We start from the raw sequence: 48,068 nt of genomic DNA on the forward strand, positions 1-48,068 counted from the left end.
CGGTTCGGTGCAGTTGCCCGACGGTCGTTTCCTGGAGCCCAACGGGAACCTGGTCGCCCCGAACGGCGTGGTCGAGACGACCCCGATCCCGCACGACACGGTCCCCGGCACCTCGGGTCTGCCGTCGTCCTGGCAGGTACAGCAGCCGGTGCCGGTGGGCGTCCACGCGGGAAGCGGCTTCCCCGACATGGCGGCGCACACTCCCGGTGGCGGCTTCGACAACGTGCCGTACGGGCCGGGCAGCCAGGTGCCGGGCGGAGTACCCAACCACGTGCCGAACGGATCGTTCGGCCCCGCCCCGGCGCACTTCGATCCGGCGAGCCACGTACCGGGCGGAGCACCCGGCCATGTCCCGGGCAATGTCGGCGCTCACGTTCCCACCGACCACTTCCCCGCGGGCGCGGGCCACGACATCCCCGGTGGCAATCCGCACACCCCGTCGACTCCTGACGCCCCGCACACGCCCCATACCCCGGACGCCCCGCACACCCCGGGCCATGACGGACCGGGCACGCACGGGCACGACGGTTCGCACGGTGGCGGCCACGACACCTCGCACGGCGGGCACGCGGACGACGCGGCGGCGCACGCCGATGACGCGGCGCACACCGGTGACCACGGCGGCCCCGGCAGCCATGTCGACCCGCACGGCACCGCCGACGACCTGGCGCACGGCGCGGACGACGCGACGGCGCCCGGCCACCACGGTGGGGACGGCCCCGGCCTGGGCCCTGCGGCGGACGACTTCAAGTACACGCCCCACGTGTCGGAAGCCGACTTCGACGCGCTGTCCACCGCCGAGAAGCACCGGGTCGCCGCCTCGGAACTCACCGACGGCACCGTGCCGTTCGCAGACGACTTCGACGCGGTCCAGTACGGCCGGGACTACTGGAACGACTACGTCGACAATCTGGACCCGTCCGCGCAGCAGGCGCTCCGGGACTACACGGGCGACTCGTTCCCCTCGTACAAGGACATGAACGGTTACCTGAGGAACGACCCCCACTACGGTCCCCGTCCCGAGGTGCTGCACGACATCAGCGAGATGGACCGGGTGATGTCGACCCGGCCGGTGCCCGAGGACGTCATGGTGGTGCGCGGCACGGGCATCGGGCACCTCGACCTCGACTCGCCCCTCGAAATGATGGGTGGCACGTTCGGCGACGAGGGCTATCTGTCCACCTCGCTCGGCAACCACCCGGTGCCCAGCTTCGCGGGGAAGGACGCCATCCTCCACTTGCGGGTCCCGAAGGGGACGCCCGCGCTGTGGCTGGAGAAGGTCAGCCATTACGGCGTGACCGAGCGTGAGATCCTTCTCGGGCGCGGCTCGGAGTACCGGGTGACCCGAGTCTTCGTGGACGAGGCCGGACAGGCCCAGGTGTACGGCGAAGTCCTGCCGAAGTGACAGAGGAAGAGTGCATGACCAGCGAGAATCGACCCAATCCGCGCTTCGAGGAAGACATGCAGCTCAAGCGGGTCGCCGGGCCGCCCCGCTACAACCGTGTCGCGCAGGGACCCGTGCGGTACGTGCGGGTCGCCGACAGCGACGGGGTGGTGATCGGCTACGTATGGGCCAATGACGAGGGCGACGCCGCGGGCTGGGTGACGCCGCAGGGGCTGGGGGCCGCCGCGATCAACGCCGGGGCCGCATGGCTCAGGAAGCTGCGGGACGCGAAGTCCCGGGGGATCGCTCCCTCCGCCCTGCTCGCCGAGCTGCTCCGGGACACGAGTGACATCAAGGGCAGCAGTGTCGTGGCCGGCTCGCTGGCCGAGGCTCCGTCGCTCGCCGAGTTCAAGGAAATGGTGAGCGGGGGCTGAGGTCCCGCGCCGACGCCGACGACAAGAGCCGACCATGACCTACGAACCCGCCCCACCGCGCTACCGCGCCGAGACCGACGGCCCGGTCCACCACCTCACCGTCGCCGATGCCCGTGGCGAGGCGATGGGCTACCTGTGGGCCAACGACGAGGACGACGCCGCCGGTTGGTGTCTGCGGCCCGCCGGGGACCGGGCCGGGATCAACGAAGGGCTTGAGTGGTCCGCAGGGCTCGCCGCCGCCAAGGCGCGCGGGCTCGTGCCCACGGCCGCGCTCGCCGAGCTGGCCCGCGGCTCGGACCCGAGGCGCGTCAGCCATGTCGTCCCGGGCTCCCTGGCCGCGGCCCCGTCCCTGGCCGCGCTCAAGGAGCTGGCCCGGGTCGTCACCGAGGCCGACGACCGCCGCCTGCTGGCCCAGCTCGACCGCGGGAACGCCGACGCGTGGCGCGAGCTGCGGGAGGCGTTCACCGCGCTCACGGACGAGGACCGCGACGTGCGGTGGTCCGAGGGCGGGCAGCGGCCCGACGGCACCCGGCAGCTGGGCTATCCGCTCCACAGCGAGCGGCTCCGGCGCCTGGTGGGCGCACTGGCCGCGGTCGGCGCGGTGACGCCCGCGTACCTGTGGCAGGACAATCCGCCGCCGGCCGTGCCCGCCGACGGGCGGCTGGGCCCGGCCGACGCGGTGCGTGCGGCCACGGCCGTGGTGCGCGGCGAGCGGTTCGGCGACGGAACGATCGCGCAGGCGGCGGGGAACGGCCTGCTCGATGCCGTGGCCGAGTCGTTGTGCGCCTGGTACGAAGCGGTGACGGGCGGCCCGGAGGCTGCTTCCTGACATGTGCGGAAAGCCGTTCGCACTGCTCGTTCGCGGCTTCGCCCCGGGCTGTACCGCCCGATCGCACATGCTCTATGTTTCAGGAGTCAATCAGGGGGATTCCCGTAGTGCACCGCCGGCCGGGCGACCGGGGCCGACGCGACGTACGACCGACGCAACGCACGACTGAGGCAATCGCACGACCGAGGCAACGGACGACGAGACGAATGGCACGGGATTACGACAGCCAGCTCCTGGAGTCGGTGGCGGTACGTCGGCGCAGAATGCGTGACGCACTGCTGTTCGGCGCGCAGCGGGCCCGGCGTACCGCCGACGAGCGGCTGGGAAAAGTGTTCGCGGGGATCGCCATCGCCGCCGTGCTGTGCGCGGGATGCGTGGGGTGGTCCTTCGTCCAGAACATGCTGGAGAAGCAGAAAGCCGAACAGCAGAAGCAGCAGCGCCAGGAACAGCAGTACCAGCAGCCGGCGAAAACGGCGCAACCGGATAAAACCGGGGAATCGACGAAGAATCCCCAATAGACCGGTAACTCCAGAGAATTCCATGAGGTTTTCCCCGTGAATGGGGATCGAGAAGGCGCCGGCGGCATCGGCTCCCGACTCCTCAAAACGTCGCGATGATAGGTTCCCGTAAAGTGGTGAGCACAGCAACGACTTCCCGAGCGCAGCTCAGCCGGGTGACTCTGGTCGGTGAGCGGCGCCGGGCCGATATCGTCCTGCCGTCCGACACGCCGATCGGTCAACTGCTGCCGGACATCCTGCAATTGCTGGACGACCGGGCGGCCGCCCGCCCGATGACCCGGCAGTTGATCACCTCGGACGGCTCCGCTCTCCCGCACGACAGCACGCTGTCCTCGGCCGGGATCGCGGACGGTGCGGTGCTCCGGCTGGTCCGGGCCCACTCCGCACCCCCTGCCCCGGTCGTGCACGACGTCACCGATCTGGTGGCCGACGATCTCGATCTGCAGGCCTGGCGCTGGCGCCCCTCCGCCCGTCGTACGAGCGCGGGTGTGGCCTCGGTGGTCTTCGCGGTGGTCTCCGCGCTGCTGGCCCGGCGTGAGTTCGCCCTGGAGGCACTGACCGTCGCCCTCGCGGCGGCCACGCTCGTCCTGCTGGCGGCCGGTGCGCTGACCGCGAAGATCGGGCAGGGAAACCGGGGTCTGGCGACCGCGCTCCTGCTCGCTTCCGGCAGCCTCGGCATCCTCACCGCTTGGACCGCCGCGGACGCGTACGACTGGTCGGGGACCGCGCGGCTCGCCGCCGTCGCCGCCGCGCTGGTCCTGACGCTGGTGCTTCTCGGCTACTTCTCGCCGCTCGGCCGCGGCGGGCTCATCGGCGCCGTCGCCACCACCGCGATCACCGTGGTGTGGGAGGCCGTCGCCGCCGTCCAGGACGACCTGGCGCGGCTCGGCGCCGTCATGGCCGTCTTCTCGGTCGTACTGCTCGGCCTGCTCCCCCGGCTGGCGCTGGCGGCCTCCGGGCTCACCGCGCTGGACGACCGCCGCTCCGGCGGCACGTCGGTCAGCCGCCACCAGGTGGGCAACGCGCTGGCGGCCACCCATCGCGGTCTCGCCCTGGCGACGGTGGTCACCGCGGTCTCCGCGGCGGCCGGCGGCTGGCTGCTCACCCTGGCCGGCAAGCCGTCCGTGTGGACCGTGGCGCTCCCCTCGCTGGTGGCGCTGGTGCTGCTCTCCCGAGCGCGGGCCTTCCCGCTGGTCGCGGAGGTGGTGGCCCTGTTCGCCGCCGCCGCGGTCCTCCTCGTGCGTCTCGTCATGCTGTGGATGGGCCACGCCGGGGGCGCCGGACCGCTCGCCCTGCTCTGCGCGGCCGCGGTGCTGCCGCTGCTCGTCCTGGCGGTGCAGCCGCCCGAGCACGTGCGGGTCCGGCTGCGGCGCATGGCCGATCTGGTCGAATCCATCGGCGTGGTGGGGCTCTTCCCGCTCGCCGTCGGTGTGTTCGGCGTGTACGGACAGCTGCTCAACAAGTTCTGAGTCGACGCGCAGGTGCTCCGGGCGGGGCAGCAGGGCGAAAAAGAAGGGCAGACATGCCGAACGAAGACAACTGGCAGGGCGATGTGCTGCGCGCCATGAGGGGCGGCGCCGCCCGGCAGAGCGCGCAGGACCCCGACGGCCGTGGCCCCGACGGCCGTGGCCACGGCGCCCCCGCGCAGGGTCAGGACGGTCAGCCGTACGGTGCCGCCGCGCCGGGGCCCGGCGTCCCCGCGCAGAACGCCCATGCCCACGGGACGCCCCAGCAGCACCCCGGCCTGCCCCAGCCGCCCCAGCAGTACGCCGGCTATCAGCAGGAGCAGCAGCAGGCCGCCCAGCAGCAGTACCCCGGCTATCAGGAACAGCAGCACCAGCAGGCTCAGCAGCCGCCGCCACAGCAGCAGCAGTACCTCGGTTATCAGGAACAGCAGCAGCTCCAACAGCCTCAGCAGACGCACGGCGGTTACCAGGACCAGCAGCAGCAACCGCCCCAGCAGCACCCCGGCCATCAGGGACACCCGGGCGTGGCCGCCCACCCCGTCGCGCAGCCGCAGCAACAGCAACAGCAACAACATCCGCAGCAGGACCGGCCCCGGGCTCAGGCCCCGTACACCCCGGGCACCCGGCCCCATCACACCCCCGACTCCCGGCCCGTGGTGGACCGGGGGCTGGCCGCCCTCGGGCGCAAGGCGCGGCGCGGTGAGCCGTTCGCCGCGCGGGCCGTGCGCGCCCTGCGGGTGAGCGTGTCCTCGTCGGCCGCGCGCGAGGTCGCCCGTACCACCGCCACCGCCGAGACGCTCCAGCAGCCGGTGACGACCGGCCGGCAGATCGCCGTCACCTCCATCCGGGGCGGCGCGGGCAAGTCGACCGTCGCGGCGCTGCTCGGCACCACGTACGCGCACTACCGCCAGGACCCGGTCCTCCTCGTCGAGGCCGACCCGTCGCTCGGCTCGCTGCCGCTGCGGCTCGGCGCCGAGTCGCTGCGGTGGACCACCGGTGACCTGGCGGGCATCATCGAGCCGCAGATGTCGCTGCTGGACATCACCGGCTATCTCGTCCAGCTCCCCGGCAACGCCTGGCTGCTGCCCGGCAGCCAGGGCCAGATCGGCGCGATGCTGGACAGCAGGGCGTACGAGCGGGTCATGGTCTCGCTGCGCCGCTACTTCGGCGTCACCGTCGTCGACTGCGAGACGCTGCCCGCCGAGGTCGCCCGGGTCGCGCTGTCCGCCGCCCAGGCCCGGGTGCTGGCCGCCCCCGCCACGCTGGAGGGCATCACCAGCACGTACGCGGTGCTCCAGTGGATGCAGTCGCTGCCCCGGCAGGTGATCGCCGGCACGGTCGTCGTGCTCAGCGAACTGGTGCCGCACCCCGGACTCGATCTCGAAGAGGCGACGAAGAAGCTCGAAGCCACCGGGGCGAGCGTCCAGGTGCTGCCGTACGACCGTCATCTGGCGGCCGGCGGCGAGATCCGTACCGAACTCCTGGCGCACGCGACCCGGGAGGCCGCCACCCGGCTCGCCGCCGATGTGTTCCGGCTCTCCCAGCAGCACCACTGATCACCGATCGGCAGCACCACCGGTCCCGGTGCCGACCTGCCCCGACCCCGAGTGACGGACGACGATGAGTACCCGACTGATCCACCGCCCGGCCAGGACCACCCGGCCGCCGGCCGCCTCCGAGGCGCGCACCATCGAGGCACCGCCGAACCTGCCCGAGGGCAAGTCCGGCAACATCGCGATGTCGCTGTTGCCCGTCGCCGGTGTGATGTCCTCCGTCGTGATGATGACGGTCGTGCGCAACAGTCAGTTCGCCGGTCTCGGCGCGATCATCCTCGTCGTCACCGTCATCGGCTCGGTGGCGCTGGTCTTCTCGCAGCGCGGCAAGGCCCAGCGCACCCGCCGTACCCAGCGCGAGGCCTATCTCGCGTATCTGGAGGACCTGCGCGAGGAGCTCTCCGTCGAGGAGCGCCGGCGGGCCGAGCGGGCCGATGTCCTCAACCCGCCGCCGCACGCCCTGTACGACATAGTGCGCGACCCGGCCCGGGTGTGGGAGCGGCGCCGTCTCGACGGCGACTTCCTGCGGGTGCGCGTCGGCACGGGTGAGATGCCGGTGCGCGATCTGACGGTCGCCCAGCAGGGCTCGTCCGTCCTGTCGCCGCCCGACACCTTCATGCTCAACGAGGCGTCGGCGCTGATGGACCGCTTCCGTACCGGCACCGAACTCCCGCTGACCGTCCCGCTCGACCGGGTCGGCAACGTCAGTGTCATCGGCCCCCGCGAGGACTGCCTGCGCATCGCGCGCGCCCTGCTCGTCCAGACCGCCGCCACGCACGCCCCCGACGACGTCGCGATGGCGCTCGCCGTGCCCGGTGAGCGGCTGGCCGACTGGGAGTGGGCCAAGTGGATGCCGCATCTGCTCGACAGCGAGCAGTTCGACGGCCCGGTCGCGGCCCGCCGGATCGCCCCGTCCGCGCCCCAGCTCTCCCGCCAGATCGGTCCGGAGCTGCGCCGCCGCGCCTCGTACGCGGCCGAGGTGCGGCGCGGTCTGTCCGGCAAGGACGCGCTGTCCATGACGTCCCGGCTGCTCGTCGTCACCGACGGGCACGGCGAGGACGCCGTCGACCTGCCGCGCCCGGACGACGCGGTCGGCCTGCGCGAGATGGGCGTCAGCGTGCTGCACCTGCTGGAGCACCGGGTCCAGGAGCCGGGACACGTCAGCGTACGGATCACCGTCGACGGCGACTCGGTGGTCATCGAGGACCTGCGCGAGCAGGAACCGATCAGCGCCCACGGCACCGTGGACGAGGTCGGCATCCCGTTCGCCGAGGGGCTGGCCCGGATGCTGGCGCCGATGCGGCTGTCCGCCGAATCGCTCGTGGACGCGCCGTTGTCGGGCCCCGTCGACTTCGCCGACCTCCTCGGCATCGACGATGTGGCGCAGCTGGACCTGTCGCGGATGTGGGCGCCGCGCGGCGAACGCGCCTTCCTGCGCGTGCCGATCGGCATCAGCGACTCCCACCAGCCGGTGCTCCTGGACCTGAAGGAGTCCTCCGAGCTGGGCATGGGCCCGCACGGGCTGTGTGTCGGGGCCACCGGTTCCGGCAAGTCGGAGCTGCTGCGCACCCTGGTCCTGGCCCTGGTGGCCACGCATCCGCCGGAGGACCTCGCGCTGGTCCTGGTCGACTACAAGGGCGGTGCGACCTTCGCCCCGTTCGCGGAGCTGCCGCACGTGGCCGGCGTCATCACCAACCTGGAGAACCAGGCGGGCCTGGTCGAGCGGGTGCACGCCTCGCTCGCCGGTGAGGTCAAGCGCCGTCAGCAGGTACTCAAGGACGCGGGCAATGTCGCCGACATCGGTGACTACGCGGCGCTGCGCGCGGACCGGCGGCCCGATCTGGACCCGCTGCCGCACCTGTTCGTGGTGATCGACGAGTTCGGTGAACTCCTCACCGCTAAGCCGGACTTCATCGACCTGTTCCTGTCCATCGGCCGGATCGGCCGCTCCATCGGTGTGCATCTGCTGCTGTCCAGCCAGCGCATCGAGGGCGGCAAGCTCAAGGGCCTGGACACCTATCTCTCGTACCGGCTCGGTCTGCGCACCTTCTCCGCCGACGAGTCGCGCACGGTCCTGGACACCACGGACGCCTTCCATCTGCCGCCGCTGCCCGGCTTCGGCTACCTGAAGGTCGACACCAGCCATTACGAGCGCTTCAAGGCGAGCTATGTCTCGGGCGCGTACCGGGGTCCGGTGCAGCGTGACGAGGAGCAGGACAGCGGCCCGCTGGCGCTGGAGTACGAGGCGTTCAACACCCTTGCCGAGCCGCAGAGTCCGGGCGAGGAGCCGAAGGTGCGGCGCCGGGAGACCGGGCCGACCGAGATGGGTGTCATCGTCGACCAGCTGCGGGAGGCGGCCGGCCCGGTGCGCCGGATCTGGCTGCCGCCGCTGCCCGGCGCGATCGCCCTGGACAAGGTCGCGGGGCCGCTGGACGTGGGCCCGCGCGGGATGCAGCTGGCCAAGCGGCGCGGTCCGCTCCAGGTGCCGCTCGGCCTGCTCGACGACCCGACCAAGCAGTGGCAGGGCCAGTGGTACCTGGACCTCACGGTGGCGGGCGGGCACGCCGCGGTCATCGGCGGTCCGCAGACCGGCAAGACGACGCTGCTGCGTACCCTCGCGCTGGCGATCTCGCTGACCCACACCCCGCAGGAGGTCGGCGTCTACGGCCTCGACCTGGTCGGCGGCGGTCTCCAGGCCGTGTCGGGGCTGCCGCACGTCGGCGGCGTCGCCGGACGGGCGGACCGGGAGCGCGCGGGGCGCACCGTCGAGGAGGTGCGGGGCATGCTCGCGGTCCGCGAGGACCTGTTCCGCGAGCACAGCATCGACTCCGTGGAACAGCTGCGTTCGCTGCACGCGGCGGGCCGGCTGCCCCGGCTGGCCTCGGCCGAGATCGTGCTGATCATCGACGGTTTCGGTGCGCTGCGCGACGACTTCGACGAGCTGGACGACGCGGTCGTGGACATCCTCAAGCGCGGTGGCGGCTACGGCATCCACGTCGTCGCGGGCATGCTCCGCTGGAACGACGTGCGCATCGCCACCCAGTCGAACTTCGGCACCCGGGTCGAGCTGCGGCTCAACGACCCCAGCGAGTCCAGCATCGACCGCAAACTCGCGCAGACCCTGTCGTCCGACGAGCCGGGGCGCATCCTGACCGACGGCAAGCTGTTCGCCCAGGTCGCGCTGCCCCGTACGGACGGTCTCGCGGACGTCTCGGACCTGGGCGCGGTCCTGGAGCACACGGCCCGTACGGTCCGCGCCACCTGGAGCGGCGAGGTCGCCCAGCCGGTCCGGATCCTGCCGCACGTCCTGGAGCCGCATCTGCTGCCGGGCCCGGTCGCCGAGCCCAAGCGGGTGCCGATCGGCCTGGACCAGACGGCGCTGGCGCCCGCCGTGCTCGACCTGTTCCACCACGACCAGCACCTGCTGATCCTGGGCGACAGCGAGTGCGGCAAGACGAACCTGCTGAAGACCGTCGCCGGCGGGCTGATCGAGCGCTACGGCGAGGACGAGCTGGTCTTCGCCGTCATGGACCCGCGGCGCGGGCTGCGCGGCGCGATCCCCGAGGAGTTCCGCGGCGGGTACGCGTACAACCCCAAGATGTGCGCGGGTCTGGCCGCCGGGATCGCCACCGAGCTGGAGAAGCGGCTGCCGGACGACCGGGCGGACACCGAGGACCTGGAGCCCGGCAGCTGGGGCAGCGGTCCGCGGATCGTGATCCTGGTCGACGACTACGACGTGCTGACCACCGCCGGTCAGTCGCCGCTCGACCCGTTCCTGCCGTACATCCCGTCCGCCGTCGACATCGGCCTGCACTTCGTGCTGACCCGCCGGGTCGCGGGCGCCTCGCGCGGCATGTACGACCCGCTGGTGCTGGGTCTGCGCGAGTCGGGGGCCTCGGCGCTCCTGATGTCGGGCGACCGCAGCGAGGGCCAGCTGTTCCCCGGTGTGTACGCCGCCCAGCAGCCGCCGGGCCGCGGGGTGTTCATCCGCAGGGGCCAGCCCAACCGTCTGATCCAGACCGTGTACACCGCGGAGTGACCCGCCGGGGCGCGGTCCCGTTTCCGCGGGCCGCGCCCCCACCGCACATCCGCATCCGGACGAAGAAGGAACGGCCGACCACATGACCAAGGACGTCATCGCCCTCACCCCGCGCATGCCCGACCCGCTGACCGTGCTCGCGGGTCTGCTCGCGGGAGGACCGGACAAGCTGGTGGGGACCACGGGCGAGGATGCCGTCGTGCAGCTCTGCGACGATCAGGGCCGGCCTCTCGTGTCCATCGAGGCGCCGCTGCTGGTGCAGGTCGCGGGCGAGGCCGAGCGGCTGCTCGGGGCCACCGCGCCGCCGGTCCCGTTCTGGTGGACGGAGGCCCGTGCCACCACCGGGGTCGAGGAGGCCGAGCTGCTCGCGGGCACCTTCGCGGCCCGGATCGCCACCCTGGCCGGGGGTTCCGCCTGGCCGCCGCAGGCGGCGCGTTCCCTCTCGGTGGTGAAGAGCGAGGGGGTGAGCGTCGCGCCGACGCCCGCCGCCGCGCAGCCCGCCGTGGACGCGCTCACCGACAAGGTGGCCGTCGTCATCCAGGACCGTCCGGTGGTCGCGATGACGGCCTGGCTCTCGGACGCGTTCCGGGCGGCGGCCGACGCCGAGCTGGGGCTCCAGATCGTCACCTCGCCGGGTGCCACCCTCTCCCCCGCGGTGCGCAACAGCCTCAGCGGCTGGCCGTCGCGCTGGGTGGTGCAGGACGAGAGGGACGGCTACTACGACGGTCTGTCGGGTGCCGTACTGCGCTGGCAGCACGGCATGTTCGCGACGGTCGAGTCGGCCGACGCCACCCCCGAGGACCCGCGCACCCCGGTGGCCGCCGCCTATCAGGAGGTCACGGACACCGGTGACCGTCAGCTGGCGATCTCGTTCCGCACGGTCCACCCGGCGGACGACCGGCTGGTGCTGGGCGGGGCCCTGGAGTCGGTGTGGCAGGAGCTGACGGGGCAGCCGCCGGCCGGGTGGGGCACCGCCGAGCCCGCCAACCTGCCGTGGTCGCTGCGCCGGCTGACGGATGTCGCCTTCGAGCGGGCGCCCGCGCCGACCTGGCTCGTGGTGGTCGGCAGCCCGGACCGGCCGGGCCTGGCCACGGTCCGCGTCAGCCGCACGAAGGCGGGGGTGGAGGAGGACGTCACCCTGGCGTTCGGCTACGGGCCCGGCGAGGAGCCCCCGCTGGACGCCCTGCCCCGGGTGGCGGAGGTGCTCGCCACCCGTCACCATCTCCAGTCGATGCTGGTCCAGCTCCGCAAGGCCCGCCGCGACCTGGCGGTGCCGCCGCGCTTCGAGGGGCCCGGCGTTCCGCTGGCGTTCGTGCTCGGCGCGGAGGAGGTGCGCGAGATGCCCGGCGACCGGGCCCGGCGCACCCCGCTGTCCGAACCGCCGGTCCAGCTCGGCCCGAGGTCCCGTCCGGCGCTGTACTACCCGCTGCCGGGCGACCCGTCGGACCTGTCCGGCTGGCAGGACTTCGAGCGGCTGATGCGGCATCTGAAGGGTGCCTGAGCGGTGCCGGACGGCGGTCGCAACAGCATGCGGGGCGGTTTGGCAAGGGGGCGGAACGAGGCGAGGCACGGCGGGGCGGCGTAAAATCGTCGTCGCGGCCGCCCTCGCCGGTGTCCGTACTGCCGACCGTCGGCAAGCACAACTGGTCACCCGTCGCTCAAAGATGTTCATTCGTTTCTGACGATCAAGCACTTTCGGTCACAAACGGCTTCCCTCATTCCCCCACAGGGGGTTGACTGGGTGTTACACATGGTGATGCCGCCGTCCTGAGCCGAGGGCGATTGCCACCGCGGGCCCACGGGCCCGGCCCCGATGCCCCCACCCCCGGCGGAGGAGAGTGAGCAGGAATGACTGCCTCGTCTCGCACGGTGAGCCTCTGGCCAGGGTCGGTGGGTGCGGGCGGCCCGTCCCCCGATGCGTACCCGGTTCCGGGACGTGAGTCCGGCCGGTCACCCGTTCGTATCGTTCATCCGAATCGTTTCGACGAGGGGCACCAATGAGCCAGATTGTGCTGCCAGCGTTTCATATGCCGTTCCAGAGCACCGGATGCAATCCCGGCATCGAGGAGACCCGGAAGGCCGCATGGGAATGGGCCGAATCCAATGGCCTGGTGCTCTCCCCCGTGGCCCGGAAGAAGATGGTCCGGACCCGGCCCGAGCTCTGGATATCCCTCATCTTCCCCACTGCTTCGCAGCAGCATCTCGATCTCTTCTGCCAGTGGCTCTTCTGGGCCTTCCTCGTCGACGACGAGTTCGACGACGGGCCCGCCGGACGCGATCCGCGCATGTGCGAGGAGGCGATCGACCGGCTGGTCGCCGTGCTCGACGGCGGCCCGCCGCGCGGAGCCATGGAACGCGCGCTGGTGGGCCTGCGCACCCGCACCTACCGCGACCGCTCGGCCCGCTGGATCCGGCAGTTCCGGCGGGACACGGTCGCCTGGCTGTGGACCTACTACGCCGAGGCCGTGGAGCGGGCCGCCGGACAGGCGCCGACCCGGAGCGAATTCGTGAAGCACCGCCGGGACTCGGTGGCCATGCAGCCCTTCCTGGATCTCCATGAGATCACCGCCGGAATCGACCTGCCGGAATCCGCCCGCAGCCTGCCCGCGTACATCGCGCTGCGCAATGCGGTGACCGATCATTCGGGGCTCTGCAACGACATCTGCTCCTTCGAGAAGGAGGCGCTGCTCGGGTACGAGCACAATGCGGTGCGCCTCATCCAGCGCGATCGCGACTGCACGCTCCAGGAGGCCGTCGACGAGGCCGGGGCACAGCTCGCACAGATCGCGCAGCGGGTGCAGCGCGCCGAGAAGGAGCTGGTCGAGGAGATCGAGGCGGCCGGCATCGAGGGCCACACCCGGGCCGCGCTGGAGCGGTGCGTACAGGACTACCGGGGGCTGGTCCGGGGCGACTTCGACTACCACGCCCGCGCGGAGCGCTACACCCGTCCCGATCTCGTCGAGGTCGACGAGCGGGACTCCATGTCGGAGCACTTCGCCGCCTGATCCGCCATCGGCACGGCGCGGGAGCCGCGACCGGAGGCCCGGCAACGGCCTCCGGTCCCGCGCGGTGGACGCGCCACGGGACGGCTCTCAGGGCCCCGCCGCCCCTTCGCCGTCACCGGCCAGCAGCGGCAGTGCCCGCAGGGCCAGCGCCCATCCCAGCCGCACCTCGCCCGACTCCGCGTTGCAGCCGGTGAGTTCGGCGATCCGGCCGATCCGGTTGAGGACCGTGTTGCGGTGGCAGTAGAGCAGTTCGGCCGCCCGCGCCGCCGAGCAGCCGTTGTCGAGCCAGGTCCGGAGCGTGCCGAGCAGCACCTCGCGTTCGGCCGCCATGTCCAGTACGCCGCCCAGCCGCGTGTCCACGATGCGCTCGGCGATCTCCGGCCGGCCGACCAGCAGCACCTCCGCGAGCCGGTCGTCGAAGGCGGCCGCCTCACCGCTCTTGGCGGGCAGCGTGCGCAGCGCCTGCTCGGCGAGCCGCAGCGCCCGGCCCGCCCGGGCCAGCCGGTCGAACTCCGGTGAGACGCCCGCGGTGGCGCCGGTGCGGTGGCGCAGCAGGTCGATCAGTACGCCGGACTCCCCCGCGGCCAGCCGCACGATGCCCGCGTACCGGCCCGACCGGGGCCGCCAGAAGGACCAGATGCCGTGCTCGTCGAGGACGGGTGCCGGGTTGGGCGGCGCGGCCGGGTCCTGGGCGGCGACGACGATGACGTACCGGTCCTGGACCGGCACGCCCAGCGCGGCGGAGGCGGCCGCCGCGACCGCCGGATCGTCGCCGCGCCCGTCGAGCAGGGCCTCGAAGAGGGCGACGCGGCGGGTTTCCTGCCTGCCCTGCATCTCCAGCTGGGTCAGCCGGTACGAATCCGCCATCACCAGTGAGTAGCGGTCGATGGTCTCCCAGACGGCGCCCGCCATGTCCAGTTCGGTGTCCCGGTCGCCCACCGCCCCATGGGCCTCCTGCGTCCCGCGTGTGGCCCGCAGATGCTCGGCCATCATCTGCCACATCACCCGGCCACCGCGCCGGTAGGCCTGGAGCACGGTGTCCAGCGGTACGTCCTGCTCCGCGCGCCGCCGCCCCGTCTCGCGCGCCGCCTGCTCGGCGTCCCCGCCGGACGGCAGCCCGCCGAAGTCCTCCAGAGCGCGCAGCAGGTTGTCGCGGCAGATCCCCCACAGGTCGTCCCGGCTGACGGGCGAACCGGAGGCGTACGTGCCGCTGTGCGCGTGGATGTCGTCGACGACCCGACGGGTCAGTTCGTCGACCGCCGGGAGCAGGGCGACGGCCAGGGCCCGCCGCAGCTCGCCGTCGTCGCCGCCTCCGGGACGGGGTCCTTCGGCGTGCGGGGTCCGGGCACCCGGGGTCTGCGCCATGGCCGAAGGTTAACGCGCGCGTTATGCGGATGCCGCGCCGCGTACCGCGACGAGTGGCCGCTGCCCAGGTGAAGCGCGCGCATGGTGGGCAACCGCACATTGTGCGAAACCGGGGACACGGCCGATTCTGAGCAGGACCAGCCGTGTGAACACCGTGTTTCCTGGAGCCCGTCATGTTTCTCAGCGTCGCGACCGTCCTGGGTGAGTCGGCCCGCAAGCACCCCGACCGGGTGGCCGTGGTCGATTCGGGCAACCGGATCAAGTACCACGAGCTGTGGGCGGGGGCGCTGCGCTGCGCGGGCGCGCTGCGGGCGTCCGGGGTCCGGCCGGGCGACCGGGTCGCGGTGCTGCTGCCCAATTCGGCGGACTTCCTGTACGCGTACTACGGCGCGCTCGCCGCCGGGGCGACGGTGGTGCCGGTGCACGGGCTGCTGGTGGCCGAGGAGGTGGCGTACGTGCTGCGGCACAGCGGATCCGTCGCCCTGATCAGCGGCGGTCCGATGTGGCCGGTCGCCGAGGAGGGGGCCCGCGCCGCGGGCGTCCGGACCGTGCACGGTCTGCCGGAGGGCGGCGAACCGCTGACCGCGCCGGAGCCCGCGGCCCCCGAGGACGTCGCGGTGATCCTGTACACCAGCGGCACGACCGGGCGGCCCAAGGGGGCGCTGCTCACCCACCTCAACATCGTGCTGAACGCCTCCGTCTGTGCCCACGACCTGCTGCGGCTGAACGGCGACGACGTGGTCCTCGGCTGTCTGCCGCTGTTCCACAGCTACGGGCAGACCTGTGCGATGAACACGACGCTGCGGGCCGGGGCGACGCTCGTCCTCATGCCGCGCTTCAGCGGCGCGGGCGCGCTGGAGCTGCTGGCCGCCGAAGGCGTGAGCGTCTTCATGGGCGTACCGACGATGTACCACGCCCTGGTCGAGGCGGCGGCGCAGGCCGGCCCGGCGGCCCGCCCCGCTCTGCGCGCGGCCGTCTCCGGCGGCGCGGCCCTCCCCGTGGCCGTGCTCGAACGCTTCGAGGCCGCCTTCACGACCCGGGTCCTGGAGGGCTACGGGCTGACCGAGACGTCCCCGGTCGCCACCTTCAACCAGCCGGAGTTCGGCCTGCGCCCCGGCACGGTCGGCCACCCGGTGTGGGGCGTGGAGATCGGGGTGGCGGACGCGGCGGTGGAGGACGCCGTGGTGCTGCTCGCGGACGGCGAGGTCGGCGAGGTGGTGGTGCGCGGCCACAACGTGTTCGCCGGGTATCTCGACGATCCGGAGGCGACGGCCGCGGCGGTGGTCGACGGCTGGTTCCGCACCGGGGATCTCGGGGTCCGGGACGAGGACGGCTTCCTGAGCATCGTCGACCGGAAGAAGGACCTGGTCATCCGGGGCGGCTTCAACATCTATCCGCGCGAGGTCGAGGAGGTGCTGGTCCGCCACCCGGCGGTCTCCGAGGTCGCGGTGATCGGGGTGCCCGACGAGGCGCGCGGCGAGGAGATCTGCGCGGTCGTCGTGCTGCGGGCCGGTACGGAGACGGTGACCGGGCAGGAGCTGATCGACTGGTCCAAGGAGCGGCTCGGGCGGCACAAGTACCCGCGGATCGTGCGGTTCACCGAGGCGCTGCCGCTGGGACCGACCGGCAAGGTCCTCAAGCGGGCCCTGACGGCGGGCTCCGCCTGACCCCACCGGCGTCCGCCGTTCACCCGACAGGGCCGGTCCGGGTCGGCGCGGCCCCGGACCGGGTACGTATCGAAGCACCGGCACCGGCACCGGTGGTCGCCGTCCGCGCCGGCGCCGTCCGCGACCGCACCGCAGAAGGGCTGGACCTCATGTCTGCCGTACCCACTCCGATACCCGGGACGTCTCCCCGGGTCAGCACGGCCCACGGGGCGGTGCGCGGCACGCTGGAGCAGGGTGTCGCCGTGTTCCGCGGCATCCCGTACGCCGCCGCCCCGGTCGGCGCCCTGCGCTTCCGGGCCCCCGAGCCTCCCGAGTCCTGGGAAGGGGTACGGGACGCGTCGGCGTTCGGGCCGACCGCGCCGAAGCGGCCGTACAGCCCGCCGCTGGACCGGCTGCTGCCCGACCCCGACGTGCCGGGTGACGACTGCCTCAACCTCAATGTGTGGACCCCGTCCCCCGACGCCACCGGGCTGCCCGTCATCGTCTGGATCCACGGCGGTTCGCTGCTGCACGGCTCGTCGGCGGTCCCGCTGTACGACGGGACCGCGTTCGCCCGGGACGGTGTGGTCCTGGTGTCGGTCAACTACCGGCTCGGCATCGAGGGGTTCGGGGTGCTCCCGGACGCGCCCGCCAACCGGGGACTGCTCGACCAGATCGCGGCCCTGACCTGGGTGCGGGACAACATCGCGGCGTTCGGCGGCGATCCGGACCTGGTCACGGTGTGCGGCGAGTCGGCGGGGGCGATCAGCATCGGCGCCCTGCTCGCCGCCCCCCGGGCCCGGGGGCTGTTCCGGCGGGCGGTGCTGCAGAGCGGTGCGCCGACCGCGCTGCCGCAGGGCGCGGGCGCCCGGCGCACCACGGAGCTGATCGCCAAGCGGCTCGGGGTCGCGGCGACGGCGGGGGCGCTGGCCGCGGTGGATCCGGCCGCGCTGCTGGCCGCGCAGACCGAGGTGACGGCCGGCGGCTCCCCGCTGACCGGCGGGAACTCCTTCCAGATCGTGGTGGACGGCGAGCTGCTGCCCCGCGATCCGCTGGAAGCGCTGCTGGACGGCGCCGCGTCCGGTGTCGATCTGCTGCTGGGCTCGAACAGCGAGGAGTACCGGCTCTGGTTCGTACCGAGCGGTCTGACGGAGCGGCTGTCCTCGTTCAAGCTCAGGCTGGCCCTGCTGAAGTTCAAGGTGCCGGGCGCCACGGCGCGTACGTACCGGGCGAACCGGCCGGGTGCCACGCCGGGTGAGCTGCTCGGCGCGCTCGCCACCGATCTGCTGCTGCGGGTTCCGCTGAACCGGCTGGCCGACGCCCACGCGGACGGCCCGGGAAGCACCCATGTCTACGAGTTCGGCTGGCCGTCCCCGGTGCTGCGGCTGGGCGCCTGTCACGCGCTGGAGATCGGCTTCGTCTTCGACACCCTGGACCGGCCCGACGCGGTGGCGCTGGCCGGTCCGGACGCCCCGCAGGAGCTGGCCGACGCGATGCACGCGGCGTGGGTGGCATTCGCGGTGTCCGGCGACCCCGGCTGGCCGGGCTGGGACCGCTCGCGCCCGGTGATGGGCTTCGGTCCCGGAAACCCGGCCGTGGTGCGGGCCCCGCGCGACGCGGAGCTGCGCGGCTGGGCGCCGTACCGCGAGAGCGCCTGAACGGCGGCCCCCCGGCCCGCGGGCCGGGGGGGGTGCGGTACTCAGTTCTGCGCCGCCCAGAACTCGTCGAACGTGAGCAGCCCGTCGCCGTTGGCGTCGTGCGAGTTGATGACGGCCTGGGCCACCGTCTCGGTGACGTAGGGGTCACCGAGCTGCGCCATCACGCTCTTGTACTCGACGGCCGAGATCAGCCCGTCGCCGTTCAGATCGAACCGCTCGAATGCCTTGCGCGCCGACTCGATGTCCGCCACGGTTCCGCCCCTTCGTCATACCTGATCAATGCCTGGCCGATGCCTGACTGCCGGTGGTCAGATTAACGGTCGCGACGGATGGCGGTCGCGGCGGCCGGTAGTCGATCATGGGCGGGGGAGTCCGCCGCCCGGCGGACCACGGCCCGGACGGGGAGGCGGAACGGTCATGGATGACGCGCTGGCACGGATTCTGGCGGCTGCGGCGGACGGCCGGTTTCCCCCGCCGGACGGGTCGACGACCGTGGTGCGGCAGCCCTCGGCCCGGGACGCGGGAGTGCTGGCGTTCACCGCGCACTCGGTGGTCTTCACCGACGAGGACCCCGACTGGGTGCGGTCCGTGCTGGCCGGCACCCCCGGCGACGCGCTCGCCGCGACGATGAATCCGTACTTCCTGGGCGCGCTCATGGCCCGCGGCGGCCGGCACATGAACACCGTCGATCTGCTGACGGTCGCCCCCGCGCTGCCCGGCGGTCCGGGGATCGCGCTGCGGGAGATCGAGGACCCGGAGCATCCGCGGGTGGCGCGGGCGATGAAGTACCGCGACGAGGTCCGGGTCTGGGCCGCCGACGGCGGTGTGGTGATCCTGGGCCGGGGCGTCGCGGGGCGCTGGGAGACCGCGATCGAGGTGGCCGAGGAGTCGCGCGGCCGGCGGCTGGGCGAACGGCTCGCGCGGGCGGCCCGGCACCTGGTGCCGGACGCGGTGGTGTGGGCCCAGCAGTCGCCGGGGAACGCCCGCAGTGTGCGGACGTTCCAGGCGGCGGGCTATCGGCCGGTGGGCTCGGAGGCCCTGTTCGTCATGGGGTGAGTGCTCGTCGGATCAGCTGCGCCACGGCTTGTAGTGCGGGTTGTCGACGCACTCGTTCATGACCTCGGTCTTGGTCGCCCGGTCGATCGGGCACGCCCCGACGATGAACTCCCGGTCGACACCGCCGGGGAAGGCGACCTCCACCTGGTCGGCGTACTTGTGGGTGTCGCCGATCGTCCTGTTCACGTCGATGCCGCCGGGGGCGTCGATGTAGTAGTTGAACTCGCTCTTCCACTTCTTGTACAGGTCGTGGTCGTACGTGGTGGAGACGAACGGCGACGGCTGGTTGACCAGGACGTACTTCTCCAGGTCGTACTGGCCGTAGTCGATGTCCCTGGCGTGGAAGCCCTCGTCGAAGATGGTCGCCGGGCCCCGGCCGTCCGCCCGGTAGAGCTGGCGGCAGTTGTCCCGGTACGAGGGCTGCGGGGTGATCCGGTCGAGGTCCACCGGGTCGGCGGCGGCGAAGAGGTGGTCGGCGACGGCCGGGCAGCCACCGGGCTTGAACGCCGCGGCGGGGGCGACCGCGGGGGCGGCCTCCGTGGCGGCGGCCGGGACGAGCACGGCGGAGAGGGAGAGAACGGCGAGTGCGGCCCGGCGCCGCAGACGAGAAGTGATCATCATGTTGATCACTGTCCCGGCGGTACGGCACCGGGCCGTGGAACGTCACCCGAAGGCGAGCGTGTCAGGCGGAACGTTGACGCCGGTCGTCAGCGGAAGACGCCGGTGTGGCCGAGCGAGTACCGGCCGGGCTGCGGGTAGACGGCGAGTCCGTGCGGGCCGCTGCCCACCGGGATGCGGGCGAGCTGCTTGCCGGTGGCGGTGTCGATCGCGTACACCTCGGCGTTGTAACGTCCGCTCAGCCAGAGGACCTTGCCGTCCGCCGAGACCCCGCCCATGTCGGGGCTGCCGCCGCCGGGCAGCCGCCATTTCTTCGCCAGCTTGCGCTGTGCGAAGTCGAAGACGGAGATGGTGCCCTCGCCGCGGTTGGAGATGTACATCTCCTTGGAGTCGCGGCTGACGTAGAGGCCGTGGGCGCCCTTGCCGGTGCGCAGCAGCTTCGGGGTGGTGAACTTCTTGCCGTCCAGTACCCAGATCCCGTCGGCGATCATGTCCGCGATGTAGAACGTCCCGCCGTCCGGCGACAGTTTGACGTCCTGCGGCATCGCGCCCTTGAGCGGCAGCTTCTGCTGGGCGACGACCTTCATCTTCGCGGTGTCGACCTTGAGGAGTTCGCCGGAGAACTCGCAGGAGACGATGAAGTACCGGCCGTCGGGGGTGAAGTCGGCGTGGTTGACGCCCGCGCAGTCGACCGGGACGGTCTTGGCCGTCTTCATGGTGTGGGCGTCGCGGAAGACCAGCTGACGGTCCATCGAGGCCATCACCACGGCGTACTTGCCGTCCGGGGTGAAGTAGAGGTTGTACGGGTCGGAGACCGGTACCGTCGGGCCGGTCTTCCCGGTGGCCGGGTCGATGGCCGTGAGGCTGTCGCCGATGTCGTTGTTGACCCAGAGGGTCTTCAGGTCCCATGACGGGACGACGTGCTGCGGCTGGCGGCCGACCTTGATGGTCTTGACGACCTTGTACGTCGCGGGGTCGATCACGGTCACGGTGTCGGAGTTGGTGTTGGGGACGTACACCCGGGACGGGAAGTCCTTGACGACCGGCGACAGCTTTCCCGGCCGGTCGGCGGAGTAGACGTCCTTGGCGTCGAGCACCGGGGGCATCCCGGGGAGCCCCGGCGGTGCGGGCGGGGTGAGGCGGTCGGGCTTGACGGGCGGCGCGGCGGCCTCGCTGCCGACGGCCTGGACGTTCGCCTTCTCGGCCGAGGTGCCGCAGCCGGTGATTACGGCCAGCAGGACGCCCCCGAGCAGGGCCGCGGTGTGCTTGGTGGAGGGAGACATCAGGTCAGCAGCTCCGTGGTCGTCACCGCGCGCAGTCGGCGGCGGTCGATTTCGGTGAGGAGGAGGGGCAGGGCGGCGACCGTGTCCGCGTAGCCGAAGTGCAGGCTCACCACCGATCCGTTGCGGATCTCCCCGGCCACCTTGCGGGTGACGGCCGCGGCGCCGGGAGAGGTGAAGTCGAGGGAGTCCACGTCGTAGGAGAGGACGTGCGGGTAGCCCGCCCGGGCGGCCAGCCGCTGGACGAGCGGGGTGGCGTACCGGGTGCGTGAGGGCCGGAACCAGGTGCCGATGGAGCCGGTGAGCCTGCGCAGCCGCTGGGCGCAGCCGTCGATCTCCGCGTACGCCCGGGCCTCGCCCATCGTGGAGATGTCCACGTGGTGCTGGGTGTGGTTGCCGAGTTCGTGGCCGCCGTCGAGGATGCGCCGGGCCATCGTGGGGTGTTCGTCGAGCCAGCTGCCGACGGCGAGGACGGTGACCCTGGCGTGGGCCCGTTCGGCCTCGGCGAGCACGGTGCGGGCGATGGCGGGGTCGCCCTGGCCGTGGAAGGTGAGGGCGACGCGGGCGCGGTCGCGGGGGCCGTGGTCGATCTGGACCGGCTGTCCGGGGAAGCGGTGCGGTCCGGGCGCGGGGGCGGGGGACGGCGGCCGGGTGGTCGCGTCGGCGGGGTGCTTCGGGCTCACCGTGTCGGTGACGGTCCCGGCCGGTGGGCCGGCGGCGTCGTGGTCCGCGCATCCGGCGGCGAGGACACCGGCGAGGGCGGCCCCTGCTCCCGCGCGCAGGGCGCTGCGGCGGTGCACCGGAGTGTCGGAGGCGTTCATGTACAGACACGGTAGGGGTGAAATGAGAAGAAAATAACAATTTAGGCATATGGGCTAAGCGAATGAATCGCTCACCGAATCCCATAAATATTCACACTTTTACAGGCAAGTGACCCATCACACCTGCGATTCACCTTGAGAATGTCCCACTATGGCCGCGAATGTGCCACTTGCGCCTTTGGAGAAGAGGTCGCCCGTCTGCCATAGTCGGTCACACGACCGCATGACCCGAGCCCGGTCGTCACAAGCGGCCGTGAACACACCCCCCATTTCACGGCCCCCACACAGCAGCCCCCGAAGCGCCTCACCACGGCGGACCGGGGGCTGCTGTGCTTCCGGGCACCGGCCGGGGTCAGCGGTCGGAGATCCGCATCTCGAACCAGGTGGTCTTGCCCCGCGGCAGCAGATCCACGCCCCAGCGGTCGGAGAGCTTGTCGACGAGGAAGAGACCCCGCCCGCTGACGTCCATCTCCTGGACCGGCATCAGACAGGGCAGCCCGCGCGAGGGGTCGCGCACCTCGATCCTGATCCAGCCCCGGCGGCGCAGCATCCGTAACCCGAAGACCCGGGCGCCGGTGTGGCGCACCGCGTTGCCGACGAGCTCCGAGACGAGCAGCACGGCGTACTCGGCGGTCTGCGGGGAGAGCGCCCACTGGTGCAGCACCACGCACGAGGTGAGCCGTCGGGCGGTGGCCGCGGACTCCGGACGGGAGGGCAGCCTGACTTCACCCTCCGTCGGATTTCCGAACAACTCCAGCGCCTTGAACGCCTGTTCGTCCTCGACGACCGGCATCCAGCGCGCCGCTGTCGCACCACTGTGCGGTCGCGGCTGTTCCACACCCTCCAGGCCCGCCATGGAGACCATCATGGCCGCAAGACGGGTGCCCCGTGGCCGTTCCGGAGGAATCCGCCCCCCGGAACACACCGTTCCGTGAGCGTCGTCAGGCATATGCCGGTGGCAGAATGCGACCCACCAAAGCCCTGCTGACCTGCATGAACACCCTCTCCGACGGCGGTCGACCGGGCCATCGGGGAGCTGGACCTCAAGGTTGCCTCAAGGTCCAGCCAATCCGCCCGCACGGATGAACGCGCGTCAACCTGTGCCCAACTGGCGTTCGGTCAGAGGAACTTGGCCTTGCCCGGACCCTCTTCGACGAAGCTGCGCATTCCGCGCTCCCGGTCCTCGGTGGCGAACAGTCCGGCGAACCAGTTCCGCTCGATCGTGAGCCCGGTGTCGATGTCCGTCTCCAGGCCGGCGTCGATGGCTTCCTTGGCGGCACGCAGCGCCAGCGCCGGTCCCTTGGCCAGCTTGGCGGCCCAGGCGTGCGCCTGCTCGTACACCTCGGCGGCGGGCACCACCCGGTCCACCAGACCGATCGCCAGGGCCTCCTCGGCCCGCACGTGGCGGCCGGTGAAGATCAGGTCCTTGGCCCGGGACGGACCGATCAGCCGGGCCAGGCGCTGGGTGCCGCCCGCGCCCGGGATCAGCCCGAGCAGGATCTCGGGCTGGCCGAGCTTGGCGTTGTCGCCGGCGATGCGGAAGTCGGCGCAGAGCGCCAGCTCGCAGCCGCCGCCCAGCGCGTAGCCGGTGACGGCGGCGACGACCGGCTTGGGGATCCTGGCCACCGCGGTGAAGGAGTCCTGCAGCGCCTTGGACCGTACGACCATCGCCGGGTGGTCCATCGCCTGCATCTCCTTGATGTCCGCGCCCGCCGCGAACACCTTCTCGCCGCCGTAGAGGACCACGGCGCGCACGTCGTCGCGCCGGGTCGCCTCCTCGGCGAGTTCACGCAGCCGGTCCTGGGTGGCGACGTCCAGGGCGTTCATGGGCGGGCGGTCCAGCAGGATCGTGCCGACACCGTCGCGTACTTCGAGGTTTGCGGTCATGAGAGGCAGGTTAACTGCCGCTAACACGGGCGGGCCCGGTGCTGTTGGTCACAGCACCGGGCCCGCTCCGTACGGCTTGCGCGGAGGACTACTTGGTCCACTCCGACCAGGACATGTTCCAGCCGTTGAGGCCGTTGTCCGGCTGGATCGTCTTGTCGTGCGAGTTCTTCACGACCACGACGTCGCCGATGAGCGAGTTGTCGAAGAGCCAGGCGGCCGGGGTCTTCTTGCTCCAGGCGCCGCGCACGTCCTGCAGACCGACACAGCCGTGGCTGGTGTTGGTCGAACCGAAGATGCCGGACGCGCCCCAGTAGTTGCCGTGGATGAAGGTGCCCGAGGTCGACAGACGCATCGCGTGCGGCACGTCCTTGATGTCGTACTCGCCGCCGAAGCCGACGGTGTCACCGTTCATCCGGGTCACCTTGAGCTTCTCGCTGATGACCATCTGACCGTTGTACGTGGTGGTCGCCGGGGCGCCCGCCGAGATCGGGATGTCCTTGATCTGCTGACCGTCGCGGACGACCTTCATCCGGTGGGTGCTCGCGTCGACCGTGCTGACCTGCTTGCGGCCGATGGTGAAGGAGATCGTCTTGGCCTGCTTGCCGTAGACACCGGGGCGTCCCTCGACACCGTCGAGGTTGAGCTTCACGGTCACCTTGGTGCCCGCGGCCCAGTAATCCTCCGGGCGGAAGTCGAGCCGGTCGTTGCCGAACCAGTGGCCCTCGACCGGGACGGACGGCTCGGCCGTCACCTTGATGGCGTTCTCGACCGCGTCCGGGTCGGTGATGCCGCGGGTGAAGTGGATCGAGACGGGCATCCCGACGCCGACCGTGGCACCGTCCTCCGGGGTGTACTGCCCGATGAAGGTGTTCTGCGGGACCAGCGTGGTGAAGCTGGTGTCCTTGGCCGACTCACGGCCCTTGGAGTCCTTGGCGATCGCGTGGACCTTGTACTTGGTCGCGGCGGCCAGGTGCTGGTCCGGTGCCCAGCTCGCGCCGTCCGCCGCGATCTTCCCCGCGACCTCGGTGCCCTTGGGGTCCGAGACCTTGACCGTGGTCAGCTTCCCCTGGTCGGCCGAGACCTTCAGCGCCCCGCTGGTGGCCACGGAGTCCGCGCCGTCCTTGGGCGCGACGGTCACCACGGCCTGCGAGGCCGAGGTGTCCTCGGCCTTCCCCGCGCCGCCCTTGCCGCCGCCCGCGTCGTCTCCCCCGCCGCACGCCGTCACCGTCAACAGCAGTGCGCCCAGTACCAGAGCCAGCAGTCCGGTGGACCCTCGCCCGCCCCGCACGCCGTTCGCCCCGGCCGATGTCCCCGATATCGGCTGCCCGTTCAATGTGGTTGTCTCCCCTCACACGGCCTGGCCCCGCCAAGGCCCCCGGGAGCCCGAAGGCTCCCTCCCCCGCGCGCTGCACATGCACGCTCAGCGAAAGATAATCACACCGGCCGTGTGGAAATGACCCCCCGGATGTCACCGTTCAGTCCCAAGTTGTCCCGGGACTTCTGCCAGGTGGCACGGGACTCCGGGGCGGGGCGGCCCGGCGGGGCCTCAGCGCAGGGCGGAGCCGGCCTTCCACCGGGTCCAGTCGAGATTCCAGCCGCCGAGCCCGTTGTCCGGCGCGACCTTCTTGTCCTCGGAGTTGACGACCTCGACCACGTCGCCGATGAGCGTCCGGTCGTAGAACCGGCCGGCCGGGGTGTCGCTGCTGCCGCCCCGCACGTCCTCCAGCCCGACACAGCCGTGGCTGACGTTCTCCGAGCCGAAGATGCCCTCGTCCGACCAGTAGTTGCCGTGCAGGAAGGTGCCGGAGTCGGTGAGCCGGATGGCGTGCGGGACGTCCTTGATGTCGTACTCGCCGCCGAAGCCGACCGTGCGGCCGTCCATCCGGGTCACTTCGTGCATCTCGCTGACCACCATCTTCCCGTTGTACGTGGTCGTCTTCCCCGCGGCGCCCGCCGTGATCGGAATGGTGGAGACGAGTTCCCCGTCGCGGCGCACCTCCATGGTGTGCGCGGCCGCGTCGACCAGGGACGACTGCGAGCGGCCGATCTGGAAGACGACCTTCTTGTCCTGGGTTCCGTACACGTGCGGCGCGCCCTCCACGTCGCGCAGCGCCATCTCGACGGTCACCTCGGTGCCCGGCTTCCAGTACTCGGCGGGGCGGAAGTCGAGCCGGTCCGCGCCGAACCAGTGCCCCACCACCTCGACCGGCGGTACGGCCGTCACCTTGATGGCCCGCTGCACGGCCGCGCGGTGGGTGACCGGCCGGCTGAAGTCGAAGGAGACGATCATGCCGGTGCCCACCGTGGACCGGTTCTCCGGTTTGAAGTAGCCGATGAAGCGGTGCTTGGGAACGAGCGTGGTGAAGGTGCTGTGGCGGGTGGTGCGGTTCCCCGAGCCGTCCACGGCCACCGCGTCCACGGTGTACTTGGCGCCGAGCCTGATCCGGCCCTCGCTCCCCCGGGGCGCCCAGGAGCGCCCGTCCCGCGCGATCTCGCCCGGCACCGCCCGGCGCCGCGCGCCCTCGGTCCGGGTCACCTCGACGCTCTCCAGCCGCCCGTCGGGGGCCTTCACCGCGAGCCGCCCGTCCGGGCCGATGTTCTTGGCCCCGTCCCGCGGGGTGACCTGGATCGCCTCCTGCGGCGGGCCCGCAGACCCGCCGAAGATCGATCCGGTGCCGGTGCAGCCGGTCAGTACGGCCAGCACGACGAACAATCCTGCCCATGTCGGCGCGGTGGCCCTGCTCGCCACCGCCCTCTTCGCTACGTGGTTCACGCCCGCCCAACGACGGGGGCCGGTCGGGGGAAACGTGAGTGCGGGCGCCCGGGTGGGCAGAAACAGGGGGAGGACCACATTCGGGGAGCCGCGGCCGGGACGCCGTGCGCTCCTTTTCGGTGCCGGTCCCCACGAGCCGCGGGAGGCGAGCAGGTGTCGAGCGCAGCCGAGCAGGAGGCAGTGCGGGAGCCGGGTACGGCCGCCGGGAGCAGGGCCGTACGGGGGCGGCCGCCCGTCGTGTGGCCCGGCGCCCCGAGCCCGCTGGGGGCCCGGTTCCGGGTCGGTCCCGACGGGGTCGCGGGCACCAACTTCGCGCTCTGGGCCGGTGGTTCGGATTCCGTCGAGCTGTGTCTCTTCGACGAGGACGGGACCGAGCGCCGGCTCGCGCTGACCGAGCTGACCCATGAGATCCGGCACGGCTTCGTACCGGGGGTGCGGCCGGGGCAGCGCTACGGCTACCGGGTGCACGGCCGCTGGGATCCCTGGACCGGGGCCCGCTGGAATCCGGCGAAGCTGCTCCTCGATCCCTACGCGCGGGCGGTCGACGGCACTTTCACTCTTCCGCCGGAGGTGTACGGCCATGTGAGGGACTGGCCGGAGCAGCATGTCGCCGACACCGTCCGCGACGAGCGGGACTCCGCTCCGTACGTTCCCAAGGGGGTCGTGGTCCATGACGACGACGACTGGGCCGAGGACCACCGGCCGAAGACCCCGTGGGCGGACTCCGTCATCTACGAGCTGCATGTGCGCGGCTTCACCGAGCGGCACCCCGGCATCCCCGAGGAGCTCCGGGGCACGTACGCCGGTCTCGCCCATCCGGCGGCCGTCGGGCATCTGCTGCGGCTCGGGGTGACGGCGGTGGAGCTGCTGCCGGTGCACCAGTTCGCCCACGAGGACCATCTGCTGAGACGCGGTCTGCGCAACTACTGGGGCTACAACTCGATCGGCTACTTCGCCCCGCACGCCGACTACTCGGCGAGCGGCACGGCGGGCGGCCAGGTCGGCGAGTTCAAGCGGATGGTCCGGGCGCTGCACGACGCGGGGATCGAGGTGATCCTCGACGTGGTCTACAACCACACGGCGGAAGCGGGCGAGCTCGGTCCGATGCTGTCGCTGCGCGGCATCGACAACCGCGGCTACTACCGCCTCCAGCCCGACGCCCGCCGCTACGCCGACTACACCGGCTGCGGCAACACCCTGCACGTGGTCCAGCCGCACGTACTGCGGCTGATCACCGACTCGCTGCGCTACTGGGTGACGGAGATGGGCGTCGACGGCTTCCGCTTCGACCTGGCGGCCGCGCTGGCCCGCTCCATGCACGACGTCGACATGCTCTCGCCGTTCCTCGCGGTGATCGCCCAGGACCCGGTGCTGCGCCGGGTGAAGCTGATCGCCGAGCCGTGGGACGTCGGCAGCGGCGGCTACCAGGTGGGCGCCTTCCCGCCGCTGTGGACCGAGTGGAACGACCGCTACCGGGACGCCGTGCGGGACTTCTGGCGCGGCGCCCTGCCCGACGTACGGGACCTCGGCTACCGGCTGACCGGGTCCAGCGATCTCTACGCCTGGGGCGGCCGGCGCCCGTACGCCTCGGTCAACTTCGTCACCGCGCACGACGGCTTCACCCTGCGCGACCTGGTGAGTTACGAGCAGAAGCACAACGAGGCCAACGGCGAGGGCAACCGGGACGGCACGAACGACAACCGGGCCTGGAACTGCGGTGCCGAGGGCGAGAGCGAGGACCCCGCCGTCAACGCGCTGCGCCGCCGCCAGCTGCGCAACCTGCTGACCACACTGCTGCTGTCGACGGGCGTGCCGATGCTGGTCGCGGGCGACGAGATGGGCCGTACGCAGGGCGGCAACAACAACGCGTACTGCCAGGACAACGAGACGGGCTGGCTGGACTGGTCGCTGCTCGAACAGCCCGGATGGCGGGAGCTGACCGAGCTGACGGCGCGGCTGCTGCGGCTGCGCCGCACCCACCCGGTGCTGCGCCGCCGGGCCTTCTTCTCCGGGCTGCCGCAGGCGGCGGACGGGCTGCGGGACCTGGCGTGGTTCACCCCGCGGGGTACGGAGATGACCGAGGGCGACTGGTACGCGCCGGCCGCCACGGTCGGCCTCTTCCTCTCCGGGCGCGACATCCCCGGCCGGGACGCACGGGGCGAGCAGATCACCGACGACAGCTTCCTGGCGATCCTGCACGCCGACCACCGCCCGGCCGGATTCCGGCTGCCCGGACCGCCGTGGGCGCAGAGCTACGAACTGGTCCTGGACACCTCGCGGGAGGACCAGACCGCGGCCCCCGGCACCGTCCACCCGGGCGACGCGACGCTGACCGTGCCGCCCAGGTCGGTGCTGCTGCTGCGCGTCGAGGAGTGAGCGGGTGCGGGCGGCCGGGTCAGCCGAGGATGCCCCGGTCGTAGCCGATCGCCACGGCGGCGGCCCGGTCCTTGGCGCCCAGCTTGGCGAAGACATGGGTGAGATGGGTCTTCACGGTCGCCTCGCTGATGAACAGTTCGGCGGCGATCTCCCGGTTCGAGGTGCCCTTCGCGACGAGCTCCAGCACCTCGCGCTCACGGCCCGACAGCGCCTCGCTGCCCGCGGCCGCCGGGGTGCGCACCCGTGAGATGAGCCGGGAGGCGACAGTGGGCGAGAGCACGGTGCGGCCGTCGGCGGCGGCACGGACGGCGGTGAACAGTTCGTCGCGGGGCGCGTCCTTGAGCAGGTAGCCGGTCGCCCCGGCCTCGATCGCGGGCAGCGTGTCGGAGTCGGTGTCGTACGTGGTGAGCACCAGCACCTTGGACCGGGCACCGCGCCCGGTCAGCTCCGCGATGGCGGCGACCCCGCCGCCGCCCGGCATCCGCAGGTCCATCAGGACGACGTCGGGGTCGAGCCGGCCCACCATCTCGACCCCTTCCAGCCCGTTCGACGCCTCCCCCAGCACCCGGAAGTCCGGGGCCGAATCGAACATGCCGCGCAGACCGTCCCGTACGACGGGATGGTCGTCGACGACGACGAGTGTGATGACGCGTGCGGGTTCCTGAGCCATGGCAGGTCAACCGTACTGGTCATCGGCCGTACCGGACCAGGGGCACCCGGACGCTGACCGCCGTGCCCCGGCCCGGTTCCGTCTCCACCTCGACCGTGCCCGCGATGCGCTCGGCGCGGGCCCGCATGCCGCCGAGCCCGAAGCCGCCCGCACCGCCGGCCGGCGGCAGGGCGGACGGGTCGAAGCCGCAGCCGTCGTCCCGTACGTCCAGGGTGAGTTCGTCGCCCATGAACGACAGCGTTACCCCGGCCCGGGAGGCCCCGGCGTGGCGGCCGACGTTGGCGAGGGCCTCCTCCGCGATCCGCAGGAGGGTGGCGGCGATCTCGTCGTGGACCGGCTCGACGGTGCCGGTGACGGTGAACTCGGCCCGGACTTCGTGACGTTCCGCCCAGTCGGTGACCGTGCGCTTCAGCGCGCCCGGCAGGTCGTCGTGTTCCAGCGCCGAGGGGACCAGGTCGTGGACCGAGCGGCGGGCCTCGCCGAGGCTGTGCCGGGCGAGCGTGGCGGCGCGGTCCAGATGTACCCGGGCCAGCGCCGGGTCGGTCTCGCCGATCGAGGTCACCACCTGGAGCTGGGCGATGATGCCGGTCAGGCCCTGGGCCAGGGTGTCGTGGATCTCGGCGGCGAGCCGGCGGCGCTCGTCGGCGACACCCGCCTCGCGGGCCTGGACAAGGAGTTGGGCGTGCAGCCCGGCGTTCTCCGCCAGGGCCTGTTCGAGGCGGGCGTTGGCCGACTCCAGTTCGGCGATGGTGTCGACCTGGGTGCGGGCGTGGTCGGCCTCGCGGTCGCCGATCCTGGCGAAGACCATGCTGAGCGTTCCGTGCAGACCCAACAGGGCGGCGAAGGCGACCCAGTTCATCGGGGAGACCGGCGGCAGGCCGCTGCCGCACTGCGCACCCGCCATGATGACGGCGGTGACCAGCAGCCCGGGGCGGACCGCCCGGGTCGGGAGCAGCCGCCCGGTGTCGAAGTACCCGAGGATCGCGTACACGGAGAAGAACGCGTTGCACCAGGTCAGTGCGAAGGCGATCAGGGTGCGGGCGACGTAGTAGCACTGCGGCGTCCGCGACCAGGGGACGACCGTCGGCCCGACCCGCCCCCACCAGAGCTGGAGGGCGAGAGCGACGGGCACCAGCACCGCGGCGGCGTACACGTCCGCGCGGTCCATGATGAACGAGGCGCTCACGGCCGAGACGCAGGTGCTCAGGCCGAGGAACCCGTAGGGCCCGTACCTGAAGAACCGTTCCCATCCGTGCTCGGCGTTCACCGTGTCGTTCCGGTGCGCCGTCGCCGTGTCCCACGCCTTCATGGGGTGCAGTCTCCCCGTCCCCGGCGTCCTGGTCACTCCCAGCGGAAGAGACGGGCCGCGAGGAAGGTCACCAGAGCCGTCCACAGCGCCATCACGCCGAGCTGGGCGAAGCCGGGCCAGCCGCCGGACGCCGCCCGGTCCAGCGCCTCGGAGGCGGCGCCGAACGGGGTGAACCGGACGATGGTGCGCAGGGTGTCGGGCATGCTCTGCACCGGGATCCAGACCCCGGCGGTGAACATCATCAGGAGGTAGACGACCGAGCTGATGGCGGCGGACGCCTTGGCCGTACGGGCGAGGGCGCAGAGCAGCGAGCCGAGCGCCAGCACGCTCGCCACGGCCAGCAGCAGCGCCAGGGCGTAGCCGAGCGGCTGCCCGGGCAGTGCGACGCCGAAGCCGATTCGGCCGACGGCCATCGCCAGTGCGGCGGAGCCCAGGGCGGCGACGCCGTGCAGCGCGATCTGCGCGGTGAGCAGCGCGGAGGGGCGTACCGGGGTGGTGGACATCCGGCGCAGGATGCCGCGTTCGCGGTAGCCGGTGAGGACCGGCGGCATGGCCTGGAGCCCGGCCATGATCATGCCGAGCAGCACCGCCACCGGTACGTAGAGGTCGATGACGCGCCGTCCCGCGAGTTCGTCGGTGTGCTCCCGGAAGGAGGGGATGAGACCGAGGATCGTCAGGAGCACGGTCGGGAAGACCATGATCCAGAACAGGCTGCCGGGTTCGCGGAGGAAGAGCCGGATCTCGGAACGGAGCACCGCACGGTGCGCGGAGGCGGCGGAGGCCGTCGCGGGGGCCGTCGCCGGGGCGGGGTTCGCCGTGGTCATCTCAGACAGCCTGTTCTGTGAGGTCGAGGAAGGCGTCGTCGAGCGTCGCCTCGGAGACGCGGAGCCGGTGTGCGGTGATGCGGTGCCGGGCCAGCAGGGAGATCACCGCGTTGACCGTCTCGTCGGTGCCGCTGATGACGATCCGGTCGCCCTCGCGCTCCAGGGAGGCCGCGCCGGGCAGCTGCCCCAGCTCGGTGTCGGTGAGCGGCCGCGAGGGGGTGAAGGAGATGACCGTGGAGCTGCCCGAGCTGCCGATCAGGCCGGACGGGGTGTCGAGGGCGACGACCTTCCCCTTGTCGATGACGGCGATCCGGTCGCAGAGCTGTCTGGCCTCCTCCATGAAGTGGGTGACCAGCAGGACGGTGACGCCGCTGTCGCGTACGTCCTCGATCAGCTTCCAGGTGTCCCGGCGGGCCCGCGGGTCCAGGCCGGTGGTCAGCTCGTCGAGCACCACCACCCGCGGTCCGCCGACCAGGGCGAGCGCGATGGACAGCCGCTGCTTCTGGCCGCCGGAGAGTTTGGCGAACCGGGTGCCGTACACGGTGTGCAGGCCGAGCCGTTCGGCGAGCTCCCGCCAGTCGGCGGGGTCCGGGTAGAAGGCGCTGTACAGTTCGAGCGCCTCGGCCACGGTGAGTTTGGGCTGGAGTTCGCTCTCCTGGAGCTGGGCGCCGAGCAGCCCGGTGACCCGGTCGTGGTCGGCGACGGGGTCGAGACCGGCGACGCGGACCCTGCCCGCGTCGGGGATCCGCAGCCCCTCGACGCACTCGACGGTGGTGGTCTTGCCCGCGCCGTTGGGGCCGAGGATCCCGAAGATCTCCCCCTCGTCGACGGCGAAGCTCACGCCGTCGACCACGGGGCGCCCGGCGTAGGACTTGCGCACCCCGTCCACTTCGATGATTGCCATGCCCACGAGCATCGGGGCGCGGCGGCCGGCGCACCATCGTCCATCGCGCTCGAAGCGGCGTCGGCCGATCGGTTGATACGGGCTACGACCTGCGGGACCGTGCCCCGGTCGGCGCCGGTCGGCCGAAAAACCACATGAGCGGTGTCAGGGGTGAACCGTAGTCTCGGCTGTGATGCCCAAAGAACATGCAGAGCCCAAGGATCGGTCCACGGTTCAGTCCCTGTTGCGGCTGTGGCCCTATGTGAAACCGGTACGGCACCGGCTGTTCGGCGCCGCGCTGGTGGCGGTCGCCGCGTCCTGTATCGCCCTGGTGATCCCCCTCGTACTGAAGTGGATGGTCGACGGCCCGGTGGCGGACCGGGACCCCGGCGGGGTCTGGCTCGGGGCGCTGTATCTGCTGTTGCTGGGCATCGGTGAGGCCGCGCTCTTCGGGGTGCGGCGGTGGATGGTGGCGCGGCCGCTGGCCGGGGTCGAGGCCGCGATGCGGGCCGATCTGTACCGGCATCTGCAACGGCTGCCGGTGGCCTTCCACGACCGCTGGGCGTCGGGGCAGCTGCTCTCTCGCGCGACCACGGACCTGATGCTGCTGCGTCAGTTCCTGGCCTTCCCGCTGACGTTCCTGGTGGTCAACGGGGTAACGATCCTGATCGGCTTTGTCATTTTGCTGATGCAGCAGTGGGCGCTGGGGCTGGTGCTGCTCATTCCGGTCGTTCCGCTGATGATCATCTGCTCGGCCTTCGAGACGAAGTTCTCGGTCGTGGCGCGCAAGGCCCAGGACCAGGTCGGCGATCTGACGACGGTCGTCGAGGAGAGTGTGCTCGGCATCCGGATCATCAAGGGCTTCGGCCGGCACCGCAGCCAGGCCCGCGCCTTCCGCACCCTCTCGCAGCGGCTGCGCACCACGGAGCTGGGCAAGGCCCGGCTCCTGGCGGCCATCTGGGGCGCGGTCACCGTGATTCCGGAGCTGGCCATCGGCGCGGCGCTGGTGCTCGGCACCGTTCAGGTCGCGGACGGCGAGCTCTCCGCGGGCACCCTGGTCGCCTTCCTCTCCACCGCGCTCGCGCTGCGGTGGCCGGTCGAGTCGATCGGCTTCCTGCTGGCGATGAGCCAGGAGTCGGCGACGGCCACCGAGCGGTACTTCGAGGTGATGGACGTGGCCGAGGAGGACGACACGTCCGGCGCGGACGGGCCCGTTGCGGGCAGCGGCCCGGCGCGGGGCGAAATGGTCTTCGAGGGCGTGGAGTTCCGCTATCCCGACGCGGAGCCCGGCTCCGTACCCGTGCTGTCCCGGATCGATCTGCGGATCCGGCCCGGCGAGACGATGGCGCTGGTCGGGGCCACGGGTTCCGGCAAGACGACGCTCACCGCCCTGGTCCCGCGGCTGCACGAAGCCACCGCGGGGCGGATCACCCTGGACGGTACGGACATCACCGCCATGTCCCGGGAGCAGCTGCGCGAGCTGGTGTCGGTGGCCTTCGAGGAGCCGACGCTCTTCTCGGCGAGCGTCGGGGAGAACGTGCTGATGGGCGACGACGGCGCCGGGGAGGAGGAGTTGCGCAGGGCGCTGGCCATCGCCCAGGCGGACTTCGCGCACCAGCTGCCCGAGGGCGTCGGCACCCAGGTCGGTGAGCAGGGGCTCAGCCTCTCCGGCGGCCAGCGGCAGCGGCTCGCGCTGGCCCGCGCGGTGGTCGGCCGGCCGCGCTTCCTGGTGCTGGACGATCCGCTCTCCGCGCTGGACGTGCACACCGAGGCACTGGTGGAGGCCGCCCTGCGGCAGGTACTGGCGGAGACCACGGCGATCGTGGTCGCGCACCGGCCGTCCACCGTGATGCTCGCGGACCGGGTGGCGCTGCTCTCGCAGGGCCGGATCGCCGCCGTCGGCACCCATCAGGAACTGCTGCGCAGCAGCCCCGAGTACGCCTGGCTGATGTCGGGCGCGGAGGGCGCGCCGGACGCCCCGGACGCGCCCGCCGAGGACGCCTTCCCCGCCGAGAAAGGCCTCACCCGATGACCAGTACGACGACCACGGACACAGTCCCCGCCGAACCCACCGGGAGCGCCGCGAACGCCGACGGCGCCGGGGACCGGTTCGACCGGGACGATCTGCCCACCCCGGCCGGTGCGACCGGGGCACTGCTGAGTTCGCTGCTGCGGCCGCACAAGGCCCGGGTGGTGGTCGCCGCGCTGATGCTGCTGGTCCAGCAGGCCGCGGTGCAGGCCGGACCGCTGCTCGTCGCGTACGCCATCGACAGCGCGGTGCCCGCGTTCCGGGACGAGCGGTACGGGCCGCTGATCGCGGTGGCGGTCGGGTACGCGTTGTGCTCGTCGGCGGCCGGGGGCATGCAGTACGCGTTCATCAGGATCTCCTACCGGCTCAACCAGGACGTGCTGCTCGATCTGCGCGGACGGATCTTCCGTCATGCGCAGGCGCTCAGCGTGGACTTCCACGAGCGCTACACCTCGGGCCGGCTGATCTCCCGTTCCACCACGGACGTGGAGTCGCTGCGGGAGCTGCTCAGCGAGGGGCTCCAGGAACTGATCGTCGTCGTCCTGTCCTTCGTCTCCATCTCGCTGATGCTGCTCTGGCTGGACTTCGGCCTGGGCGCGCTGGCCGTGCTCTCCCTCGTACCGCTGTATCTGCTGGTGCGGCGCTTCCAGCGGCGGGCCGGGGTGCTGTACTCCGGGCGGTCCACGGCGATCGCCGCGGTCATCGTGAAGTTCGCGGAGACGATGAACGGCATCCGTCCCGTCCAGGCGTTCCGCCGCGAGCCCGTGAACGACGCGCACTTCGAGGACCTCAACAACACGCACCGGTGGGCGAACGGCTCCGCGATGCTGGAGATGGGGCGCTACGTCGTCGGCTCCCGGCTGGTCGCCAACACGGCGGTCGCCGGAATGGTGCTCTGGGGCGCGTACCGGGTGGCGTCGGGCACCCTGGCGCTCGGCGTGCTGGCCGCGGCCGTGCTCTATCTGCGCCGGCTGTACGACCCGATCGACCGGCTCGGCATGTTCCTCAACTCCTACCAGTCGGCCGCGGCCTCGCTGCAGAAGATCGCGGGGCTGCTGGCCCAGACCCCGTCCGTCCCCGAGGCGTCGGACCCGCGCGAGCTGCCGCCCCTGACCGGTGAACACCCGGGCCGCGAGGTCGTGTTCGACCAGGTGCGCTTCGCCTACCGCACCGGCGGCGAGGTGCTGCCCCGCTTCGACCTGACGATCCCGGCCGGCCAGACCGTCGCCGTGGTCGGATCGACGGGCGCGGGCAAGTCGACGCTGGCCAAGCTGCTGGCCCGCTTCTACGACCCGACGGACGGACGGGTGCTGCTCGACGGCACGGACCTGCGGGACCTGGACGTGCCGGAGCTGCGGCGGGGTGTGGTGATGGTGACCCAGGAGGCGTTCCTGTTCTCCGGGACGGTCGCCGAGAACATCGCGATCGGCAGCCCGGACGCGACCCGCGCGGAGATCGAGCAGGCCGCCAAGGCGATCGGCGCGCACGACTTCATCAGCGGGCTGCCCGACGGGTACGACACGGACGTACGCAAGCGGGGCGGCCGGATCTCGGCCGGTCAGCGCCAGCTGGTCGGCTTCGCCCGCGCCCTGCTCGCCAACCCGGCGGTCCTCATCCTCGACGAGGCGACCAGCTCCCTGGACGTCCCCGGCGAACGGGCGGTGCAACGGGCCATGGACACGGTGCTGCACGGCCGCACCGCGGTGGTCATCGCCCACCGCCTGTCGACGGTGGAGATCGCGGACCGGGTCCTGGTGATGGAGCACGGCCGCATCGTGGAGGACGGCACCCCCGCCGAACTCGTCGCCGGGACCGGCCGCTTCGCCGGTCTGCACCGGGCGTGGCGGGAGAGCCTGACGTGACGTGGCGGGAATGGACGGGGCGGGGCGGGCTCCACGATCCGCGACTTCACCGGCAGCAAAGGAATGCGCCATGCCCAGTCAATTGAACGGGAATTCGCCGCGAAGTACTCGTACGGCGGGGGCGACCACCACCTCGTCCGCGGAAACAAGGGCCGCCTGACCAGCGAGGAGCACCCGAAGGGCATCAGCATCAAGTCCATCAAGTGGACGTCGAGCCGACCTGACCGCCGCGCCGGGTCACGGCCGCCGGGGCGAGTGGCGGCCGTCCAGGGGCGACCGCCTACGGAACCGGGGTACCGGGGGCCGACAGGGCGATCGCCCCGGCGGGGCACAGGTCGGCGGCCCGGCGGACCGCGTCCCGTGTCCCGGCGGGCGGCTCGGGTCGCAGCACGATCGCCCTGCCGTCGTCCTCGTCCTGGTCGAACACCTCACCGGCGGTGAACACGCACATTCCGGAGCCGACGCAGCGCCCGGCGTCCACGGTGACCCTCATGGCTCAGGCCTCCCAGGTGACCGGGAGGCTCTTCACCCCGTAGATGTCCGCGGTCTCCGGACGCAGGGCAACCTCCTCCGGCGGCACGGCCAGACGCAGCGCGGGAAAGCGGTTGAACAGCGCGGGGAAGGCGACCTTCATCTCGACGCGGGCCAGCTGCTGCCCCAGGCACTGGTGGATGCCGTGCCCGAAGGCCAGGTGCCCGCCGCCCTGCCTGTGAAGGTCGAGCGCGTGGGGATCGGTGAAGCGCTCGGGGTCGCGGTTGGCGGTGTTGTACGAGAGGATCACCCGCGATCCGGCCTCGATGGTCCTGCCACCCACCTCTACGTCCTCCAGCGCCGTCCTCATGAACGTCTTGGCGACGCTGAGGTACCGCAGCAGTTCCTCCACGGCCCGGTCGGCGAGCGCGGGATCGGCGCGCAGCGCGGCCAGTTGCTCCGGGTTGCGCAGCAGCGCGAAGGTGCCGAGGGACAGCATGTTCGCGGTGGTGTCGAGCCCGGCCGCCAGCAGGAGCAGGGCCATCCCCCTCAGTTCCTCGTCGGTCAGATCGCTGTCGACGAGGTCGCTGAGCACGTCGTCGGTGGGGTTCGCACGCTTGGCGGCCACCAGCTCCGCGAGGTAGTTCTGGGTCGCGGTATAGGCCGCGATCAGGTCCTCGTCGCTGGTCTCCCCGTTCATGAACGAGTCGACCTGCTCCTGGAAGGACTCCCGGTCCTGGTACGGCACTCCCAGCAGTTCACAGATCACGATGGCGGGGATGGGCTTGGCGAACGCGGTCACCAGGTCCGCCGAGGGCCCGGCCGCCTCCATGGCGTCCAGGTGGTCGGCGGTGATCTGCTCGATGCGCTCGGTGAGCAGCCGCATCCGCCGCACGGTGAACTTGCCCATCAGCGGCTTCCGATAGCGGCTGTGCTGGGGCTCGTCCATGAGCAGGAACTCTCCGGGCGGCGCCGGGGGTGCCTTCATGTCTCCGTAGTCGATGGTCGGATGGAGCATGAACTCCCTGCGCGAGCTGAACCGCGAGTCGGCCAGGACCGACCTGACCAGGTCGTATCCGGTGATCAGCCAGCCGGGTTCTCCGCCGGGGAAGGTGTAGTGGCTGATGGGGCCGTGCCGGTGGGCGTCGAGCAGCTCGGCCGGCGGGTCGAAGGGGCAGCCGGACCGGCGCTCCGCCGGCATCGTCGTGACGGTGTGCAGTAACTCACCCATGATCATTTCCCCGTCCATCTCGCGATAGTACGCGTTTGGCGATGCTTGAAAGCTACGTCGCATTCAGAATTCCTGTCAATCGACGGAAATGCATTCATGCAGGTCAACAGTCATAAATTGATGCAATGACGATGCGGTCGAATGCAATATCGCGTTGCAATGAATGACGGCGAAAGCAATACTGACGGCATGCCAGGAGAACGGTTGACCGAGCAGGACCGCCAGCGCATCGCGGCCGGAATCGCCGAGGGGCTCTCCTACTCCGAGATCGCGAGACGGCTCGACCGGCCGCCCTCGACGATCAGCCGGGAAATCGCCCGCAACGGCGGCTCCGGCGGCTACCGGCCCCAGCAGGCGCACCGGGCGACGGGCCTGCGGGCGCGGCGTGGCACACCGGCACCCTCGCGCGCGGCCGCGTCACCGGACGACACGGTGGGAGAGGAGATCATCGAGGCGGCGGTCCGGGCGGGGCTGCCGAGGATGATGGCGCGCGTGCACATGGACCTGCTGCTGTCCGAGGAGGGCAGGCGCACCGCGGCCGAACTGACCCGCAGGCTGAAGGTCAGCCCCGCCTCCGTCTCCCTGGCCGTGAACTACCTCGTGCAGCACGGCTACGTCCGGCGCGAACGCGATCCGCAGCGGCGGCGCGATGTCTACGTGATCGACGACGAGGCCTGGTACCAGTCCGTCGTGCTCAGCGCGCGGCAGACCCTCGAAACGGCGCGGTCCGCGATGACCATGGCGGAGGCGTCCGGGCCGGACAGCCCCGTGGGGCAGCGGATGGCCAAGGCGGGGGCATTCCTGGAGCGGGTCAGCCTGGACATGCTGGAGTCGGCCGACCGTTCGCGCGGCCTCCTGGCGTGATGCACCCCTGGTAGGGTCCGCCGGGAACTTCCACAACGCGATGGAGATGCTGCATGAGGCTGCTCCCGTTGTTCCTCCGCCGGCCGATCGAGGCGGTGTACGAGCGCCGACTGGCCGCCACGCTGGCGGGGCTGCCACGGCCCCAGCATGTCGGGATCATGCTCGACGGCAACCGGCGCTGGGCTCGGCAGGCGGGTCACACGGACGTCCGGGAGGGGTACCGGGCGGGCGGCGCCAAGACGACCGAGTTCCTGGGCTGGTGCGCTGCCGACGGAATCGAGCGCGTGACCCTCTTCATGCTCTCCGACGACAACCTCGGGCGCCCCGCCGAGCAGCTCGGCCCGCTGATCGAGATCATCGAAGAGACCGTCCGGGACATCACGGCCGCAGACCGCTCCTGGGAGGTCCAGGTGATCGGCTCGCTCGACATGCTGCCCGGCGCCAGTGCCCGAGTGCTCAAGGAGGCCGCCGCCACGACCACGGGGCGCGGCGGGCTCAAGGTGGACGTCGCGGTGGGCTACGGCGGCCGGCGGGAGATCGTCGATGCGGTGAAGAGCGCCTTCGAGGAGCACATCGCTGCCGGTGGCGACCCTGCCGAGCTGGTCGAGCGGTTCGAGATCGAGGACATCTCCCGGCATCTGTACTCGCCGACGGCCGACCACACCGACTTCATCATCCGGACCTCCGGAGAACAGCGGCTGTCCGGCTTCCTTCTCTGGCAGTCCGCGTACGCCGAGATGCACTGGGTGGACTGCTACTGGCCGGCTTTCCGTCACGTGGACTTCCTGCGCGCACTTCGCTCGTACGCGAGTCGTGAACGGCGATTCGGCAAATGACCGTCTTCGGCGCCGGGGAGACGGTCAGACGGCGCCGAACTCCCCGGCCTTGATGCCCGCCACGAACGAGGCGAACGACACGACGGAGGCATTCAACGCCGGGCCGGTCACGTTCTTCGAGTCGCGGACGGGAACCACGCCGAGCGAGCCGACGAAGTTTGCGGCGACCTCGACACAGGCGCCGCCGTTGCTGCTGTAGGAGGACTTGAACCAACGGGGGGACTCGGTCGTCACGGGATGCCCTTTCGTAGCCGCTTGAAGCCCCGTCACGCTCCCGGCGGATCGCCAGGGAGCATGACGGGGCTCACGTCGCACTCGGTATCAGTACCCGCGAAGCCGACCGGTCAGACGGCGCCGAACTCTCCGGCCTTGACGCCCGCCACGAACGAGGCGAACGACGCGGCGGAGGTGTTCAGCACCGGGCCGCCAGGATTCTTCGAGTCGCGGACGGGGACCACGCCGAGCGAGCCGACGAGGTTGGCGGCGACCTCGATGCACTGGCCGCCGTTCTCGCTGAATGAGGACTTGAACCAACGGGGGGACTCGGTCGTCACGGGGTGCCCTTTCGTAACTGGCTGATCATGGCCACGGACGCCGCTCGCGACAGCGCTTCGGCCTGCAGTTGATGGTAGTCCGTCAGGATGGGCAACACAGATGGGCTGTCCCGCTCAAGATGGCCCCGATTGGCAGACTCTGCGTACGACATGAGCGAACGGTCCGGCATCGTGAGCACGGTCACCGGCAAGGTCATCGGGCGACGAACTCCGATGTTGAATGGGGCGACTTGGAGCACGGTGTTCGGCAGCTCCGCAAACTCGATCAAGCGAGCAAACTGCACGTCCATGAGCGAGCCGTCCCCGATGGGGCGGAGGAGACAGCTTTCGTCCAGCACGACGAAAACCAACGGGGGTGGCGTTCGTGCGAGCGATGCTTGGCGCTGCGCAACCAGCGCAATCCGCTCGTCGGCTTGCTCCCGCGAGGCAACGCCTCGCTTCACCGTGCTGTCTCCGAGCGCTGATGCGTACTCCGGCGTCTGGAGCAGGCCGGGTATGACGCCGACTTCGTAGAGCCTGATCTCTACTGCGCGCGCCTCGTGAGTGACGTACTCCGGAAACCCCTCAAGCAACGCTCTGTGTCTGACGGCCCGGCTCTGACGTTCGAACCGGCCTCCGGTTCCAAATGTCCTGTCAGCACTTGCTGCGAACTGTTGAGTTGGTTTCCGTCGCCCAGTTTCAACAGCAGAAATGTGAGCCCCGGAGCACCCCATGCGCTCGCCGAGTTCGTCCTGAGTCCAGCCGCGCTCATCCCGCAAGCTGCGAAGACGTGCCCCGAACGCCGCACTCGGCGACCGATCGGGGTCCAGATCCTTTCGGTTCACCATCTGTCACCTAACTTGCCTGTCAATCTACGTAAGTTGAAGACCCCCCGACTCTAAGCCACGCTGATCCCCCTTGGTAGCGGAACCGTTACGGAGAGGAGTGGCCCATGTCTGCGCAAGACAGCCCCCTGAGCGAGCAGAAGCCCCCACAAGTCCCCGCCCCCGGCACGATGTTGGTGGACACCAGCCGTCGCGACCGGGTGGGTGAGTTCCGGGGAGTGGCCGGCCCGTACTGGTCCCTGCGGCCGGTCTGCGGCGGGACGGAGTGGGAGGCGGAGCCCGTATACGTACGGGAGCCCAGTCCCATAGAGCGGTTGCGGGCCGAGATCTCGCGGCGCAATGCCCGGAGCGAGGGGCGGATCCTGTGACCGGCGATGTGAACACAGAGCCCTGGCAGCCGAGTTACCGGTGCGAGGCGCTTGCCGAAGGGCTTGTGTGCGGTACGGACGAAACGGCGCGGTACGTCCTCGGCACCTTCCGGACCATCTCCCCCGTCCTCGCACTGCGCTGGCTCGGCGGGCAGGCGTTGTGGATCGCGGACCGGCTCGGCCTCGACGACCACCTCGCGGAGCTCCGCGCCTGGTACGAGGACCGCGAGAGCCAACGCGCCGCCCAGGCGCACATCAGGCGCGGCGCCCCGCTCCTCGTCGTCGTCCCCGACGCGGACTGCACGTACACGCTGTCCGTACGATCCGTGGAACAGGCGCCCGCGAACACGCTCCGCCGTCACCTTGGGGAGGGATCAAGATCAGAAATCGCTCGTCGCACCCCGTACGCCCCCCTGACTGCCGCAGCGCCGTTCGGTACCTGTGGTGGCTGATCGTCTGCCAGCGCAGCCGGGTCGCCGCCGGTGCGCTGCTCGGCAGTGCCTGGATGGTGTGTCTGACGCTGCCGCCGTACCTGCTGTCCCGCGCCATCGACGACGGGCTGCAACCGGGGCGGTGGCCCGTGCTGGCCGGGTGGGTCGCGGCGCTGCTGGGTGTGGGGGTGCTGAACGCCTGGCTGGCCATCATGCGGCACCGCACGATGACCAGGGTGCGGCTGGACGCCGCCTTCCGTTCCGTGCGGGCCGTGGTCGCGCAGGCGACCCGGCTGGGCGGGGCGCTGCCGCGCCGGGTCACGGCCGGTGAGGTCGTCACGATCGGGTTCGGCGATGTCGGCGTGATCGCCAACACGCTGACCATCACCGGCCCCGGTGTCGGCGCGGTCCTCGCCTTCGTCGTCGTGGCCGCGCTGCTGCTGGCCGTGGAGCCGCTGCTCGCCGCCGTGGTGCTGCTCGGGGTGCCGCTGCTCGCGGTGCTGGTCGGCCCGTTGCTGGGGCGGTTGCAGGGGGTCGAGACGGCGTACCGGGAGCGGCAGGGTGAGCTGGCGGGCCGTTTCGCGGACATGGCCGGGGGCCTGCGCGTGCTCAACGGCATCGGCGGCAAGGAGGTGTACGCCGAGCGCTACCGGCGCGGCTCGCAGGAGTTGCGGGCGCAGGGGTACCGCGTCGGCGCGGTGACCAGCTGGATCCAGGCCCTCGGTGTCGGCCTGCCCACTCTGTTCCTCGGGGTCGTGACCTGGCTGGCGGCCCGGATGGCCGCTCAAGGCACCATCAGCATCGGCGAGTTGGTCGCGGTCTACGGGTACGCGGCGGTGCTCGTGGTGCCGGTCTCGTTCTTCATCGAGGGCGGCTACGGCCTCAGCCGCGGGCTGGTCGCCGCCCGCCGGGTCATCCGTTTCCTGGTCCTGGAGCCCGATTCCGCGGGCGGAGACGCGGACTGGTCGGCGCCCGCCGAGCCGTCCGTACTGCGTGATCCGGCGTCCGGCGTGGAGGTGGTGCCCGGGCGGCTGACCGCGCTGGCCGGTGCCCGGCCGTCGGAGTCCGCGGCGGTGGTCGAGCGGCTCGGCCGGTTCACCGGGTCCGCCGCGACCTGGGGCGGGATACGCATCGACGAGATCGACCTGACGCAGGTGCGCCGGCGGATCCTGGTCGCGGACAACGAGGCCGATCTGTTCGCAGGTCCGCTGCGCGAGGTGATCGGCGGCGCCCGGGACCGGGACGAGGAGTCCATCGGCCGGGCCCTGTACGCGGCCGTGGCGCAGGACATCGTGCGCGGGCTGCCGGACGGGCTGGACTCGCCCGTCGACGCGCAGGGCCGCAACCTCTCAGGGGGCCAGCGCCAACGCGTCCGGCTGGTCCGGGCCCTGCTCGCCGATCCCGAGGTGCTGCTGGCGGTGGAGCCCACCTCGGCGGTGGACGCGCACACCGAGGCGGCCATGGCGGCCCGGCTGCGCGCCGCACGCTCCGGCCGCACCACGGTCGTCACCACTGCCTCCCCGCTCCTGCTGGACCGGGCGGACACCGTGTACTACCTGGTCGACGGTCGCGTCGCGGCCGTCGGCAGCCACCGCGAACTCCTGGACCGGGAGCCCGGCTACCGCCTCCTGGTGTCACGCGGTGCCGACGACGACCCCGGCGGCGAGGAAACCGTCCCGCCGTCCAGGGAGGCCGTGCGATGACCACCGGACCCGGACCCGCGTACCGAGGCCTGCCCATCGCCGAACCGTCCCGGACACTCCGGGCGGCGCTCCGGCTGATCCGGCTGGACGGCCGGGTGTTCGCCGCCATGATCGGCCTCAACGCGCTGGCCGCCGCTGCCGGGCTCGTCGGCCCGTGGCTGCTCGGCCGCATCGTCGACGAGGTCGGGGCGGGCGCCGGGGTGGCCGTGGTGGACCGCCTGGCGCTCACCATCCTCGTCTTCGCCGTGGCGCAGCTCCTGCTGGTCCGCTGGGCCGGTCACGTGGGACACCGCTTCGGTGAGCGGACGCTGGCGCGGATCCGCGAGGAGTTCACCGACCGGACGCTCGCGCTGCCCGCCCCGGTGGTCGAGCGGGCCGGGACGGGCGATCTGCTGACCCGGGGCACCACCGATGTCGCCTCGGTCGGGGCCACGCTGAGGGACACCGGGCCCGAGGTGCTCATCGCCGCGGTGCAGGCGCTGTTCGTCCTCGGCGCGGTCTTCGCGCTCGACCCGCTGCTCGGGGCGTGCGGGGTGCTGGGGCTGCTCGGGATCTGGTTCGCCGCCCGCTGGTACCTGCGCCGGGCGCTCACCGCGTACCTGGCCGAGGGGGCCGCCAACTCGGCGCTCGCGGAGCAGCTCGCGGCCACCGCGGCCGGGGCCCGCACCGTCGAGGCGCTCGGGCTTCAGCAGCGCCGTACCGAAGCGTGCGATGCGGCCGTCGAGGAGTGCCGCAGGACCCGGACCAGGACGCTGTTCCTGCGCAGTGTGCTCTTTCCGGCCGTGGACGTCTCGTACGTCGTTCCGGTGGCCGGTGTCCTGCTGGCCGGGGGCGTACTGCACGACCACGGCGCGGTGAGCCTGGGCGCGGTGGTCGCCTCGGCCCTGTATCTGCGGCAGCTCTCCCAGCCCCTGGACACCATCCTCCAGCGGCTGGAACAGCTCCAGAGCAGCGGCGCCTCCTTCGCCAGGGTCGAGGGTCTCGCCCCGGCGGCGCACGTACCACCGGCCGCCTCCCCCGCACCGGCCGACGACCGGATCGAGGTGACGGATGTGCGGTACGCCTACGACGGCGGGGGCGACGTACTGCACGGTGTCGATCTGACGGTCCGTCCCGGCGAGCGGCTGGCGATCGTCGGCCCGTCCGGCGCGGGCAAGACCACCCTGGGCAGGCTGCTGGCCGGCCTGGACTCGCCGCGCACCGGCTCGGTGACGGTCGGACGGGTGCCGGTCGCCGGGCTGGACCCCGAGCGGCTGCGCAGGCATGTCGTCCTGGTCACCCAGGAGCACCACGTCTTTCTCGGCACGGTCCGGGACAATCTGCGGATCGCCTCGGCCGACGCCACCGACGACGAACTGCGCGCGGCACTGGCCGCGGTCGGCGCCGGCTGGGCCGACGAGCTGCCGGACGGCCTGGACACCGATCTGGGCCACGGGGCGCACCGGCCGGACGGCGCACGGGCGCAGCAGCTGGCCCTGGCGCGCGTGGTGCTGGCCGATCCGCACACGCTGATACTCGACGAGGCCACCGCGCTCCTGGACCCGAGGACCGCCCGGCACACGGAGCGGGCGCTGGCCGCCGTTCTCGAAGGCCGGACCGTGGTCGCCGTCGCGCACCGCCTGCAGACGGCGCACGACGCCGACCGGGTGGCCGTGATGGAGGACGGCCGGATAGCCGAACTGGGCACCCATGACGAGCTGGTGGCGGCGGGCGGCGCGTACGCCGCGCTCTGGCGCTCCTGGCACGGCGAACGGCCGCCCTCCGCCCTGAAGGCCCCGCCCTCGTCCTGAAGGCCCTGCCCCCCGTCCGCCCCGCTCGGCGCGCGCGGGCGGGGCGGAGCTGGTCTGCTGGTCCGGGGGGCCGTCCGTCCATGACCCGGAGAGATCCAGATGAGCGTCCCCAGTACCTACCGAGCCGCGCAGGCCGCAGCCGCCGGCGGCCCCTTCGAGATCGTCGAGCGTGCGATGCCGCAGCCGGGGCCGGGCCATGTCCGGATCTCCGTGGACGCCTGCGGGGTCTGTCACAGCGACGCGTTCTTCGTGGACGGCGCGCTGCCGGGCGTACGGTTCCCGGTGGTCCCGGGGCACGAGATCGCCGGCCGGATCGAGGTACTGGGCGAGGGCACGCAGAGCGCCTGGCAGGTGGGCGACCGGGTGGCGGTGGGCTGGTTCGGCGGCAGCTGCGGCCACTGCACGCCCTGCCGGCAGGGCGACTTCATGGTCTGCCTGAACCTCAAGGTGCCCGGGTGGGCGTACGACGGCGGCTACGCCGAGAGCGTGGTCGTCCCGGCGGACGCCCTGGCCCGGATCCCCGACGCGCTGTCGGCGGTCGACGCGGCGCCGATGGGCTGTGCGGGGGTGACCACGTTCAACGGGCTGCGGCGCAGTTCCGCCCGGCCGGGTGACCTGGTCGCCGTGCTGGGCATCGGCGGCCTCGGTCACCTGGGCGTGCAGTACGCGGCCGCGATGGGTTTCGAGACGGTGGCGATCGCCCGGGGGGCCGCCAAGGCCGACTTCGCGAAGGAGCTCGGTGCCCACCACTACATCGACAGCACCGCGGGCACCGGAGCCGCGGACGCGCTCCAGGCCCTGGGCGGGGCCAGGGTCGTACTGGCCACCGCCGCCAACTCCGCGGCCATCACGGCGACCGTGGACGGGCTCGCGCCGCGCGGCGAGCTGGTGGTCATCGGGGCGGACCCGGAGCCGATGGGGATCAGCCCGAACCAGTTGCTGATGTCGGGCAAGGTCGTCCGGGGCCATCCGGCCGGCACCGCGCAGGACGTGCAGGACACCCTGGCGTTCAGCACCCTGCACGGGATCCGCCCGATGACCGAGCCGGTGCCGCTGGACGGGGTGGAGGAGGCGTACCGGAGGATGCTGTCCGGTGCCGCCCGCTTCCGGATGGTGCTCACCAACGCCTGACCCCGGCCGCCGCGGGCCTCAGCGCGGTGTGCGCAGGCGCCGGAGCAGTACGACGCAGAGCACGGCGGCGCCGGTCATCACGGCGGCGGCACCGGCCGCGGCCATGCCGAGGCTGTGGGTGAAGGCCCGGTCCGCCGAGGCGAGCACCGTCTCCCCCAGCCGGTGCGGGAGCTGCCGGGCCACCGCGACCGCGCCGCCCAGCGTCTCCCGTGCCGCGTCGGGCACGGCGGCGGGCACCGCGGCGTTCATGTCCCGGCCGTAGACGGCGGCGCCGACCGAGCCGAGCAGCGCCATCCCGAGGGCGCCGCCGAGCTCCTGGCCCGATTCGAGGACGGCGGCGGCGGAGCCCGCGCGCTCGGGCGGTGCGGCGCCCAGCGCGAGTTCATTGGCGAGGGTCATCGCGGCGACCAGGCCGCCCGCGTAGACGGCGGACCCGGCGAGCGTCGTCCACAGCGGCGAGTCCACCCCGGTCCGGGTGAGCCACAGGAAGCCCGCGGCGGACACGAGGAATCCGCCGGCCATCACGTATCCGCGGTCGAACCGGCGGGCGAGCGCACCGCCCGCCGGCGCGGCGACCAGCACGCCGAGGGACGGGACCAGGCTCCACATCGCCGCCTCGAAGGGGCTCTTGCCCAGGACGGACTGCATGTACTGGGAGAAGAACGGGGCGAATCCGACCGTGGCCGCCATGGCCAGCAGGTTGACGGCGACCGATCCGCCGAAGGCGCGGCGGCGCAGCAGGGCGAGGTCGACCATCGGGTGGGCGAGCCGGGCCTGCCGGCGGAGGAAGACGAGGCCCAGGCAGAGTCCGGCGGTGATCCCGAGGACCGGCAGCGGCCGGAAGCCGTGTGCGGCCAGCTCCTTGATGCCGTGGATCAGTGGCAGCAGCGCGGCGAGCGAGAGCACCGCGCTCAGGGTGTCGAACCTGCCCGGTGCGGGCGACTTGGACTCCGGCAGCAGCAGCGGGGCGAGGACGAGCAGCAGGGCCATGGCGGGCAGGTTGACGAGGAACACGGCGCCCCACCAGAAGTGTTCGAGGAGCGCCCCGCTGAGGACCGGGCCGACGGAGATGCCGGTGGCCAGCACGGTCGTCCAGACGGCGACCGCCCGGGCCCTCTGCCCGGGGTCGTGGAAGAGGTTGCGTACGAGGGCGAGGGTGGACGGCATCAGGCAGGCGCCGCCCACGCCGAGGAGTGCGCGGGCGGCGATCAGCGCCCCGGGGGACTGCGCGTAGGCGGCGGCGACGGAGGCGGCGGCGAACACGGCCGTGCCGGCGATCAGTACCTTCCGGCGGCCGACGCGGTCGCCGAGCGCTCCCATCGTGATGAGGAGTCCGGCGAGGACGAAGCCGTACATGTCCAGGATCCACAACTGCTGGGTGGAGCCGGGTCGAAGGTCCGCGCCGATGGCCGGCAGGGCGTAGAAGAGGATGGAGACGTCCATCGAGACGAAGAGCAGCGGCAGCATCAGCACGCCCAGCGCGATCCATTCACGGCGCCCGGCGCGCGGGGCGGCGGGCTCCGGTGGGGCGGGGGCGGGCGGGGCAGGGGTGTGCGGTCCTGAAGTCATGGCGGGAGCAC

At 71.9% G+C, this 48,068-nt stretch carries 41 protein-coding genes; 22 read left to right on the forward strand and 19 right to left on the reverse strand.

What is annotated here, in order from left to right:
• The 9 genes from EES42_RS01490 to EES42_RS01530 all read left to right on the forward strand — a co-directional run.
• Window positions 1-1,405, forward strand: a 1,405-nt coding sequence (locus EES42_RS01490; protein ID WP_277426096.1) for an ADP-ribosyltransferase, incomplete at its 5' end; no start/stop codon positions are given.
• A gap of 14 nt (window positions 1,406-1,419) precedes the next feature.
• Window positions 1,420-1,818, forward strand: coding sequence for a hypothetical protein (locus EES42_RS01495; RefSeq protein ID WP_124716275.1), 399 nt, complete (start codon window positions 1,420-1,422; stop codon window positions 1,816-1,818).
• Between the two features lie 34 nt (window positions 1,819-1,852).
• Complete coding sequence (locus tag EES42_RS01500; protein ID WP_124716276.1) at window positions 1,853-2,647, forward strand: DUF6508 domain-containing protein; 795 nt, start codon at window positions 1,853-1,855, stop codon at window positions 2,645-2,647.
• A gap of 263 nt (window positions 2,648-2,910) precedes the next feature.
• Complete coding sequence (locus EES42_RS01505; protein WP_277426097.1) at window positions 2,911-3,165, forward strand: hypothetical protein; 255 nt, start codon at window positions 2,911-2,913, stop codon at window positions 3,163-3,165.
• 95 nt (window positions 3,166-3,260) lie between these two features.
• On the forward strand, window positions 3,261-4,634 hold the full coding sequence (gene eccD / locus EES42_RS01510; RefSeq protein ID WP_124716278.1) for a type VII secretion integral membrane protein EccD: 1,374 nt from the start codon (window positions 3,261-3,263) through the stop codon (window positions 4,632-4,634).
• A gap of 53 nt (window positions 4,635-4,687) precedes the next feature.
• Window positions 4,688-6,187, forward strand: coding sequence for a MinD/ParA family ATP-binding protein (locus EES42_RS45935; protein ID WP_241196197.1), 1,500 nt, complete (start codon window positions 4,688-4,690; stop codon window positions 6,185-6,187).
• A 64-nt stretch (window positions 6,188-6,251) separates the two neighbouring features.
• The gene (gene eccCa, locus EES42_RS01520) at window positions 6,252-10,223 is read left to right on the forward strand and encodes a type VII secretion protein EccCa (RefSeq protein WP_124716279.1); all 3,972 of its coding nucleotides are present in this window, start codon (window positions 6,252-6,254) and stop codon (window positions 10,221-10,223) included.
• Between the two features lie 82 nt (window positions 10,224-10,305).
• A complete protein-coding gene (locus EES42_RS01525) occupies window positions 10,306-11,724 on the forward strand; it encodes a DUF6177 family protein (protein ID WP_124716280.1) in 1,419 nt (472 codons plus the stop codon).
• A 526-nt stretch (window positions 11,725-12,250) separates the two neighbouring features.
• Window positions 12,251-13,228: a terpene synthase family protein gene (locus EES42_RS01530; protein ID WP_124717346.1), complete on the forward strand. Its 978-nt coding sequence runs from the start codon at window positions 12,251-12,253 to the stop codon at window positions 13,226-13,228.
• Between the two features lie 87 nt (window positions 13,229-13,315).
• Here the strand turns inward: EES42_RS01530 and EES42_RS01535 are convergent, their stop codons facing one another.
• Window positions 13,316-14,593, reverse strand: coding sequence for a PucR family transcriptional regulator (locus tag EES42_RS01535; protein WP_164495145.1), 1,278 nt, complete (start codon window positions 14,591-14,593; stop codon window positions 13,316-13,318).
• A gap of 173 nt (window positions 14,594-14,766) precedes the next feature.
• Between EES42_RS01535 and EES42_RS01540 the strand changes: the two genes are divergently transcribed.
• A complete protein-coding gene (locus EES42_RS01540; RefSeq protein WP_124716281.1) occupies window positions 14,767-16,260 on the forward strand; it encodes a long-chain-fatty-acid--CoA ligase in 1,494 nt (497 codons plus the stop codon).
• Between the two features lie 149 nt (window positions 16,261-16,409).
• On the forward strand, window positions 16,410-17,897 hold the full coding sequence (locus tag EES42_RS01545) for a carboxylesterase/lipase family protein (protein ID WP_124716282.1): 1,488 nt from the start codon (window positions 16,410-16,412) through the stop codon (window positions 17,895-17,897).
• Window positions 17,898-17,938: 41 nt separating this feature from the next.
• Here EES42_RS01545 and EES42_RS01550 read toward each other — a convergent pair whose 3' ends face one another.
• Window positions 17,939-18,148 carry an EF-hand domain-containing protein gene (locus tag EES42_RS01550; RefSeq protein ID WP_124716283.1) on the reverse strand — a complete coding sequence of 70 codons (210 nt, stop codon included), beginning with the start codon at window positions 18,146-18,148 and terminating at the stop codon, window positions 17,939-17,941.
• A gap of 166 nt (window positions 18,149-18,314) precedes the next feature.
• On the opposite strand from EES42_RS01550, the gene EES42_RS01555 reads away from it, so the two are divergent.
• Window positions 18,315-18,953 (forward strand): GNAT family N-acetyltransferase, encoded by a 639-nt coding sequence (locus EES42_RS01555; RefSeq protein ID WP_124716284.1) that lies wholly within the window; start codon window positions 18,315-18,317, stop codon window positions 18,951-18,953.
• Between the two features lie 12 nt (window positions 18,954-18,965).
• Here EES42_RS01555 and EES42_RS01560 read toward each other — a convergent pair whose 3' ends face one another.
• The 7 genes from EES42_RS01560 to EES42_RS01590 form a co-directional block, all read right to left on the reverse strand.
• Entirely contained in the window at window positions 18,966-19,571 is a 606-nt protein-coding gene (locus tag EES42_RS01560) for an ADP-ribosyltransferase (RefSeq protein WP_164495185.1), read from the reverse strand.
• 89 nt (window positions 19,572-19,660) lie between these two features.
• Window positions 19,661-20,854, reverse strand: a complete 1,194-nt coding sequence (locus EES42_RS01565; RefSeq protein ID WP_124716285.1) for a YncE family protein — start codon at window positions 20,852-20,854, stop codon at window positions 19,661-19,663.
• Window positions 20,854-21,672, reverse strand: coding sequence for a polysaccharide deacetylase family protein (locus EES42_RS01570; protein ID WP_124716286.1), 819 nt, complete (start codon window positions 21,670-21,672; stop codon window positions 20,854-20,856). Before EES42_RS01570 ends, EES42_RS01565 begins: the two co-directional genes overlap by 1 nt.
• A gap of 352 nt (window positions 21,673-22,024) precedes the next feature.
• Window positions 22,025-22,540: an ATP-binding protein gene (locus EES42_RS01575; RefSeq protein WP_124716287.1), complete on the reverse strand. Its 516-nt coding sequence runs from the start codon at window positions 22,538-22,540 to the stop codon at window positions 22,025-22,027.
• Between the two features lie 251 nt (window positions 22,541-22,791).
• On the reverse strand, window positions 22,792-23,559 hold the full coding sequence (locus tag EES42_RS01580; RefSeq protein ID WP_124716288.1) for an enoyl-CoA hydratase/isomerase family protein: 768 nt from the start codon (window positions 23,557-23,559) through the stop codon (window positions 22,792-22,794).
• Between the two features lie 88 nt (window positions 23,560-23,647).
• Window positions 23,648-24,892, reverse strand: a complete 1,245-nt coding sequence (locus EES42_RS01585) for a L,D-transpeptidase (RefSeq protein ID WP_124716289.1) — start codon at window positions 24,890-24,892, stop codon at window positions 23,648-23,650.
• A 213-nt stretch (window positions 24,893-25,105) separates the two neighbouring features.
• On the reverse strand, window positions 25,106-26,332 hold the full coding sequence (locus EES42_RS01590; protein WP_124716290.1) for a L,D-transpeptidase: 1,227 nt from the start codon (window positions 26,330-26,332) through the stop codon (window positions 25,106-25,108).
• Window positions 26,333-26,485: 153 nt separating this feature from the next.
• Here EES42_RS01590 and glgX point away from each other — a divergent pair, with 153 nt between their 5' ends.
• A complete protein-coding gene (gene glgX, locus EES42_RS01595) occupies window positions 26,486-28,708 on the forward strand; it encodes a glycogen debranching protein GlgX (protein ID WP_206433332.1) in 2,223 nt (740 codons plus the stop codon).
• A gap of 19 nt (window positions 28,709-28,727) precedes the next feature.
• On the opposite strand, the gene EES42_RS01600 is transcribed toward glgX, so the two are convergent.
• From EES42_RS01600 to EES42_RS01615, 4 genes are read right to left on the reverse strand one after another with little or no spacing between them, the layout of a single operon-like run.
• Window positions 28,728-29,378 (reverse strand): response regulator, encoded by a 651-nt coding sequence (locus EES42_RS01600; protein WP_124716291.1) that lies wholly within the window; start codon window positions 29,376-29,378, stop codon window positions 28,728-28,730.
• A gap of 19 nt (window positions 29,379-29,397) precedes the next feature.
• Window positions 29,398-30,687: a sensor histidine kinase gene (locus tag EES42_RS01605; protein WP_124716292.1), complete on the reverse strand. Its 1,290-nt coding sequence runs from the start codon at window positions 30,685-30,687 to the stop codon at window positions 29,398-29,400.
• Between the two features lie 32 nt (window positions 30,688-30,719).
• The gene (locus EES42_RS01610) at window positions 30,720-31,511 is read right to left on the reverse strand and encodes an ABC transporter permease (RefSeq protein ID WP_124716293.1); all 792 of its coding nucleotides are present in this window, start codon (window positions 31,509-31,511) and stop codon (window positions 30,720-30,722) included.
• A gap of 1 nt (window position 31,512) precedes the next feature.
• The gene (locus EES42_RS01615) at window positions 31,513-32,415 is read right to left on the reverse strand and encodes an ABC transporter ATP-binding protein (protein ID WP_206433333.1); all 903 of its coding nucleotides are present in this window, start codon (window positions 32,413-32,415) and stop codon (window positions 31,513-31,515) included.
• Window positions 32,416-32,587: 172 nt separating this feature from the next.
• Between EES42_RS01615 and EES42_RS01620 the strand changes: the two genes are divergently transcribed.
• Both EES42_RS01620 and EES42_RS01625 read left to right on the forward strand, forming a co-directional pair.
• Window positions 32,588-34,426 (forward strand): ABC transporter ATP-binding protein, encoded by a 1,839-nt coding sequence (locus tag EES42_RS01620; RefSeq protein WP_124716295.1) that lies wholly within the window; start codon window positions 32,588-32,590, stop codon window positions 34,424-34,426.
• Complete coding sequence (locus EES42_RS01625) at window positions 34,423-36,285, forward strand: ABC transporter ATP-binding protein (protein ID WP_124716296.1); 1,863 nt, start codon at window positions 34,423-34,425, stop codon at window positions 36,283-36,285. The genes EES42_RS01620 and EES42_RS01625 overlap by 4 nt, the downstream gene beginning before the upstream one ends.
• A 280-nt stretch (window positions 36,286-36,565) precedes the next feature.
• Here EES42_RS01625 and EES42_RS01630 read toward each other — a convergent pair whose 3' ends face one another.
• Both EES42_RS01630 and EES42_RS01635 read right to left on the reverse strand, forming a co-directional pair.
• Complete coding sequence (locus EES42_RS01630; protein WP_124716297.1) at window positions 36,566-36,778, reverse strand: ferredoxin; 213 nt, start codon at window positions 36,776-36,778, stop codon at window positions 36,566-36,568.
• Between the two features lie 3 nt (window positions 36,779-36,781).
• A complete protein-coding gene (locus EES42_RS01635; RefSeq protein WP_124716298.1) occupies window positions 36,782-37,987 on the reverse strand; it encodes a cytochrome P450 in 1,206 nt (401 codons plus the stop codon).
• A gap of 204 nt (window positions 37,988-38,191) precedes the next feature.
• Here EES42_RS01635 and EES42_RS01640 point away from each other — a divergent pair, with 204 nt between their 5' ends.
• Both EES42_RS01640 and EES42_RS01645 read left to right on the forward strand, forming a co-directional pair.
• Window positions 38,192-38,851: a GbsR/MarR family transcriptional regulator gene (locus EES42_RS01640; protein ID WP_241196198.1), complete on the forward strand. Its 660-nt coding sequence runs from the start codon at window positions 38,192-38,194 to the stop codon at window positions 38,849-38,851.
• A 53-nt stretch (window positions 38,852-38,904) separates the two neighbouring features.
• Window positions 38,905-39,687, forward strand: a complete 783-nt coding sequence (locus EES42_RS01645; protein ID WP_124716300.1) for an isoprenyl transferase — start codon at window positions 38,905-38,907, stop codon at window positions 39,685-39,687.
• A gap of 24 nt (window positions 39,688-39,711) precedes the next feature.
• Here EES42_RS01645 and EES42_RS01650 read toward each other — a convergent pair whose 3' ends face one another.
• The 3 genes from EES42_RS01650 to EES42_RS01660 all read right to left on the reverse strand — a co-directional run bounded on the left by EES42_RS01650 (window position 39,712) and on the right by EES42_RS01660 (window position 41,068).
• On the reverse strand, window positions 39,712-39,921 hold the full coding sequence (locus tag EES42_RS01650; protein ID WP_124716301.1) for a DUF397 domain-containing protein: 210 nt from the start codon (window positions 39,919-39,921) through the stop codon (window positions 39,712-39,714).
• A 110-nt stretch (window positions 39,922-40,031) separates the two neighbouring features.
• Window positions 40,032-40,241 (reverse strand): DUF397 domain-containing protein, encoded by a 210-nt coding sequence (locus EES42_RS01655; protein WP_124716302.1) that lies wholly within the window; start codon window positions 40,239-40,241, stop codon window positions 40,032-40,034.
• Window positions 40,238-41,068: a helix-turn-helix domain-containing protein gene (locus tag EES42_RS01660; protein ID WP_124716303.1), complete on the reverse strand. Its 831-nt coding sequence runs from the start codon at window positions 41,066-41,068 to the stop codon at window positions 40,238-40,240. Before EES42_RS01660 ends, EES42_RS01655 begins: the two co-directional genes overlap by 4 nt.
• A 104-nt stretch (window positions 41,069-41,172) precedes the next feature.
• Here EES42_RS01660 and EES42_RS01665 point away from each other — a divergent pair, with 104 nt between their 5' ends.
• The 5 genes from EES42_RS01665 (at window position 41,173) to EES42_RS01680 (ending at window position 46,488) form a co-directional block, all read left to right on the forward strand.
• A complete protein-coding gene (locus EES42_RS01665) occupies window positions 41,173-41,433 on the forward strand; it encodes a hypothetical protein (protein ID WP_124716304.1) in 261 nt (86 codons plus the stop codon).
• Window positions 41,430-41,885: a hypothetical protein gene (locus EES42_RS44540; RefSeq protein ID WP_164495138.1), complete on the forward strand. Its 456-nt coding sequence runs from the start codon at window positions 41,430-41,432 to the stop codon at window positions 41,883-41,885. The genes EES42_RS01665 and EES42_RS44540 overlap by 4 nt, the downstream gene beginning before the upstream one ends.
• Before the next feature lie 53 nt (window positions 41,886-41,938).
• Window positions 41,939-43,567: an ABC transporter transmembrane domain-containing protein gene (locus EES42_RS01670; protein WP_241196199.1), complete on the forward strand. Its 1,629-nt coding sequence runs from the start codon at window positions 41,939-41,941 to the stop codon at window positions 43,565-43,567.
• A complete protein-coding gene (locus EES42_RS01675) occupies window positions 43,564-45,357 on the forward strand; it encodes an ABC transporter ATP-binding protein (RefSeq protein ID WP_124716305.1) in 1,794 nt (597 codons plus the stop codon). Before EES42_RS01670 ends, EES42_RS01675 begins: the two co-directional genes overlap by 4 nt.
• A gap of 99 nt (window positions 45,358-45,456) precedes the next feature.
• Window positions 45,457-46,488, forward strand: a complete 1,032-nt coding sequence (locus EES42_RS01680; RefSeq protein WP_124716306.1) for an alcohol dehydrogenase — start codon at window positions 45,457-45,459, stop codon at window positions 46,486-46,488.
• An 18-nt stretch (window positions 46,489-46,506) separates the two neighbouring features.
• Here the strand turns inward: EES42_RS01680 and EES42_RS01685 are convergent, their stop codons facing one another.
• Window positions 46,507-47,955 carry an MFS transporter gene (locus EES42_RS01685; protein ID WP_241196278.1) on the reverse strand — a complete coding sequence of 483 codons (1,449 nt, stop codon included), beginning with the start codon at window positions 47,953-47,955 and terminating at the stop codon, window positions 46,507-46,509.
• Window positions 47,956-48,068 lie beyond the last annotated feature (113 nt).

It is taken from the genome of Streptomyces sp. ADI95-17, assembly GCF_003846175.1.
Classification (GTDB): Bacteria; Actinomycetota; Actinomycetes; order Streptomycetales; family Streptomycetaceae; genus Streptomyces; species Streptomyces sanglieri.

Excerpts from the sequence above, each read along its gene's own strand:
- EES42_RS01495 (WP_124716275.1), top strand. The coding sequence starts at position 1,420 with ATGACCAGCGAGAATCGACCCAATCCGCGCTTCGAGGAAGACATGCAG.
- EES42_RS01500 (WP_124716276.1), top strand. The coding sequence starts at position 1,853 with ATGACCTACGAACCCGCCCCACCGCGCTACCGCGCCGAGACCGACGGC.
- EES42_RS01505 (WP_277426097.1), top strand. The coding sequence starts at position 2,911 with ATGCGTGACGCACTGCTGTTCGGCGCGCAGCGGGCCCGGCGTACCGCC.
- eccD (WP_124716278.1), top strand. The coding sequence starts at position 3,261 with ATGATAGGTTCCCGTAAAGTGGTGAGCACAGCAACGACTTCCCGAGCG.
- EES42_RS45935 (WP_241196197.1), top strand. The coding sequence starts at position 4,688 with ATGCCGAACGAAGACAACTGGCAGGGCGATGTGCTGCGCGCCATGAGG.
- eccCa (WP_124716279.1), top strand. The coding sequence starts at position 6,252 with ATGAGTACCCGACTGATCCACCGCCCGGCCAGGACCACCCGGCCGCCG.
- EES42_RS01525 (WP_124716280.1), top strand. The coding sequence starts at position 10,306 with ATGACCAAGGACGTCATCGCCCTCACCCCGCGCATGCCCGACCCGCTG.
- EES42_RS01530 (WP_124717346.1), top strand. The coding sequence starts at position 12,251 with ATGCCGTTCCAGAGCACCGGATGCAATCCCGGCATCGAGGAGACCCGG.
- EES42_RS01535 (WP_164495145.1), bottom strand. The coding sequence starts at position 14,593 with ATGGCGCAGACCCCGGGTGCCCGGACCCCGCACGCCGAAGGACCCCGT.
- EES42_RS01540 (WP_124716281.1), top strand. The coding sequence starts at position 14,767 with ATGTTTCTCAGCGTCGCGACCGTCCTGGGTGAGTCGGCCCGCAAGCAC.
- EES42_RS01545 (WP_124716282.1), top strand. The coding sequence starts at position 16,410 with ATGTCTGCCGTACCCACTCCGATACCCGGGACGTCTCCCCGGGTCAGC.
- EES42_RS01555 (WP_124716284.1), top strand. The coding sequence starts at position 18,315 with ATGGATGACGCGCTGGCACGGATTCTGGCGGCTGCGGCGGACGGCCGG.
- EES42_RS01560 (WP_164495185.1), bottom strand. The coding sequence starts at position 19,571 with ATGATCACTTCTCGTCTGCGGCGCCGGGCCGCACTCGCCGTTCTCTCC.
- EES42_RS01565 (WP_124716285.1), bottom strand. The coding sequence starts at position 20,854 with ATGTCTCCCTCCACCAAGCACACCGCGGCCCTGCTCGGGGGCGTCCTG.
- EES42_RS01570 (WP_124716286.1), bottom strand. The coding sequence starts at position 21,672 with ATGAACGCCTCCGACACTCCGGTGCACCGCCGCAGCGCCCTGCGCGCG.
- EES42_RS01575 (WP_124716287.1), bottom strand. The coding sequence starts at position 22,540 with ATGATGGTCTCCATGGCGGGCCTGGAGGGTGTGGAACAGCCGCGACCG.
- EES42_RS01580 (WP_124716288.1), bottom strand. The coding sequence starts at position 23,559 with ATGACCGCAAACCTCGAAGTACGCGACGGTGTCGGCACGATCCTGCTG.
- EES42_RS01600 (WP_124716291.1), bottom strand. The coding sequence starts at position 29,378 with ATGGCTCAGGAACCCGCACGCGTCATCACACTCGTCGTCGTCGACGAC.
- EES42_RS01605 (WP_124716292.1), bottom strand. The coding sequence starts at position 30,687 with ATGAAGGCGTGGGACACGGCGACGGCGCACCGGAACGACACGGTGAAC.
- EES42_RS01610 (WP_124716293.1), bottom strand. The coding sequence starts at position 31,511 with ATGACCACGGCGAACCCCGCCCCGGCGACGGCCCCCGCGACGGCCTCC.
- EES42_RS01615 (WP_206433333.1), bottom strand. The coding sequence starts at position 32,415 with ATGGCAATCATCGAAGTGGACGGGGTGCGCAAGTCCTACGCCGGGCGC.
- EES42_RS01620 (WP_124716295.1), top strand. The coding sequence starts at position 32,588 with ATGCCCAAAGAACATGCAGAGCCCAAGGATCGGTCCACGGTTCAGTCC.
- EES42_RS01625 (WP_124716296.1), top strand. The coding sequence starts at position 34,423 with ATGACCAGTACGACGACCACGGACACAGTCCCCGCCGAACCCACCGGG.
- EES42_RS01630 (WP_124716297.1), bottom strand. The coding sequence starts at position 36,778 with ATGAGGGTCACCGTGGACGCCGGGCGCTGCGTCGGCTCCGGAATGTGC.
- EES42_RS01635 (WP_124716298.1), bottom strand. The coding sequence starts at position 37,987 with ATGGGTGAGTTACTGCACACCGTCACGACGATGCCGGCGGAGCGCCGG.
- EES42_RS01645 (WP_124716300.1), top strand. The coding sequence starts at position 38,905 with ATGAGGCTGCTCCCGTTGTTCCTCCGCCGGCCGATCGAGGCGGTGTAC.
- EES42_RS01660 (WP_124716303.1), bottom strand. The coding sequence starts at position 41,068 with ATGGTGAACCGAAAGGATCTGGACCCCGATCGGTCGCCGAGTGCGGCG.
- EES42_RS01665 (WP_124716304.1), top strand. The coding sequence starts at position 41,173 with ATGTCTGCGCAAGACAGCCCCCTGAGCGAGCAGAAGCCCCCACAAGTC.
- EES42_RS01670 (WP_241196199.1), top strand. The coding sequence starts at position 41,939 with ATGGTGTGTCTGACGCTGCCGCCGTACCTGCTGTCCCGCGCCATCGAC.
- EES42_RS01675 (WP_124716305.1), top strand. The coding sequence starts at position 43,564 with ATGACCACCGGACCCGGACCCGCGTACCGAGGCCTGCCCATCGCCGAA.
- EES42_RS01680 (WP_124716306.1), top strand. The coding sequence starts at position 45,457 with ATGAGCGTCCCCAGTACCTACCGAGCCGCGCAGGCCGCAGCCGCCGGC.
- EES42_RS01685 (WP_241196278.1), bottom strand. The coding sequence starts at position 47,955 with ATGCTGCCGCTGCTCTTCGTCTCGATGGACGTCTCCATCCTCTTCTAC.